Origin of the sequence: Tateyamaria omphalii (assembly GCF_014651375.1) — a bacterium.
Lineage (GTDB): Bacteria > Pseudomonadota > Alphaproteobacteria > Rhodobacterales > Rhodobacteraceae > Tateyamaria > Tateyamaria omphalii.
The window spans coordinates 171,803-229,473 of sequence record NZ_BMWT01000004.1 but is presented as its reverse complement, the minus strand read 5'-3'; the positions used below and the strand labels follow the sequence as shown (position 1 = coordinate 229,473).

The 57,671-nt window shown below is 58.6% G+C and carries 52 protein-coding genes (2 of these 52 running past the window's edge); 28 read left to right on the top strand and 24 right to left on the bottom strand.

Annotation, left to right across the window (positions count from 1 at the left end):
* Positions 1–121, top strand: partial view of an ETC complex I subunit gene (locus IE087_RS15125; protein WP_189370204.1) — the end only. 191 nt of this gene lie to the left of the window's left edge; only the last 121 of its 312 coding nucleotides appear in the window; its start codon lies beyond the left edge, outside the window; its stop codon occupies positions 119–121.
* Between the two features lie 40 nt (positions 122–161).
* Here IE087_RS15125 and IE087_RS15120 read toward each other — a convergent pair whose 3' ends face one another.
* From IE087_RS15120 to IE087_RS15110, 3 genes are read right to left on the bottom strand one after another with little or no spacing between them, the layout of a single operon-like run.
* The gene (locus IE087_RS15120; RefSeq protein ID WP_189370203.1) at positions 162–1,076 is read right to left on the bottom strand and encodes a ribokinase; all 915 of its coding nucleotides are present in this window, start codon (positions 1,074–1,076) and stop codon (positions 162–164) included.
* Between the two features lie 3 nt (positions 1,077–1,079).
* Positions 1,080–1,526, bottom strand: coding sequence for an RbsD/FucU family protein (locus IE087_RS15115; RefSeq protein WP_189370202.1), 447 nt, complete (start codon positions 1,524–1,526; stop codon positions 1,080–1,082).
* A 24-nt stretch (positions 1,527–1,550) separates the two neighbouring features.
* Positions 1,551–2,585, bottom strand: a complete 1,035-nt coding sequence (locus IE087_RS15110) for an ABC transporter ATP-binding protein (protein WP_189370201.1) — start codon at positions 2,583–2,585, stop codon at positions 1,551–1,553.
* 215 nt (positions 2,586–2,800) lie between these two features.
* On the opposite strand from IE087_RS15110, the gene IE087_RS15105 reads away from it, so the two are divergent.
* Positions 2,801–4,426 carry an extracellular solute-binding protein gene (locus tag IE087_RS15105; RefSeq protein WP_189370200.1) on the top strand — a complete coding sequence of 542 codons (1,626 nt, stop codon included), beginning with the start codon at positions 2,801–2,803 and terminating at the stop codon, positions 4,424–4,426.
* A gap of 70 nt (positions 4,427–4,496) precedes the next feature.
* Here the strand turns inward: IE087_RS15105 and IE087_RS15100 are convergent, their stop codons facing one another.
* Positions 4,497–5,567 carry a fatty acid desaturase family protein gene (locus IE087_RS15100; RefSeq protein WP_189370199.1) on the bottom strand — a complete coding sequence of 357 codons (1,071 nt, stop codon included), beginning with the start codon at positions 5,565–5,567 and terminating at the stop codon, positions 4,497–4,499.
* A 113-nt stretch (positions 5,568–5,680) separates the two neighbouring features.
* On the opposite strand from IE087_RS15100, the gene IE087_RS15095 reads away from it, so the two are divergent.
* Both IE087_RS15095 and IE087_RS15090 read left to right on the top strand, forming a co-directional pair.
* On the top strand, positions 5,681–6,784 hold the full coding sequence (locus IE087_RS15095) for a carbohydrate ABC transporter permease (RefSeq protein ID WP_189370198.1): 1,104 nt from the start codon (positions 5,681–5,683) through the stop codon (positions 6,782–6,784).
* Positions 6,781–7,698: a carbohydrate ABC transporter permease gene (locus IE087_RS15090; RefSeq protein WP_189370197.1), complete on the top strand. Its 918-nt coding sequence runs from the start codon at positions 6,781–6,783 to the stop codon at positions 7,696–7,698. The genes IE087_RS15095 and IE087_RS15090 overlap by 4 nt, the downstream gene beginning before the upstream one ends.
* Here the strand turns inward: IE087_RS15090 and IE087_RS15085 are convergent.
* Genes IE087_RS15085 through IE087_RS15075 form a run of 3 tightly spaced genes read right to left on the bottom strand, consistent with a single transcriptional unit; the run spans position 7,691 to position 11,075 of the window.
* The gene (locus tag IE087_RS15085) at positions 7,691–9,184 is read right to left on the bottom strand and encodes an FGGY-family carbohydrate kinase (protein WP_189370196.1); all 1,494 of its coding nucleotides are present in this window, start codon (positions 9,182–9,184) and stop codon (positions 7,691–7,693) included. The two genes, IE087_RS15090 and IE087_RS15085, sit on opposite strands and share 8 nt — an antisense overlap.
* On the bottom strand, positions 9,184–10,254 hold the full coding sequence (locus IE087_RS15080) for a M42 family metallopeptidase (protein WP_189370195.1): 1,071 nt from the start codon (positions 10,252–10,254) through the stop codon (positions 9,184–9,186). Before IE087_RS15080 ends, IE087_RS15085 begins: the two co-directional genes overlap by 1 nt.
* 20 nt (positions 10,255–10,274) lie before the next feature.
* Positions 10,275–11,075: a BtpA/SgcQ family protein gene (locus IE087_RS15075; RefSeq protein ID WP_189370194.1), complete on the bottom strand. Its 801-nt coding sequence runs from the start codon at positions 11,073–11,075 to the stop codon at positions 10,275–10,277.
* A gap of 89 nt (positions 11,076–11,164) precedes the next feature.
* Between IE087_RS15075 and IE087_RS15070 the strand changes: the two genes are divergently transcribed.
* Both IE087_RS15070 and IE087_RS15065 read left to right on the top strand, forming a co-directional pair.
* Positions 11,165–12,193 carry an aldo/keto reductase gene (locus IE087_RS15070; protein WP_229801400.1) on the top strand — a complete coding sequence of 343 codons (1,029 nt, stop codon included), beginning with the start codon at positions 11,165–11,167 and terminating at the stop codon, positions 12,191–12,193.
* Positions 12,190–13,032 (top strand): amidohydrolase family protein, encoded by an 843-nt coding sequence (locus IE087_RS15065; RefSeq protein ID WP_189370193.1) that lies wholly within the window; start codon positions 12,190–12,192, stop codon positions 13,030–13,032. Before IE087_RS15070 ends, IE087_RS15065 begins: the two co-directional genes overlap by 4 nt.
* On the opposite strand, the gene IE087_RS15060 is transcribed toward IE087_RS15065, so the two are convergent.
* Complete coding sequence (locus IE087_RS15060; RefSeq protein ID WP_189370192.1) at positions 13,017–13,862, bottom strand: PfkB family carbohydrate kinase; 846 nt, start codon at positions 13,860–13,862, stop codon at positions 13,017–13,019. The genes IE087_RS15065 and IE087_RS15060 overlap by 16 nt on opposite strands.
* Complete coding sequence (locus tag IE087_RS15055) at positions 13,859–14,845, bottom strand: sugar phosphate isomerase/epimerase family protein (protein WP_189370191.1); 987 nt, start codon at positions 14,843–14,845, stop codon at positions 13,859–13,861. Before IE087_RS15055 ends, IE087_RS15060 begins: the two co-directional genes overlap by 4 nt.
* Positions 14,846–15,225: 380 nt before the next feature.
* On the opposite strand from IE087_RS15055, the gene IE087_RS15050 reads away from it, so the two are divergent.
* Both IE087_RS15050 and IE087_RS15045 read left to right on the top strand, forming a co-directional pair.
* Positions 15,226–16,269, top strand: coding sequence for a pyridoxal-phosphate dependent enzyme (locus IE087_RS15050; protein ID WP_189370190.1), 1,044 nt, complete (start codon positions 15,226–15,228; stop codon positions 16,267–16,269).
* Between the two features lie 444 nt (positions 16,270–16,713).
* Positions 16,714–17,475, top strand: coding sequence for a maleate cis-trans isomerase family protein (locus tag IE087_RS15045; RefSeq protein ID WP_189370189.1), 762 nt, complete (start codon positions 16,714–16,716; stop codon positions 17,473–17,475).
* Here IE087_RS15045 and IE087_RS15040 read toward each other — a convergent pair.
* Positions 17,438–19,000 carry a peroxidase family protein gene (locus IE087_RS15040; protein WP_189370188.1) on the bottom strand — a complete coding sequence of 521 codons (1,563 nt, stop codon included), beginning with the start codon at positions 18,998–19,000 and terminating at the stop codon, positions 17,438–17,440. The genes IE087_RS15045 and IE087_RS15040 overlap by 38 nt on opposite strands.
* A gap of 258 nt (positions 19,001–19,258) precedes the next feature.
* Between IE087_RS15040 and IE087_RS15035 the strand changes: the two genes are divergently transcribed.
* Both IE087_RS15035 and IE087_RS15030 read left to right on the top strand, forming a co-directional pair.
* On the top strand, positions 19,259–20,383 hold the full coding sequence (locus IE087_RS15035) for an efflux RND transporter periplasmic adaptor subunit (protein WP_189370187.1): 1,125 nt from the start codon (positions 19,259–19,261) through the stop codon (positions 20,381–20,383).
* A 1-nt stretch (position 20,384) separates the two neighbouring features.
* Positions 20,385–23,564: an efflux RND transporter permease subunit gene (locus IE087_RS15030; RefSeq protein WP_189370186.1), complete on the top strand. Its 3,180-nt coding sequence runs from the start codon at positions 20,385–20,387 to the stop codon at positions 23,562–23,564.
* Here the strand turns inward: IE087_RS15030 and IE087_RS15025 are convergent.
* Complete coding sequence (locus tag IE087_RS15025; RefSeq protein WP_189370185.1) at positions 23,561–24,502, bottom strand: GlxA family transcriptional regulator; 942 nt, start codon at positions 24,500–24,502, stop codon at positions 23,561–23,563. The two genes, IE087_RS15030 and IE087_RS15025, sit on opposite strands and share 4 nt — an antisense overlap.
* A 77-nt stretch (positions 24,503–24,579) precedes the next feature.
* Between IE087_RS15025 and IE087_RS15020 the strand changes: the two genes are divergently transcribed.
* The 3 genes from IE087_RS15020 (at position 24,580) to IE087_RS15010 (ending at position 28,615) form a co-directional block, all read left to right on the top strand.
* Entirely contained in the window at positions 24,580–25,740 is a 1,161-nt protein-coding gene (locus IE087_RS15020; protein WP_189370444.1) for an acyl-CoA dehydrogenase family protein, read from the top strand.
* Positions 25,741–25,858: 118 nt separating this feature from the next.
* Complete coding sequence (locus IE087_RS15015; protein ID WP_229801422.1) at positions 25,859–27,832, top strand: acetate--CoA ligase family protein; 1,974 nt, start codon at positions 25,859–25,861, stop codon at positions 27,830–27,832.
* Between the two features lie 3 nt (positions 27,833–27,835).
* Positions 27,836–28,615: a carnitinyl-CoA dehydratase gene (locus tag IE087_RS15010; protein WP_189370183.1), complete on the top strand. Its 780-nt coding sequence runs from the start codon at positions 27,836–27,838 to the stop codon at positions 28,613–28,615.
* Here IE087_RS15010 and IE087_RS15005 read toward each other — a convergent pair.
* Positions 28,612–29,871, bottom strand: coding sequence for a cytochrome-c peroxidase (locus tag IE087_RS15005; RefSeq protein ID WP_229801399.1), 1,260 nt, complete (start codon positions 29,869–29,871; stop codon positions 28,612–28,614). The two genes, IE087_RS15010 and IE087_RS15005, sit on opposite strands and share 4 nt — an antisense overlap.
* A 51-nt stretch (positions 29,872–29,922) precedes the next feature.
* On the opposite strand from IE087_RS15005, the gene IE087_RS15000 reads away from it, so the two are divergent.
* Positions 29,923–30,414 (top strand): tetratricopeptide repeat protein, encoded by a 492-nt coding sequence (locus IE087_RS15000; RefSeq protein WP_189370182.1) that lies wholly within the window; start codon positions 29,923–29,925, stop codon positions 30,412–30,414.
* A 23-nt stretch (positions 30,415–30,437) separates the two neighbouring features.
* On the opposite strand, the gene IE087_RS14995 is transcribed toward IE087_RS15000, so the two are convergent.
* The 7 genes from IE087_RS14995 to IE087_RS14965 all read right to left on the bottom strand — a co-directional run bounded on the left by IE087_RS14995 (position 30,438) and on the right by IE087_RS14965 (position 37,030).
* A complete protein-coding gene (locus tag IE087_RS14995) occupies positions 30,438–31,172 on the bottom strand; it encodes a DUF1353 domain-containing protein (RefSeq protein WP_189370181.1) in 735 nt (244 codons plus the stop codon).
* Between the two features lie 70 nt (positions 31,173–31,242).
* On the bottom strand, positions 31,243–32,301 hold the full coding sequence (locus IE087_RS14990) for a TRAP transporter substrate-binding protein (RefSeq protein WP_189370180.1): 1,059 nt from the start codon (positions 32,299–32,301) through the stop codon (positions 31,243–31,245).
* A gap of 29 nt (positions 32,302–32,330) precedes the next feature.
* A complete protein-coding gene (locus IE087_RS14985; protein WP_189370179.1) occupies positions 32,331–33,803 on the bottom strand; it encodes a TRAP transporter large permease in 1,473 nt (490 codons plus the stop codon).
* A gap of 1 nt (position 33,804) precedes the next feature.
* Positions 33,805–34,389: a TRAP transporter small permease gene (locus tag IE087_RS14980; RefSeq protein ID WP_189370178.1), complete on the bottom strand. Its 585-nt coding sequence runs from the start codon at positions 34,387–34,389 to the stop codon at positions 33,805–33,807.
* Positions 34,390–34,476: 87 nt separating this feature from the next.
* On the bottom strand, positions 34,477–34,986 hold the full coding sequence (locus IE087_RS14975) for a flavin reductase family protein (RefSeq protein WP_189370177.1): 510 nt from the start codon (positions 34,984–34,986) through the stop codon (positions 34,477–34,479).
* Positions 34,986–35,876, bottom strand: coding sequence for an aldo/keto reductase (locus IE087_RS14970; RefSeq protein ID WP_189370176.1), 891 nt, complete (start codon positions 35,874–35,876; stop codon positions 34,986–34,988). The genes IE087_RS14975 and IE087_RS14970 overlap by 1 nt, the downstream gene beginning before the upstream one ends.
* A complete protein-coding gene (locus IE087_RS14965) occupies positions 35,876–37,030 on the bottom strand; it encodes an LLM class flavin-dependent oxidoreductase (protein ID WP_189370175.1) in 1,155 nt (384 codons plus the stop codon). Before IE087_RS14965 ends, IE087_RS14970 begins: the two co-directional genes overlap by 1 nt.
* Before the next feature lie 101 nt (positions 37,031–37,131).
* Between IE087_RS14965 and IE087_RS14960 the strand changes: the two genes are divergently transcribed.
* From IE087_RS14960 to IE087_RS14950, 3 genes are all read left to right on the top strand, one after another.
* On the top strand, positions 37,132–37,842 hold the full coding sequence (locus tag IE087_RS14960; protein ID WP_189370174.1) for a GntR family transcriptional regulator: 711 nt from the start codon (positions 37,132–37,134) through the stop codon (positions 37,840–37,842).
* Complete coding sequence (locus tag IE087_RS14955) at positions 37,797–38,954, top strand: Gfo/Idh/MocA family protein (RefSeq protein WP_189370173.1); 1,158 nt, start codon at positions 37,797–37,799, stop codon at positions 38,952–38,954. Before IE087_RS14960 ends, IE087_RS14955 begins: the two co-directional genes overlap by 46 nt.
* Positions 38,955–39,042: 88 nt before the next feature.
* Positions 39,043–39,900, top strand: coding sequence for an SDR family oxidoreductase (locus IE087_RS14950; protein ID WP_189370172.1), 858 nt, complete (start codon positions 39,043–39,045; stop codon positions 39,898–39,900).
* Here IE087_RS14950 and IE087_RS14945 read toward each other — a convergent pair.
* Both IE087_RS14945 and IE087_RS14940 read right to left on the bottom strand, forming a co-directional pair.
* On the bottom strand, positions 39,893–41,218 hold the full coding sequence (locus tag IE087_RS14945) for a GH1 family beta-glucosidase (protein WP_189370171.1): 1,326 nt from the start codon (positions 41,216–41,218) through the stop codon (positions 39,893–39,895). The two genes, IE087_RS14950 and IE087_RS14945, sit on opposite strands and share 8 nt — an antisense overlap.
* 2 nt (positions 41,219–41,220) lie before the next feature.
* Entirely contained in the window at positions 41,221–42,258 is a 1,038-nt protein-coding gene (locus IE087_RS14940) for a LacI family DNA-binding transcriptional regulator (RefSeq protein ID WP_189370170.1), read from the bottom strand.
* A 246-nt stretch (positions 42,259–42,504) separates the two neighbouring features.
* On the opposite strand from IE087_RS14940, the gene IE087_RS14935 reads away from it, so the two are divergent.
* The 5 genes from IE087_RS14935 (at position 42,505) to IE087_RS14915 (ending at position 49,170) form a co-directional block, all read left to right on the top strand.
* The gene (locus IE087_RS14935) at positions 42,505–43,857 is read left to right on the top strand and encodes an ABC transporter substrate-binding protein (RefSeq protein WP_189370169.1); all 1,353 of its coding nucleotides are present in this window, start codon (positions 42,505–42,507) and stop codon (positions 43,855–43,857) included.
* A gap of 117 nt (positions 43,858–43,974) precedes the next feature.
* Positions 43,975–45,210 (top strand): carbohydrate ABC transporter permease, encoded by a 1,236-nt coding sequence (locus IE087_RS14930; RefSeq protein ID WP_189370168.1) that lies wholly within the window; start codon positions 43,975–43,977, stop codon positions 45,208–45,210.
* Positions 45,210–46,364 (top strand): carbohydrate ABC transporter permease, encoded by a 1,155-nt coding sequence (locus IE087_RS14925; RefSeq protein WP_189370167.1) that lies wholly within the window; start codon positions 45,210–45,212, stop codon positions 46,362–46,364. The genes IE087_RS14930 and IE087_RS14925 overlap by 1 nt, the downstream gene beginning before the upstream one ends.
* 10 nt (positions 46,365–46,374) lie before the next feature.
* A complete protein-coding gene (locus IE087_RS14920) occupies positions 46,375–48,030 on the top strand; it encodes an alpha-amylase family glycosyl hydrolase (protein ID WP_189370166.1) in 1,656 nt (551 codons plus the stop codon).
* 51 nt (positions 48,031–48,081) lie between these two features.
* A complete protein-coding gene (locus IE087_RS14915; protein WP_189370165.1) occupies positions 48,082–49,170 on the top strand; it encodes an ABC transporter ATP-binding protein in 1,089 nt (362 codons plus the stop codon).
* On the opposite strand, the gene IE087_RS14910 is transcribed toward IE087_RS14915, so the two are convergent.
* Positions 49,167–50,369 carry an ROK family transcriptional regulator gene (locus IE087_RS14910; RefSeq protein ID WP_189370164.1) on the bottom strand — a complete coding sequence of 401 codons (1,203 nt, stop codon included), beginning with the start codon at positions 50,367–50,369 and terminating at the stop codon, positions 49,167–49,169. The genes IE087_RS14915 and IE087_RS14910 overlap by 4 nt on opposite strands.
* 146 nt (positions 50,370–50,515) lie before the next feature.
* Between IE087_RS14910 and IE087_RS14905 the strand changes: the two genes are divergently transcribed.
* From IE087_RS14905 to IE087_RS14880, 6 genes are all read left to right on the top strand, one after another.
* Positions 50,516–51,529: a sugar ABC transporter substrate-binding protein gene (locus IE087_RS14905; protein WP_189370163.1), complete on the top strand. Its 1,014-nt coding sequence runs from the start codon at positions 50,516–50,518 to the stop codon at positions 51,527–51,529.
* A 128-nt stretch (positions 51,530–51,657) separates the two neighbouring features.
* Positions 51,658–52,725: an ABC transporter permease gene (locus IE087_RS14900; RefSeq protein WP_189370162.1), complete on the top strand. Its 1,068-nt coding sequence runs from the start codon at positions 51,658–51,660 to the stop codon at positions 52,723–52,725.
* Entirely contained in the window at positions 52,722–53,492 is a 771-nt protein-coding gene (locus IE087_RS14895) for an ATP-binding cassette domain-containing protein (protein ID WP_189370161.1), read from the top strand. Before IE087_RS14900 ends, IE087_RS14895 begins: the two co-directional genes overlap by 4 nt.
* Position 53,493: 1 nt before the next feature.
* Positions 53,494–54,111: a nucleoside/nucleotide kinase family protein gene (locus tag IE087_RS14890; protein WP_189370160.1), complete on the top strand. Its 618-nt coding sequence runs from the start codon at positions 53,494–53,496 to the stop codon at positions 54,109–54,111.
* Positions 54,108–55,022, top strand: a complete 915-nt coding sequence (locus tag IE087_RS14885; RefSeq protein ID WP_189370159.1) for a carbohydrate kinase family protein — start codon at positions 54,108–54,110, stop codon at positions 55,020–55,022. The genes IE087_RS14890 and IE087_RS14885 overlap by 4 nt, the downstream gene beginning before the upstream one ends.
* A 4-nt stretch (positions 55,023–55,026) precedes the next feature.
* Positions 55,027–55,692: a D-lyxose/D-mannose family sugar isomerase gene (locus IE087_RS14880; protein ID WP_189370158.1), complete on the top strand. Its 666-nt coding sequence runs from the start codon at positions 55,027–55,029 to the stop codon at positions 55,690–55,692.
* A 90-nt stretch (positions 55,693–55,782) separates the two neighbouring features.
* Here the strand turns inward: IE087_RS14880 and IE087_RS14875 are convergent, their stop codons facing one another.
* The gene (locus tag IE087_RS14875; protein ID WP_189370157.1) at positions 55,783–57,051 is read right to left on the bottom strand and encodes a type I glutamate--ammonia ligase; all 1,269 of its coding nucleotides are present in this window, start codon (positions 57,049–57,051) and stop codon (positions 55,783–55,785) included.
* A 5-nt stretch (positions 57,052–57,056) separates the two neighbouring features.
* On the bottom strand, positions 57,057–57,671 hold the 3' portion of the coding sequence (locus IE087_RS14870; protein ID WP_229801398.1) for a cytochrome P450. The gene runs 606 nt beyond the window's last position; only the last 615 of its 1,221 coding nucleotides appear in the window; its start codon lies off the right edge, out of view; it ends in the stop codon at positions 57,057–57,059.

Below are 57,671 nucleotides of genomic sequence, written 5' to 3'. Positions count from 1 at the left end.
TGCCAAGGAACATGGCATCGACGCACAGGTACAAGAACCCAACAAGCGCAAGGCCAATATTCGCCCCGGCGGTTACGGTGAAAACTTCGCTACAAATAGGCGCGGGGCCTGGACGCACTAGGTTTTGAGTGCGTCAAGCACTTAAGACGGCAAACGCTGATTTACAAAAGTGGCTTCACTACGGCGTCAACAGTTGCGCGGTCCGGCATAGAGGGCGCCGTGCCAGCCTTTGTGACAGATGCACCGGCGGTCGCGCACCCGTAAATGGTCGCTTGCAGTGGTGTCTTTCCTTCCGCAAGAGCCGCACAAAAGCCGCCATTGAATGCATCGCCTGCGCCAGTCGTTTCAACAACCGAACCAGTGTCAAACGCAGGAACAAGGCCGTGACCATGAAGGTACGCACCTTGACTTCCCATTGTTATGATTGGCGTTCCGACGCCTAGGTCTTTGAGTGCGCAGCAGGCTTTCTCTGCATCCGCAGCGTCACTCACCTCAATTCCAGTCAGAGCCATGCACTCCGTCTCATTTGGCGTGACATAATCACAAAGCGCCAGCATCCCGTCCGGCAGGGGCGCCGCCGGTGCCGGGTTCAGAACTGTGATCACGCCGGCATCCCTTGCGATCTGCAATCCACGCAATGCTGCATCCATAGGCTGTTCCAGTTGCGTGACAAAAACATTGGCGTCAGAGATCAGATCAGCTTGTGCGTCGAGGTCGGCAGCACTGATCAGGGCCGCAGCACCCGGCGCAATAATGATCGCGTTATCGCCTGTGCTTTCTTCGACAAATATGTACGCAGCGCCGGTATAGGTGTCGCTGACTTGCCGAACATGTGGGATCACACCAGCCCAATCCCAGACATCCAAGGCGAGTTTCGCAAAATCATCTTGCCCGAGCATTGAGATCATGTGCGTTTCTGCCCCCATGCGAGCAGAGGCGACCGCCTGATTGGACCCCTTGCCACCGGGTCCTAGAGCAAAACTGTTGCCCATGACCGTCTCGCCCATGCGAGGCATACGATCGGCGCGGTATGCGGTGTCGGCAACAAACACGCCAAGGACAACAACTTTTCCCATGTGCTACACCTCTTCAGGAGGCACGACCCCCTTGCGAAAGGCGAAGCAGCCATAAAACCTGCGTTCTCCTGTTTGGATCACGGCATAGGCTGTCTTGGCCCGATCATAAAACGCATAGCGTTCAACACCGATCATCTTGGGGCCATCGACCGCATCGACTTGGGCCTGCATCTCTTCCATGACCGGCAGGATCGTATCCGGTTCGCCCACAACTTCCATCCTCGCGGCGGCATCATCAACGAATGTGTCGATCGGGTAAACCGACAGGACCGCTTTCGCCACTTCGGCCGCAGGCCGGTCGATCCGAAGCAGACGGCCCAAGGTCGTTTCGCGCGCCACACTATCAGAAGGAAAGTTTGTGTCCGCGATGATCAGATCATCGCCGTGCCCCATGGCGCGCAGCGCATATAAAACGTCGGCGTTCAGGATTGGATCAAGGCCTTTAAGCATAACAGAGTCCCATTTGATTGCGGATCAAAGTCGCGCGCCCGTCACAGCGTCGAAAACATGAATATGATCGGGGTCAGGCTTCAAATGCACAGTCTCGCCTGATTGGAAGGTGTGCCGCTCGCGAAACACCGCTGTCACATCCTGGTTTTCAAACGTCAGAAAAACCATCGTTTCAGAGCCTGTCGGCTCCACGACCTTCACTTCCATTGGCAGGCCATCATCCGACAGCAAAAGATGCTCGGGCCGTATCCCCATTTTGACCCGTCCGGCACCAGGCGGGCCAGCAAAGGTTTGACCGCCAAGCCTTATCTTTCCGTCAGCCAGATCTCCGGCAAGCAAGTTCATAGATGGCGCGCCAATGAACGTTGCCACGAATTCGTTTGCCGGATTGTCGTAGAGGTCAAGCGGCGTCCCAACCTGTTCGATGCGCCCCGCCTGCATCACCACAATCCGATCCGCGAGGGTCATCGCTTCGATTTGATCATGGGTGACAAAGACGGTTGTGGTTTTCAAACGCTGGTGCAGCTCCTTGATTTCCGTACGCATCTGAATGCGGAGTTTTGCATCGAGGTTGGAAAGCGGTTCATCGAACAGAAACACTTGCGGGTCGCGCACGATCGCCCGCCCCATGGCCACGCGTTGCCGTTGCCCGCCAGACAAGTGTCGAGGCTTGCGATCAAGATACTCCGTGAGACTCAAAATCTCGGCAGCTTCCCGAACACGCCGTTCGATGTCTGCCTTGTCCGCCTTCGCAACTTTCAACGCGAAGCCCATATTCTCGGCCACCGATTTGTGTGGGTAGAGCGCGTAGGTCTGAAAAACCATCGCAATGTCGCGTTGGGACGGCGGCAGGTTGTTCACCACACGGTCACCGATGGCAATGGTCCCACCATTGATCGGCTCTAACCCTGCGATCATACGCAGCAACGTGGACTTGCCGCATCCCGACGGCCCGACCAGTGCCACAAACTCGCCATCGCCGATGTCAATGTTCAGCCCATGGATCACCTCAACCGCGCCGTAAGACTTCCGAATGTCCGTAATTTTAACGTCAGCCATATAGCGACTTCCCTCACCCACAATCGTCGATGCTAGACAATGGCAACTGGCCTGTCCACGCCATGAATCGGTTTTGTTGACTTAACGTCAATAAGGATCATACTCGATTTGCAGTGGGGGAGTTTTGGACGCAGCATACTCAAATAACGAGAAAATTTCCGCGTCTGCCATTTGCTCGCTTTGAATAAATGAATTGCCGCCTTGGGAGGACGCACGTGAAAGTTGAACTCTACAATTACATAAGAGCTGCCCAGAAAATGAACCGCCGCCAGGTGTTGAAAGGTTCCGCAGCGTTGGGTGCGGCAGCGATGATGCCGAAAACCAGTCTGGCCGATGGGCATGGCAACATACGCGCTGAGATCCTGAAAATTCCCGGTGTTGGTGCCGGATCTCCGACAGACAGCGATTGGCAAAAAGTTGGTGAGATGTGCCTTGGTGCCACCAAGGAAAACGTCTCCGAAGGCGAGTTTGCGGGTGTTGAGCTTACCTTCATGGGGCTGAACAATCAGAACCTGCACAACTTCCTGTTCCGTGGGTTCTTGAAACCCTGGGAGGCCTATACCGGGGCCAAGATCAACTGGATCGACCTTGCTCAGGCCGACTACAACGCCCGCCTGCAACAGTCTATCGCAACAGGAACGGTCGACTTCGATATCATCGAAATGGGCGCGCCGTTCGAAGGCGACGTGCTGGGTAAGGGCCTCGCATCCGAGATGCCTGACTGGGTCAAAGAACAGATCGACATGGACGACTATGTTGACTACCTCAAGGCACCCGTGGGCACTTGGGATGGCAAGACCTATCGCGTCTCCATTGACGGCGACTGCCATACGTTTGCGTATCGAAAGGACTATTTTGGCGCAGACGGTATTGGCGGCGCTGAAGTGCCGACAACATGGCAAGAGATCAACCAGGTCTCGAAGGATTTAGTTGGGAAAGAAGACCCTCTGACCGGCCTACCAGCGCATGGTTACCTTGATCCGTTGAAAGGATGGGGTGGTTTTGGCTTTTACTTCCTTGAAAATCGCGCGTCGGCCTATGCCAAGCACCCCAACAGCCCGGCTTGGCTGTTCGAACCTGAGACAATGAAACCGATGGTCAACAATCCGGCTTGGGTGCAGGCCATTCAGGATGTCATGGACCTGATCGAAGCAGGCGCTTACCCAACTGACCAGATCAATGCTGATCCGGGAACGACGGCGTTTCAGCAGTTCCTGGCTGGCACAGGCTCAATGCTGATGTGGTGGGGGGATGTCGGTTCGTCTGCGCGCACTTCAGACACTTCGGTTGTTGGCGATGTTGTCGGCTTTGGCGTCAACCCAGCCTCCGACCGCGTCTACAACGCACAGTCTGGCGCTTGGGAAGACACCCGCAACGAAGCCCCCAACATGGCATATATCGGCTGGGGGGTTTACGTGATGGCGACCGTCGAAGGCGACGAGAAGAAGAAGAAAGCGGCATGGTCCGCCGCCGCCCACCTGGGTGGAAAAGACCTGTCGCTTTGGGCGTCTGCCTATCCATCCGGCTTCCAGCCGTACCGCAATTCGCACTTCCAGTTCGAAGAGTGGGAAGAAGCCGGTTACGACCGCGCCTATGTCGAAGACTATCTTGGATCCAATGCGGATAGCTACAACCATCCGAATGCTGCCATCGAGCCTCGTATCCCCGGCATTTTCCAATACTACTCGGTTGCGGAAGATGAGCTGGCGAAAGGCTATGCAGGTCAATACGGCTCCGCTCAGGAGACCGCGGATGCGATTGCAGCCGCCTGGGAGAAGATCACGGATCAGATCGGTCGCGACAATCAAATCACGGTCTACAAGGCTTCACTGGGGCTCTGATCGACACTCAACTTATGACGGGGGCGCCGCTACACTCGCGGCGCCCTTCTTCGTTGATCAGGCATTCGCCTCAAACCGCGTTTGGCCGCAGTTTCTCAACCTCCGCACGGTAGGGTTTGGCGCCATCCGGAAGCTCAGGTACAATCACTGCATCCTGGTATTTAAGTTGGCGACACAGGACCGGAACAAGCCTGCGATAGGCCGCGAAAATTGATGGTTCCGGCGGCGGCAAGTCGTGTTTGATCAAGTCATGCAAGTCGGGGAGCCGGTAGTATGGAACCATGGTGAACATGTGATGTTCGATATGGTAGTTCATATTGAGATAGATGAAACGGCTGACTGGATTCATCAGCACCGTCCGCGTGTTCAGCCGATGATCGGACACATTTTCCGCCAACCCAAGATGCTGCAGCAGCCCCGTCATAACGTGATGCCAAGCACCATACAGGCGCGGGAGGCCGATAATCATCAGCGGCAAAATCGAACCCAATCCGACCGCAGCGCCAAGTGTCACGGCGTAAGTCACCAACCAAACGCGCGCGACTAGATAGACGCGCGCGACATCTGTCTCGCGGACGTAGTTTGCCTCGTCGGGGTGGAGACGCCCGCTGGCATGCAGCAACATGCGTGCCATCAACTGATAGCTGTCGAGGATGCCGAAAAAATTGAGTGCAAGGCGTCCCAGATCAGGTGGCCGCATGGCCACAATTTCTGGATCGCGCCCTACAACAATCGTATCAGTGTGGTGCCGTGTATGGCTCGCGCGCCAAACTATCGGGTTTCTCATGATCATGAAGCTGGCGATGTGGTAAACAACCGAATTCATCCATGCGGACTTAAAAGCCGTGTTGTGTCCGCATTCGTGCCAACGGGAGTCCGAGCCCGATCCGTAGAAAACGCCATAGACCAACCAGAAAGGTGCCGACCACCAACTGGGCCACAGCATGACGCCGATGATCGCACAAAGTGCCATGATACCCAGCCAGATGATCGTATCCCGCAATGCGGGTCCGTCTGACTTCTGCATAAGTTTGCGAATGGCTGCTCGGTCGACATCCGGGCGGAACCAAGAAGGATTGGACAACCCTTGTCGGACCGCGTCTCGGCCGGTCCCGCCGGTCAGTGCATAATCCTTGGCCATGGGAAAAAGGTATCGAGCGCACGCAACAGCGTCAAATCCCACCTAGGAGATCCGATTTCCGCAACATGCAATTCGCGCTTAACAGTGTGCACCAGCCTCGCTAACGTGATGTAATGAGTACCGAAGGCGATCTTCTTCACACAGTCACGGCTGATACCATTTCCGACGGACGGCGGCGTCTGGGGAAAGTGATGGTCTGGAGTTCTGCCCTTTTGGTGGCGGTTCTGGCATTCTGGCAAATGGCATTCGAAACAGGCCGCGTCGGCAGCGGGTTCGACACGTGGCGACCTGTACTTTACGCCTATGTCTTGTGGGCTTTTGCCTTATGTGCAGCACAGGTCATCGTGAATGGCGAGAAAGGCAAACGCACCCTGTTTGTGCTGCCCGCCGCACTGTTCGTCATCAGTCTCGTTGTCTTTCCGCTGCTCTTTGCGCTGTATATTTCGTTCACCGACTGGAACCTTGCGTCTCCCGCCGGACCGCAGCCCAATGGCTGGGACAACATGCGCGAGATGTGGAAAGATGGCTTCTACTGGAACGCGCTCAAGAACATGGTCTACTACGTTCTGGCCGTGAGCGCGGAATATGTCATCGCATTTGGTTTGGCGCTCTTGTTGAATGCACAGATCAGAGCGCGAAAGTTTTTCCGCGTGGTCTTCCTGTTACCCTTGATGCTCAGCCCGGTGGCTGTTTCCTGGATGATCGGAAAGTCGATGCTGGAAGTGCGCTTTGGCCCGATTTCAAGGGTTATCCGCGAGCTCGGTGGCGAGCCCAGTTTCTTCGGGAGCCCCGAGATCGCCCGCTTCATGATCATGGCGATGGATGCGTGGACCTTCATTCCTTTCATGATGATCATGCTTCTAGCCGGGCTACAGGCACTGCCCAAGGAAGTGCTTGAGGCCTCGAAAGTTGATGGCGCATCCGGCTGGCAAAGTTTCAAAGAGGTGATCTTTCCGCTCATGCTGCCAGTCTCGGTGACCGCGATCGTGATCCGCGTGATCTTCAAACTGAAACTCGCCGACATCATCATCAACGTCACATCCGGGGGACCGGGCGGCGCGACCGACAGCGTTACCAGCTTCATTTTCCGTGAATACCGTGACCGTTCAAACGTTGGATACGGGACGCTTCTTGCGATGGTCTATCTTGTGCTGATCATCATCTTTGTCACGCTGCTGTTGAAACTTGTCAGCCGCTGGATGGAGCGTCCGGCATGAGCCAAGCCATCTTCAAGGACCGCCCGACAGATACCAAGGTGAAGGCAAAATGGTGGGCCAGCCGCGTGGCGATCTATAGCGCCCTGATCATATGGTCGGTTGTTTGTCTGTTTCCGATCTTCTGGACCATCACAACATCGTTCAAGATGGCACCGGATGTGATGAAGGGCAATCTGATCCCATGGTGGGATTTCACGCCACGCTGGAAAGGATGGGAGTCGATCGGCATTTCTCCGCGCCTGATTGGAGAGGTTTCGACGGTGCGCGACGAGTTCCTTAAGCGGTTCTGGAACAGCGCTATAATCTCGATTTCGTCATCCATGGTCGCCGTCATACTCGGGTCTCTGGCGGCTTACGGACTGTCACGGTTCAACTACCGTTTTGGCTTTATGCGCAACTCTGACATCTCTTTCTTTTTCCTAAGCCAGATGATCTTGCCGCCGGTTGTTTTAGCCTTGCCATTCCTTGTCCTCTACAAGTCACTGGCACTTCTGGACAGCCGTATTGGCCTGATCCTTCTCTACACGCTTATGGTGCTGCCAATCGTCATCTGGATCATGCGGGACCAGTTTCAGGGCATCCCTGTTGAACTTGAGGAGGCAGCACTTGTAGATGGGTTGGGGATTTGGGGTGCATTCATGCAGATTGTATTGCCGATCGCCCTGCCCGGCATGGTCGCGGCCTTTATCCTGTCACTTGTCCTGTGCTGGAACGAATACTTCTTTGCGGCCCTGCTAACAGCGACTAACGCGACAACCCTTCCCGTTATGGTCGCCTCTCAAACTGGGTCTCAGGGCATCAATTGGTGGTCAATGGCAGCACTATCGTCTGCGGCCATCCTTCCCCTGATCATCGTGGCGATCTTCCTCGAGAAGTACATCATCAAAGGTATGGCGGCTGGCGCGGTCAAATAGTGCCAATCTCTGCTGCAAGGTCCTTGGTCTGCTCATACAGCTTGCGAAACAAGGCATAGCTCTTGTCATATCGCGGGTCGTTCTGCGGAGCGATGATACGCGATGCCGGGTTCCAACGCGCGATATCACCGCGCGACACAAGACCCACCGCCAACGCCGCCAGGAACGCATCACCGTAACTTGCGCCCGACGTCTTCTCACACACAACCTGCTCCAGCCCCGTAATGTCCGATGTCGCCTGCAACCAAAGCGCATTCTTGGTGCCGCCACCAACAGCCAGCAGCCGTGCGGGCGACTGACCAAGCTCGGCAAACGTGTCGGTGACATGGCGCGTTCCGTAAGCAATCCCTTCGATCAAAGCGCGATACATGTCCCCCCGCGTGTGGGTAAGATTCAGTCCAAAGAATGCGCCCTTGGCGTTCGTGTCATGTATCGGCGTCCGCTCTCCTGAAAAGTAAGGGAGCATCAACAACCCGTTTGCACCCGGTGGCGATGCTTCCGCCTCTGCCGCCAGCAACGGAAACGCCTGATCGACGCTCAGATCGCGGGCAAATTGGTCTCGGAACCAATGGGTTAATGTGCCGGATGTGGCGAGGCCAGCCATCGAGGCATGCTCGCCCTCAAAAAGCCACGGGGCATACCAGATGCGCGGATCACGCACCTGAGCCTGCGCACGCAAAATGATGAAGATCGTCGACCCATACATCATCATCATATCGCCCGGCCGATCGACCCCGACCGAGAACGCCTCGGCCACAGCATCAATCGTTCCGGCCGTCACCGGGGTCCCTTCAGCCAGTCCTGTTTGGTCGGCGGCTTTTTTAGTCACTCCGCCTGCGATCTCATGAGACCACAGCAAGCGCGGTAACTTGCCCAAGTCGATGATGTCACCCGCCAGATCGTGGACCCATTTCCGTGACACAACATCGTAGATTGGTGAAAAATTCGCAGCCGTGTAGTGGTCAATCACAACTTCGCCGGTCAATCGCTGCACAAGGAAGCTGGTTGATGTGAGGATATGCGCGGTTTTGGCAAACACATCGGGGCGCTGTCGCTTCAACCAAAGAATTTTTGGCCCGACGGATTGAGAGGTCAGCGCATTGCCGCATCTTGCAATGATCACGTCTTCGCCGATGCGCTCGGTCAATTCGCGCACCTCGGTCTCGGCGCGACCATCGACGCCATAAAGGACGCCGTTCATCAAGGGCGCGCCACTCGCATCAACCGGCAGCATACACGGCCCAATGGCGCTGCAGGCAACAGCCTTTATCTCGCTTGGGTCAATATCACTGTCGCGCAATATGGCCCGGCAGACATGCACGAAATCACCCCACCAATCCTCTTCTGGTCGGTGTTCTGCCCAACCGGGCTGAGGGACCAACATCTCATGCCCACGCGCGGCCTGTGCGTGGACAACGCCGTCCTGATCCACCAAAACGCCTTTGGTTTCATAGGTGCCAATATCGATGCCCAGTGTGTAAGGCATCAGGTGTAATCGTCGCGACTAAGAGAAAAATTAGGACCGATCTGCGCCAGCGCTGCGGTCAGCAATTCACTCAACGACACAAGATCATTGACGTCGCACAGCTCGCGCGCCGAGTGCGAATAGCGCATCGGATAACACATATCGATTGATGCCACACCGTCCCCGACATACTGCACATAGGACAGATCCGTCAGGATACCCGTTTGCGCACTTCGTTGGAGGGGAATGCCGATGGTCTGCGCAACCGTTTCGAAGAGATGCACCATAGCCGGGTGCGGGATTATCCCGTTCAATGTACCGCGCCCATGGAAAGAATAGAGTGACATTGCCGGACCCCCACCCAAAGCGACGTCCCCGCGTGCATCCATATCGGGTGTATCGGTGGCCAGCGCCAGATCAATTTGGATTCCGATATCCGGTTCCAAGCTTTGCGCAAGAGGCAAGGCGCCACGCAAATTGAATTCCTCTTGCACGGTGAAAGCCAGATGAACCGGCGGGCCGGACCTACGCTGTTGCAGCTGCCTCGCAACCTCCAGCAAGACAGCGCAGCCAGCCCGATCATCGACACTTGTGCCAGACACCCGGCCATTTGCCAGATGAACAGCCGAAGGCGCATATACAACCGGGCTGCCAATTCTCACGCCGACACCGTCCGCCTCATCCGCCGATGAAAACCCCGCATCCACATAGAGATCGGCATAGGGTACGACCTGATATTTTTCGGTCGGAGTTGTTGCGTGATGGCTTTTGTTCGCGATGATCGCCGGTACGTCGCGACCTTCTCCAACGCAAATCAACACCTCTTGTGCAGCCAGGGCGCGTTCCGGTACACCGCCAAGCCGTTCCAGCCGGATCAAACCATCAGCCTCGATCCGGCGTACAATGAACCCAAGCTGATCCATATGCGTGAACAACATAACGCTTGGACCCTCCCCCGGAAAGTCGGCCACCAGATTGCCAAGGCGATCAGACCGGCTGTCAATCCCAATGTCGTCAAGGCGCCGTTCCAACGACCGACGCACCCGGTCCTCGTAACCTGCAAGCCCGGGCAGCAGCATCAATTCCATCATGTCTTTTGTGATCCTGTCCTTCACGAACGTGCCTTTCGAACAAGGTTCATGAAGTTCTTGGCACGGTCCGGATCGATCGCGTTCCAAGTATTGCCGTCCACCTTGAGCGACGAACCAACAATGCAGCCATCTGCAATCGAGAGCACATCGCCAACCGTGTCATGTTTGACACCCGTGTTCGCCATCACCGCCATGTCCGGCAATACCGCTTTCACCGCTTCGAGGTCCGACAAAGCGGCTGCTTCCCCGGTGATCTGACCAGACACCAGCACAGCATCGGGGATTGAGGAAAAAACCGCGCTGCGCGCGCGATCAGGCAGCGGGCGTTGATCGAGGGAATGGGCAAATTCCGCAGAGACGTTGTAGAGCATTGCCATATCCGAACGCCCCAGGCGGTTACGGTAGCGCATGGCGTTGCCCGCGTCGGGTGTCCAAGGGCCCATGTCGGACGCGTAGGTGCCAGTGAAAATCTCGCGAACAAATGCTGCGCCTGTAGCCGCCCCTAAGGCAACGGTCGACATTGGATCCCACAGGACATTTACACCAAAGGGAACGGTTATCTCTGATCTCAATTGGCCGATGATTGCAGCCATTGTCGCGGTTGAAGCTGTATCGACTTGGAATTCATACGGACGATCATTTTCATTGCCGAACATCACCGCATCAAACCCGGCATCTTGCAGCGCCAACAGGTCCGCCCGCGCGGCAGACACCAAATCAACCTCAGGATCAAAAAGCGGTGTGCCCGGCAACGCGCCGATGTGGACCATTCCAATAACAGGTTTGGTATCCCCGAATACTTTTCTGAAGTTTGCGGTCATCGGTCCTCCCCGGGCGATCCTACGTCTGTGAACCAGTTTACGTAAAGTAAAACTGGGGTAAGCTGTCCCAATGATGAAGGGAGCACCAGATGGGGTTGAAGACGCGACATTGGGAGCGGCTTGGCAATGGCGGGCTGACATTTACGGAGCTTGGGTTTGGTGCGGCACCGCTGGGCAATCTCTACAAAGCCATCTCTGATGGGGCGGCTCGCGAAACGCTGGATGCAGCGTGGGCGGGCGGCGTACGCTATTTTGATACCGCGCCGCTATACGGCCTTGGCCTGTCCGAGACCCGGTTAAACCCTTTTCTACGGGACAAACCGCGCGACGAATATGTGCTGTCCAGCAAGGTAGGACGCCTCATCCAACATTGCGCGCCAGAGCACCGCGCAGGTGTAGGTAAGTGGTTCGAGGTGCCGCAACGCCGGGAACAGTTCGATTACAGTTACGATGGTGTGATGCGTTCGTTTGATCACTCATTCTCGCGCCTCGGGGTCGACCGGATCGACATTCTTTATGTCCATGATCTGTGCGTGTTCACCCATGGCTCAAAAGAGGCGTCTGATACGCGTATCGACGAATTCTTTGGCGCGCGTGGATATGACGCGATGATCTCTTTGCGTGATCAAGGTCTGATCAAGGCCATCGGCGGCGGCATAAACGAGTGGCAAGTCTGCCAGACCCTTGCCGAGCGCGGCGACTTTGACCTGTTTCTGCTGGCAGGACGCTACACGTTGCTTGAGCAATCCGCACTCGACAGCTTCTTGCCACTTTGCGAGGCACGCGGGATCGGGATCGTGACGGGCGGGCCATACAATTCAGGTATTCTTGCGACCGGGGCAAAACCTGGGGCCTATTACAACTACGACGCGGCACCTGACCACATCTTAAAACGCGTGAACGCCATCGAAGCGGTTTGCAAAGACCACAGCATTAGCCTGATCGATGCAGCTTTCCAATTCCCGCTGCGCCACCCTGCGCATGTTTCAGTCATTCCAGGTGCCCAAGGCGTCGGAGAGATGGAAAGCAACCTGCAAGCAGCACAGGCAGATATTCCGGCAGCGTTCTGGTCAGACCTCAAGGCGCGGGGCCTTTTGGACGAACGGGCACCAGTATGAAAATCGACGCGCATCAGCACTTCTGGCAGCCGCGGCGCGGCGACTACGATTGGATGCCAAAAGACAACGAAACGCTGAACCGCGCCTATGGGCCTTCTGATCTTGCTCAAACCCTAAAGGACCATGACATTGACGGTACGGTTCTCGTACAAGCAGCCGCAACCATCCACGAGACGGAATACATGTTGGGCCTTGCCGACGCGACGCCGTTCATCAAAGGCGTCGTTGGTTGGGTCGATTTCGAAGACAGGCACCAGATCACCGAACTGACACGCCTCGCAAAACACCCCAAATTTCTGGGCGTGCGGCCAATGATACAGGACATACCGGATGTCGACTGGATGCTACGCCCAGACGTTCAATGGGCCTATGCGGCGATCATAGACCTTGACCTGACACTCGACGCGCTGGGTTTCCCGAAACACCTGGGCAACTTCCTAACGCTGCTGCAACGTTATCCGGACATGCGTACGGTCATTGATCATTGCATGAAGCCGCAGGTCCGCGACCAGCAAACCGGCAAAGACGCCTTCTCTTTCTGGGCAGATGGCATGTCACGTTTGGCCACCGAAACGACTGCGTATTGTAAGCTGTCCGGCCTGGTCACCGAAGCAGCGGGCGGTTGGTCCGTATCCGACCTGGCCCCCTTCGCGCGCCACGTCATTTCTGAATTCAGCGCCGGACGTGTCATGTGGGGATCGGACTGGCCGGTTTGTCGATTGCAGGCCGAGTACCCGAACTGGCATCAAGCTGCACAGGAATTGACAAACGATCTGTCACAAAATGACCAAACCCAAATCTTCGGGCGTACGGCTGCAAAGTTTTATCGTTTGTCGTGAGCCGCAATAAACGCATTGACCCTGGCGGGCCCTAAAGCGGAACGTTCCGAGTTGCTCATCGAAACATGCAAAGCGGCTGCGGCCTGGGCGAACGGGATCGCCTCCTTGATAGACGCTCCGTTATCGACTCGTGCCGCCAGTGCTCCGATAAACATGTCTCCTGCACCATGGGTCGAGCATGTGTTGACCTTAAACGCTTCGAATACGTCGCCATCAAACATGACACCGTCTGGTCCAAGGGTGTTCAACCAGGCGGCAGACGTGGGTGCATCCGTATACCACTGCGCTTCTGCGCGATTTACGATCAGCACGTCGATCAGAGCCAACAGCTCTTGAGGACAGTGGCGCGCCGGTGCGGCATTCAACCAAACCTGCGCACCGATCCTTTTAGCCATGTCGGCAATCCGTACATTCACCTCGGTTGGAATTTCGTTCTGCAAAAGCACCAGAGACACGTTCGGCGACACTTCTATTTGATCCGGGTCGATATGAAGGTTGGCAGCCGACACGATAACGGCGCCATATTCTCCATTCGCATCGACAGTGGCGGAACTCATTCCGCTTGGCCCTTCGTCCAACTGCAGCAGATCAAGATCGATATCGTTATATTTCAGCGTCTCACGCAACATATCGCCAAACGGATCGCTGCCCGCACGTCCTGCAAAGCGCACATCGCCCCCCATGCGTGCTGCTGCGATCGCCTGATTGCCACCCTTTCCGCCGAATACATACTCGACCGAGGTGCCAGCCACCGTCTCATCCAGCGCTGGTAAGTGCGGTGCGCGCAACACCACATCAAGATGCAACGATCCGACGACGAGAATACTCACCCCAGCATCGCCGCCTGGACGATGCGCATGGCCAGAGGGGCATCTTGACGCGCAATAGCCGTTTGCAAGTCAGTGTGCCCTACGAGTTTTGAGGCAATCTGTCGAAGCTTTTGCACAACCTCGATGTTTGTCCGCGCTTCTTCCACGGGATCAAGGCCCGAGTGATCGGGAAAAGTATCGAAGTAAATCGCCCCATCGTACCCAATACGCTCTAGCTCGACGAGAAGCTCAACGGTTTGAATGGGATGCACAGCGCCCACCATCAACCCATTGTCCCATTTTCCGTACCCATCATTAAGATGCACACCCAGCAATCGTGAATGTCGAGCGATCAACGCCGCCGCAAATGCAGGCATTTCATCGGCGTAAAGAACATGCGCGAAATCAAGCGTCACACCGGTGTTTGCGCGGCCAATTTCGTTGATTGCCAGCAAGGTGGTCGCAGCATCCGGCATCAAGGCAAAGGCACGCGGCTCGTTGGGTTTGTATTCCAGGGCGATATCCAGCGCCGGGTTGTGATCCGCGATCTCGGCCATCGCCTCAATCGTATGATCCCAAGCCTGTCGGTACTCCATCTGGAATGAGTAGTCGAACCCATCCTGACCCATCCAAAGGGTCATAAGCGTACCACCCATTTCAGCAAGGGTATCCAATCCGCGCTTCGTCTCATCAATCGCCAACCCACGCACTTTTGCATCCGGATGGGTAAATGCGCCAAGTTTGAAACCGGGATCGGTGTAGTACCGCATCGCCATTCCGTTGAGGATCAGTCCATGATCTTCAAGAGCCGCTGCGAGATCTGCAGGCGTATCATCTGCAAAGTGATCCGGGAAATTCAAGTCCGCCGCAGTCAGACCCGCCGTCGCTGCGCGGGCCAGAAGATCGGCGGTCGTTACCTTGTTTTTTCCTGGCCAATACGCGCTGGCTCCAATCTTGAATGCGTTGAGGCGTGCTGCGAAATGGGTCGAGGTGTGACTGCTCATGCAAGAAACTCTAACGGCAGCTCTGCAATGAATTCAATCACCAGAGGCACGAAGCCCCAATGCTGACTCAATACGACAGCAGACAATAAAGGCACGGGCAATCCGGATCTGGACCTGCTGCAACCAGTTTCGCTGCGCATTTCATGGCTCCGAACAAGCACCAATTGCCTCTCGTCTGGCGCGGCAAAGCCAAGCGCGGATATTCGCAATGTAACTGGATCGAAGCTGATTTGACGGCATCACAGAGTGGATGCTTTTTTGCGACACGTTTCAACTGTTGTCTTAAACGGTAGCGGTAAAGCGCCTTGTTCGCCGCATCTACTCAATTGGACGTCGTGATTCTGTTTAGCAGCAATTGCCACACCTGATAGCCGTTGGTCATGAAGCATCTTAAACGTACAGACAGCCACACCGACGCGGCCATATCTACTTTGCCAGACACACCTGTGCCCAGTGTGAACGCCGAAAACCCCGCACGCCTATTGCAGCGCTGCCCGGCAGCAGCGCCGACACCACTGGTGTCTTCGCCAGCACTTGCGGATAGGGCGCGTGTCGCCGAAGTGCATGTTAAGGACGAACGCGAACGTATGGGGCTGGGCAGTTTCAAAGCTCTTGGCGCGGCATATGTCATTGCATGTGATGCAGAGGCGGACATTGCAGCCGGACGCACCTATGTCACTGCCAGCGCTGGCAATCATGGCCTTTCCGTTGCGGCAGGGGCTCAGGCCTTCGGAGCGCGAGCCGTTGTCTATCTGGCGGACACCGTGCCTGAAGCTTTCGCGGATCGCCTGCGCAGATTCGATGCCGAAGTCCGACGTCACGGTCCCGTCTACGAAGACAGCATGGCGGAAGCGGCACGTGCGGCCGATGCAAATGATTGGATTTTGTTGTCTGACAGTTCCTGGCATGGATACTTCGATATTCCACACCGCCTGATGGAGGGCTACACGGTTCTGATGCAGGAAACCGTAGCCGCCATGAACGCGCCCACTCACATCTTCTTGCAGGCAGGTGTTGGTGGATTGGCCGCAGCCTGTGCCGCCTACGCACGGCACGCCTGGGGACCAATACCCCGGATCATCGTAGTGGAACCAGACGCAGCCCCTGCGATTTTCGCATCGGTTCAGGCAGGCCAGCCTGTGGTGACTTCGGGACCCAGTTCAGACATGGGGCGGCTGGACTGCAAAGAACCTTCACTCATCGCACTTAAAGGGTTGGCACGGGACGCGAATGACTTCGTACTGATTTCGGAGGATGAAGGCTCGTTTGGTGACAAGGTGGCGGCAGAAGTGGGCCTGGCCTCCACGCCATCTGGCACCGCTGGTATGTCTGCGCTGTTGGCCAGTACGCCACATCGTGATGCCCTCGGTCTGACAGAGGCGTCGCGGGTGCTCGTGATCCTGAGTGAGCAAGCCTCAGCTTGACGCAAGCGTCGCAAAGGTTCCCGATTGCGGAGCGTTCAGACTGCACGCGTAAGGCTACGGTGATGGTGAATAGCACAGGCTTATCCGCTCCGTCGCTTACAACCGGACCGGAGACCAGGTGCCACACCGGTTTTACAATCCATGTCAGGGTAAGCACGACGCGCCGATGGTTTCGGTATTGCCGAAGCGATGAACAGCAATGCCAATCCAGGCGTTCATGCGATGGAAGCTGGGCGATTGGGCCGCGGATTGCGCAACCCACTGACCGACTGGCCATCAATCATCACAGCCAACCAAACTCCGATGACCCCGAGAATCGAGTAACCTTTGAACCACCTGCCTGCTTGGACGACGGGTGCATAATGAGGCATAAAAAATCGTAGTCCGCGAAAACAGAGCAGACTAGCCGTCTTCTCACCAAGACCACGCAATGAGAGTACTGAAATGAGTGCCCCATACATCATCGATGATACGCGCCCCATACAGCTTGGGCTGATTGTACTTCAAGCGGATGAAACGATTGAGCAGGATATGCGTATCCTTATGTCGCCCGATGTCGAATACATGGTCAGCCGGGTTCGGTCCGGCACGTCGGTGACGTCGGACACGCTGCGCGAGATGGCAGACAATCTGACCGAAGCCGCAGGATTGCTGCCGCGCGGCGCACACATGGCTTGCGTGGCTTACGCATGCACGTCCGGCACGGCGGAAATTGGCACCACGCGGATCGCTGATCTTGTTGACGCCGGTGTAGACACCCCTTGCGTCACAGACCCAGTGACCGCGTTGATCGCCGCGTGCAAACACTTGGGCATCAAACGTCTTGGATTGCTCAGCCCCTACATTGAGAGCGTGTCTGACCGGTTGCGAGACGTTCTGGCGGGCGCAGGCATACAGGTGGTTGCCTTCACCAGCTTCGATGAACCCATCGAAGAACGCGTGGTGCGCATAACGGCTCAATCCATCATCAACTCAGCCCGGGACCTTGGCCGCGACACGGAGCTGGACGCTATATTTCTGTCCTGTACCAACCTGCGCACGCTGAGCGTCATTCCCGAGATCGAAGCAGCCCGTAACATGCCGGTCTTGTCCAGCAACCTAGTTCTGGCTTGGCATATGGCGCAGCTGGCGCAGGTCCCGCTCGCGGCGAATCTGCCCTTCCGCTTGACTACTCCGGCGACCACTCCGGTCGTGTCATTCCAATAAACGTATGCCCGACCCCACCGGTCACGTTGCGGTCCAGGACATCCCGCAGCGTTTCCGTGCGATTGATCGCGCGCCACCCGGGTCCGGAGAATGTCGAACGCTTGAACACGTGCCGCGACAAGAGCGGATTGGTCAGGGCCTGACTGAAAGCATCAAGAGCCACGAACTTGAGAACCAGATTGGGCAGCGGGCTGTTTGGCACACGATCCTCACAGAATAGCCCTACATGGAAGTCAACATCACGTGGACTGTCATAGAACTGGCGCAGCAAACCGGCCACTTCCGGGTCGGACGAGATCGCCTCGAAATTCGCAGGTCTGCGTTGGCTCATGTAGTCGCAATAGTCCGAAAAGCTGGCAAGCGCACAATCGCGGTCCTGCTCAATCGACGCAATCTCGATATGAAGAAGGGATTCCGCCGTGTTGCATGGTCCCAACTCGGCTGCTTGGGTCTCGCTGATCCCCGAAAAGGCAGACAGCAAACCATTGTCGATCAGCAAGGCATTATTCATGAAAGTGCTATGGACTGGGCGTTTCTCACCCCCCCACTTCAGGGCATCGGGGATCAGCGCGTGCCAGCGATACAACAGGCTAAACTCGGTCGTGATCCAGTTCGGCTTGTTCCATGGCGCGTCCCAGGCAACAGACGGATCGGCGCGCAGGCTGAAAGGCAACGGCGAGATGTGGTTGATATAATCTTCGACCACGATCTTGATGAACATGACGATCACCGCGTTGCGCGCCGTCTCGAAAACCCGATCGTCGTTCCAATCCGGGTGCTCTGCTTCGATCTCACCCGCGAGTCGATTGTGTTCGCGCAGGAACAAGGTGTTCAGCATGGCGACCTGTGGGACCGAGTTGGCGCGGTCGCCGCCAAAGGCAAAGATCGTTGCGCGGCGCGTGTCATCCAGCGTGCTCTGGCCCAAGGGTGGGTCGAGAACTTCGAACTGTGGGTCGAACTTGTCCCCGTTGTATAGGAAGGGCGCATACTCCTCACCATTGATCATCTGTGACGCCAAACGCCCCTTTTGACCTTTGTCCTCGGATCGGAGACGCAAAGCCAAGGTCTGCGCACGGGTGCGACCATAGAGGGGGCACAGATCGATCTCGTGGTTTGATGTGTTGCGTTTCAGGCGGTGGCTGGGATCTTCACCTGCCGGCACAAGGTCTTCGGATTCAGTGCGGATAAAGCCGTCAGTCAGATATTGCGCAAAGGCCGGAAACAGGCATGTCGATTTGGGACACCTGCGTTGTTTGCCATCCTTGCGACGAAAAAGGGCGGCCAAGGCCTCCGGACTTGCGGCATTGGCACGGGGACGAGGCGGCAGGTGTCGCCCACTCCAACGACGATCAGTCAGCCCCCCCCACCAGACATAATCACGCTCGGTGCTCAGCGGATGCGGGCGCGGTCGGGCTCGATTTACAACACGATTGATCGCCCATCGATTGGCGAGTTTGGCGGTAAGCGGAATGGCTTCGATAACAGAAAAGATCGCTTTTTGGACAGAATATGGAAGAAATGACATAGGGTGCTCAATGATCAAAAGAATGAATTTAATGCGGTAAGCATCTGCCAAAGCGGCGCACAATGCTAGGCTAAGTTGTGGCTTGTGGTGAATTTGGCGTCATCACGTATGTCGCGCGCACAGGAACTGTGTAAATTTGTGGACTCAAAAGCACCCACGCGAGCTTACTAGTTCTGCGTGAACAGGTTGATCCGCATCCTGCGCACCCTACTTGACGAAGTGGCGCGGAGAAAAGACCACAGTACCGGGACAGTTTTCATGAAGACTTTGGCGTCACTCTCCTTCATTTTGCTTTTGGTTTTCGGAACCGCAACCACAGCGCAACAGGGTCCTCCAACCGTAACGGCGGCCAAGCCCGTCGTGAAAACAATTGTCGAGGATGACGAATTTGTCGGCCGCTTCGAAGCAAGGTCCGAAGTGTCCTTGCGGTCACGGGTCTCTGGTTACCTTGAAGAAGTTCACTTTAAGGAAGGCACTCTGGTCGAAGCGGGGCAGCTGCTGTTCACAATCGATCAGCGCCAGTTCCGGACCGCGCTCAGGCAGGCCCAGGCCCGCATTGATGTCGCTGAAGCGACCTATGAATTTGCAACCGAACAGCTGGAGCGCGCGCAGGCTCTGATCGGAAACGGGAACATTCCACAAAGCGTTCTGGATGAACGCCGGGAGGCATATCTGGCGGCGCAAGGTGGTCTTGAAGAGGCTCGCGCGGCTCTCGAATTGGCTGAACTGGACCTAGAGTTTTCCGAGATACGTGCGCCGATGTCCGGTCGGATCGATCGGTCGTTGATCGATCCTGGCAACCTGGTGTCAGCAGATCAAACCGTTCTGACATCCATTGTTTCGAACGATCCAATCTACTTCGTGTTCGACATCGACGAGCGATATTTCCTTGCCTATGCACGGGACGCTCGCGCGCGGGGAACGGCCCTGCAAGAAGGTGGAGGCGCACTTGAGGTCAAAGTGACACTGTCCGATACCAAAATCCCTCCGCAAACTGGCTATCTCGACTTTTCAGAAAACAGGATTGATGCAGAAACAGGCACAATGCGCGTCCGCGCGGTTCTGGAAAACCCGGATGAATTGCTGACTCCTGGGCTGTTTGGCAGGGTCAATGTACCTGGATCGCTTCCATACGAAGGTATCTTGATCCCTGACAGGGCAATTGTTGCCGATCAGAACCGGCGGCTTGTCATGACCTTGGACGCTGACGGCGTGGTCACTCCGTTACCCATACGTCCAGGACCGGGCTTGGATGGCTACCGGGTCGTGCGCGAAGGCATGGATGGAACCGAAACGATCGTGATTGACGGTCTTGTAACCGCCCGGCCGGGTATGACGGTGATCCCCGAGATAATCGAACTGCCACTGATCGCGGAGAACTGATATGGGCCGCTTTTTTGTTAGCCGCCCGATCTTCGCCGTCGTCGTGTCGATCATCATGACGATTGTCGGCCTTATCTCTTACTTCCAATTGCCGATTGAGCAATATCCGGAAATCGCACCGCCTTCGATCGTCGTGCGGGCATCGTATCCGGGAGCGGATGCAACAACCATTGCAAACACCGTTGCAACCCCGCTTGAGCAAGAAATCAACGGAGTGGAGGGCATGTTGTACATGTCCTCATATGCGACCGCCGACGGCACGATGAGTCTGACCATCACCTTTGAGTTGGGCACCGATCTCGATACCGCCCAAGTGCTAGTGCAAAATCGCGTAGCCATCGCCGAGCCGCGCCTGCCGCAGGAGGTAAGGGCGCTGGGTGTGACCACGACCAAGTCGTCGCCGGACCTGATGATGGTTGTGCACATGCTGTCGCCAGACGCGACCTTTGATCAGCTTTATGTGTCGAATTACGCCCGCGCGCGGGTGCGCGATCGGCTTGTCCGTCTGGACGGCGTCGGCGATCTGATCATTTTCGGGGAACGCGAGTTTTCCGCACGGGTGTGGCTTGACCCTGACAAGCTGGCCTCGCTTGGCCTCACAGCAAGTGATGTGGTCGGTGCCCTGCGAGAACAGAACGTTCAGGTGTCCGGCGGCACGCTCGGCGCACCGCCTAACGCGGCAGACAATGCCTTTCAGGTTTCGATCACGACCCAAGGTCGATTGGAAGATCCAAGAGAGTTTGGACGCGTTATCGTCAAGGCGTCTGAGTCCGGTCGCGTCGTGAGGGTGCGAGACGTTGCACGGGTGGAAATCGGCGCACGATCCTATGTCACCAACTCATATCTCAACAACAAACCCGCCGTAGCACTTGGTATTTTCCAACGGCCGGGATCGAACGCACTGGCAACTGCGGACGAAGTGCGCGCAACCATGGATGAGCTGGCACAAGATTTCCCGGATGGATTGGAGTACCAGGTCGTCTACAATCCAACGGAATTCATCAGCGCGTCCATCGACGCCGTATACAAAACGCTTTTTGAGGCGGTTTTGTTGGTTGTCGTTGTCATCATAGTCTTCCTCCAAAGCTGGCGCACCGCCCTCATACCGCTGCTGGCCATACCCGTATCCTTGATCGGGACGTTCGCCGTAATGTTGGCGCTTGGATACACGCTGAACCTGCTGACACTGTTTGGGTTGATCCTGGCCATTGGCATCGTGGTCGATGATGCAATCGTGGTGGTCGAAAACGTCGAGCGCAACATCCGAAACGGCATGACTCCCCGCCAGGCGTCGGCTCGATCCATGGACGAAGTGCAAAGTGCGATTATCGGCACAACACTTGTTTTGATCGCGGTCTTCGTGCCCGCGGCACTGGTGCCCGGTATCACTGGACAGTTCTACAGGCAGTTCGCTGTCACCATCTCGGTGGCCACGGTGATCTCAAGCATCAATTCGCTCAGCCTGTCCCCGGCCCTCGCCGCAATTTTCCTGAAACCGAACACCAATTCTCTGTCGCGCAATCCGCTGTCGCACCTCGGCGCTTCGGTTTCAAATGCCTTCAATGGCGGTCTCGATGCCGTCACGCGCGGCTATGCAGCCATTGTTCGGGTACTGGTTGGCACGTGGGGCATGATCGCGGTCTCTATTGTTGCCTTCGCAGGTCTTTTGGGGACAGCTTGGTGGATCAATGAACAGGTGCCAACAGGTTTCATTCCCGACGCCGACCAAGGCTATGCCATCGTCGTTGTGCAACTGCCCGAAGGGGCGTCGCTGGACCGGACCGACGCGGTGATCAAGCAAGCAACCGAGATTGCGCGTGAAACTCCGGGTGTCACCAATGCCGTTGCCTTTGCGGGATTCTCCGGTGCAACCTTTACCAATGCCAGCAATCAGGGCGTGATCTTTACAACGTTCGCACCATTCGAAGACCGTCTGGAAAGCGGATTGGATGCCAATGCCATCGTGGGTCAACTGTTTGGACGCATGCAGGTCATCCGCGAGGCATTCATCATCGCAATCGCCCCTCCTGCCGTTCGAGGTGTCGGCACGGGTGGCGGGTTCAAGATGCAGCTGCAGGATACCGAAAGCGCAGATATGCGCCGCGTTCTGAACAGCGCCTACGCCATCATGGGCGCCGCGCAGCAGTCGGACAAAGTGACAGGTGTTTTCACCACATTCTCGGCCAGTTCGCCACAAGTCTATCTCGAGATTGACCGCGTGCGCGCACAAATGCTGAACGTGCCAATTGGGGCCATCTTTGAAACCCTTTCCATCAATCTCGGCTCGGCTTATGTAAACGATTTCAACGCCTTTGGACGTTTGTTCCAGGTTCGGGCGCAGGCTGATCAACAGTTCCGGCTAGATCAGGAAGACATACGATCCTTACGCGTGCGGACCGCAACGGGCGCCCTGGTTCCTTTGGGAACACTGGTTTCAGTGGTCGACACGGCCGGTCCAGCACTGGTCCAACGCTACAATCAACTGGTATCTGTTCCGATCCAGGGCAATGCGGTTCCAGGCGTATCCACAGGCGATGCGTTGATCGCGATGGAAGAATTGGCAGCACAGCTATTGCCGCCCGGCGTGGATTACGAATGGACCGAATTGGCCCTTCAGGAGCGCAACCAAGGCAACATGGCCGCATACATCTTTGCCTTCTCGGTTCTGTTTGCATTTCTGTTCCTTGCGGCCCTGTACGAAAGCTGGGTCTTGCCGGTTGCCATCATTCTTGTTGTCCCGCTTGCCGTCCTGTCCGCCCTATCAGGGGTAATGCTGCGCGGCATGGACAACAACATCCTGACACAGGTCGGGTTGATTGTGTTGGTGGGATTGTCGGCCAAGAACGCCATTCTGATCGTCGAATTTGCCAAGCAAGCACAGGAAGAAAAGGGGATGTCCGCGATAGATGCGGCCGTGGATGCATGTCGCTTGCGCCTGCGCCCAATCCTGATGACCGCCTTTGCATTCATTCTGGGCGTTGTGCCTTTGATGATTGCCACCGGTCCCGGATCAGAGATGCGGCAAGCCCTCGGCACTGCCGTTTTCTTCGGGATGTCGGGTGTGACCTTCCTCGGCCTGTTCTTCACGCCTGTGTTCTATGTTGCTCTGCGCAGGATTTTTCCGGGGCAGGCAAAAGACAAGGAAAACGCAGATACCGTGCCAAGCCCGGCTGCCAGCTAACGCCGATCCTGCCGCACGGCTTGCGGAGTTTGACCAAAGGCTGCTTTGAACGCGCGTGTCATGGCACTCGCGCTTTCATACCCGCATCGGCCGGCAATCTCTGACACGGGGAGGTCTGTGTCCTGCACTAGGCGCAAAACTGCGTTCAGACGCAACCGCCGGTACACGACTGACGGGGTCGCACCCATCGCAGAGCGCATACGATGCTCCAGCGTCTTTTGCGTGCAGCCGACGCAGCGCGCGATCTCGGGAATGGAAAGTGGCGCCTCGATATAATCCTGCATCAAGGCGACTGCGCGCCCTACCATCCGCCCGGATGCGCGGACCGGCAAGGCCGGTACCATGCCCCGAGACATGAACAATTGGGCGACTTCCATCGCAACCAGCGGGCCATGCGCTGACGCAATCAGGCTGTTCGCCAGATCAAAAGCGGCCATGGCTCCTGAACAGGTGACGCGATCATCGTCGATGACAAAGCGTTGGCGCTGGCATTCAATTTCCGGGAATGCTTCGGAAAAGGCATCGAGCATGTCCCAGTGAATGGTCGCACGATACCCATCCAAAAACCCGGCCCGTGCCAGCAACCAACTGCCCGTATCAAACCCGCCCAGTACCGGATATCGCCGCGCTGCATTCCGAACCACGCTTGTGATCCGCTCCTGGTCCAGTTCGCGGATGCCATAGGACGGCATCAGCAACAATGCAGTTCCCTCGGAATGCGCCAAAGCATCATGCGGTGCAATCTGCAATCCGCTGGAACTTGATACCGGCGCACCATCCAGCGTGAAGAAGCGCCATTGGTACACTTTGCGGCGCAGAAACGCATTCGCTGCCCGCAACGGTTCAACAAAGTTCGCAAGGCAATGGTTTGAAAATTGATTAAACAGGACGATGTCCACATGCTGCATCGCGTCATGGATTTTCGACCAATCTTGCATGACAGACGGCTAACACTGCACGCTATACTTTCGCAAGCCACGCTCTGATCCCGCCATCAATGGCAGGGAACACACCGATGCAGTTTGGTTTGACCGATGAACAGGAGATGATCGTCTCGACCGTCCGCAGCTTTGTCGAGAACGAGATTTACCCGCACGAGGCCGAGGTTGAGCGGACCGGGCACGTTCCGGTAGAGCTTGGAGAAGAGATCAAGCGCAAGGTCATCGACATGGGGTTCTACGCCTGCAACTTCCCCGAGGAAGTGGGGGGCGCGGGCCTCAGCCACATGGATTTCACGCTGGTCGAACGCGAGCTGGGGCGCGGGTCGATGGCACTGACCCATTTCTTCGGGCGCCCTCAGAACATCCTGATGGCCTGCAATGATGAACAGCGCGAACGCTACCTGCTGCCGGCAGTACGGGGCGAACGGATGGATGCGCTTGCCATGACCGAACCCGACGCCGGGTCGGACGTGCGCGGTATGAAATGTACCGCAGTCCGTGACGGCGGGGATTGGGTGATCAATGGATCCAAGCACTTCATCTCCGGCGCAGAACATGCCGATTTCTTCATTGTCTTCATCGCCACCGGCGTCGACGATACGCCGAAGGGCCCCAAGAAGCGGATCACCACGTTCCTTGTGGATCGGGGCACGCCGGGGTTTGAAGTGCGCGATGGCTACAACTCGGTCAGCCACAAGGGGTACAAAAATTGTGTCCTGTATTTTGACGATTGCCGTTTGCCCGATGCGCAGGTTCTGGGGGAGGTCGATGGCGGCTTTGCCGTGATGAACGAATGGCTCTACGCCACCCGACTGACCGTTGCCGCATTCAGCGTGGGACGCGCGCGCCGCTGCTTTGATTACGCGCTGAGCTACGCAGCGGAGCGTAAGCAGTTCGGCCAGCCCATCGGAAAATTCCAGGGCGTCAGCTTTCAAATCGCCGACATGATCACCGAGATTGATGCCGCTGACTGGCTGACCCTTGCCGCCGCCTGGAGGCTCGATCAGGGCCTCCCATCGAACCGCGAAATCGCTTCGGCAAAACTCTATGCCTCCGAAGCATTGGCACGCGTGACGGACACCACGCTTCAGATTTATGGCGGTATGGGCCTGATGGATGATTTTCCGATCGAACGGTTCTGGCGCGATGCTCGGGTTGAACGCATCTGGGACGGGACCAGCGAAATCCAGCGCCACATCATCAGCCGCGATCTCTTGCGGCCTCTGGGTGCCTAAAATGGTTTCGAACGGGCAAGGCCCATCCAACCGGAGCGAGGGGCCAGCCCCTCGCGCTCCCCGGGATTTTTCTGAAACAGGGAAGAGCAGACTTTCACGACTGTTGCGCCCCAAGACGATGGCAGTTGTCGGTGGTGGTACTTGGTGCACTGCGGTCATCGAACAGGCCGAACGCTTCGGCTTTGATGGCGCGATCTGGCCGGTACATCCGACCAAGCCCCTGATTGCAAACCTTGGTGCATTCCCCTCGATCGAAGATCTGCCAGCAGCACCGGATGCTACGTTCATCGGTGTGAACCGCAGCGCTACCCTTGAGGTCGTGTCGGCATTGGCTCGCATTGGCGCGGGTGGTGCTGTCTGCTTTGCTTCGGGATTTGCGGAAGCCGCGGCGGAAGATTGCAGCTCGGTTGACCTGCAGGCGCAGCTGGTCCATGCGGCAGGCGACATGCCGATCCTTGGGCCGAACTGCTATGGCTTTATCAACGCACTGGACCAGGCGTTGCTTTGGCCTGACCAGCATGGATGCACGCCTGTCGAGAGCGGTGTCGCCATCCTGACCCAAAGCTCCAACATCGCCATCAACCTGACCATGCAGCAGCGCGCACTGCCGATTGCGTATACGGTCACCTCCGGAAACATGGCGCAAACCAGCCAGGCAGAGGTTGCGCAGGCGCTGCTTGATGACCCACGGGTGACGGCCATCGGTTTGCACGTCGAAGGCTTCGGCGATCTGCGCCAATGGGAAGCGTTAGCCGCAAAGGCGTATGACCGCGGTATCCCCTTGGTTGCTTTGAAAGTGGGCGCGTCAGACCAAGCGCGGCAAGCAACCATTTCCCACACCGCGTCTCTGGCCGGAACCGATGCCGGAGCGCAAGCGGTTCTGGACCGCCTTGGCATTGCACGTGTTACCGCTCTTCCCGATTTTCTTGAAACGTTGAAAATGCTCCATTTACAGGGCCCGATATCGGGAAATCGGCTCGCATCCATCAGTTGTTCGGGGGGTGAGGCCAGCCTGATCGCAGATATGGCGTTGGACACGGACCTTACGTTTCCAGCGTTGACAGATGCCCAGCATGACAATCTGCGCAACGCCCTTGGCCCGATGGTCGCGTTGGCGAACCCATTGGACTACCACACCTACATCTGGCGCGATTCCGAAACGATGGCAGAGGCCTGGTCGTCCATGGCGGGCGACGGGATCGATATGACCTTGTCGATTGTGGACTATCCACTGACCAATAGCACGGATTGGGATTGCGCCACCGATGCCGCCCTGAAAGCGCGCGCGACCACCAACGCACCGTTTGGAATTGTCGCCACCCTGCCCGAGCTGATGCCGCCACAAACGGCACGGGCATTGGCTGAGGGTGGTGTTGTTCCGTTCTTTGGTTTGCGCGAAGCACTGGCCGCCATCGAGGCCGCACAGCGCATCCGTGCTCCACACACTCTGCCAATATGCATGCCGGGCAGTTCGGACGCCGGGGTCCTGTTGACCGAAGCCGAAGCGAAGGCGGAACTTGCACAGCATGGGCTGATCGTCCCACGCAATTGTATTGCTTCCGCCGAAGACGCCGAGCTTGCCGCGCAACGATTTGAAGGCCGTTTTGCAGTGAAGGGCGTTGGACCTGCACACAAAACAGAGGCAAACGCCGTTCATCTGAACGTGGATTTGTCCAACGTTGGCATGGTCGCCCGAAGTGTCGGAACACAGACGGTACTTATAGAGGAAATGGTGACGGACGGGGTCGCAGAGTTGCTGGTTGGCATTGTCCGCGACCCGGCCCACGGGTTTGTCATGACGCTGGGCGCAGGTGGCGTTTTGACCGAGCTGATGCAGGACACGCAATCGCTCCTCTTACCCGCCACCGCTGAGGACATCGACGCAGCCCTATCGCGCCTGCGCTGCGCGCGACTGTTGCACGGGTATCGAGGCAAACCCGGAACTGATCTTGTAGCCGTCCGTGACGCAGCGCTTGCCATACAAACCTACGTCCTTGCACATGCTGAAACCGTCAGCGAGGTTGAAGTGAATCCGCTGATCTGCACACCCACGCGCGCCGTTGCGGTGGATGCCCTGATACGAAAGGCCTAAGACATGAGCCCCATCAAAACCAGACGCGAGGGCGCGATACTGGAAGTCACGTTGGACCGGCCAAAGGCGAACGCCATCGATCTCGCGACAAGCCGCGTCATGGGGGAAACCTTTTTGGCGTTCCGAGATGACCCGGACCTGCGGGTAGCGATCATCACAGGCGCGGGAGAGAAGTTTTTTTGCCCCGGATGGGACTTGAAGGCGGCCGCCGATGGGGACGCTGTAGATGGCGATTATGGCGTTGGCGGTTTTGGTGGATTGCAGGAAATGCGCGCGATGAACAAACCTGTTATTGCCGCGGTGAACGGGATCGCGTGCGGCGGTGGGCTGGAATTGGCTTTGAGCGCTGATATCATCCTTGCCGCAGATCACGCGCAGTTTGCCTTGCCCGAAATCAGATCGGGTACGGTTGCAGATGCGGCATCAGTCAAATTGCCCAAGCGTATCCCCTACCACATCGCGATGGAGTTGCTGCTGACAGGACGCTGGTTCGATGTGGAGGAAGCGCATCGGTGGGGTCTGGTCAATGAGGTTGTCCCCGCGGGGACACTTTTGGATCGCGCATGGGACATGGCGCGGCTGTTGGCCTCCGGCCCGCCGCTGGTCTATGCCGCCATAAAGGAAATCGTACGTGACGCCGAAGACGCCAAGTTTCAGGATGCGATGAACCGGATCACCAAGAGCCAGTTGCCATCGGTTGAGCGCCTGTATCGCTCCGAGGATCAACTGGAAGGTGCCCGTGCGTTTGCCGAGAAGCGCGACCCTGTATGGAAGGGACGCTAGGGCGTTATCCGCGGGTCGACAGGCAAACCACTGGGGACCGTGTCTGGCACTCCAAGTTTGTCAACATTGGCGGTTTCGCCGCTGAGCGCATGCAGGAACGCGATAATTTGATCGATTTCGGTATCCGACAGCGGGTTGGATGCGATCTGGATCGCTGCCCGCTGGCGGGCCATTTCGCGGCTGTCCTGCCAGACCATGAAATCAATGGCCGCCAGCCAAGGGACCTCTGGTAGTGCAGCTTTTTCTGGAGCCCAAGCGTCGAGCGATTGCAGCGGGGTCAAGTGGTGGCGCACAATGCCTTCAAGGGTCGGGTACGCACCGTTGTGCCCATAAGGTGCGGTCAGTGCCACGTTTCTGAGCATCGGTGTTTTGAAAGCGTAAGCATCTTCCAGCGCGTCACTCTCTCCCATACGCCCGACATCCCTTACCATTGGATCAAAGCGACGCGTACGACCGGGGCCGAAAGGCGGCAGTCCAAGGGCATGAAAAGCCTGATCAGTCATGAGCGGACCACTGTGGCACGTGCCGCATCCGGCCTTGCCATAGAACAACGCGAGCCCCTGTTTTTGCCGCGCATTCAGAGCGTTGGTGTCACCCTGCAGATATGCATCAAAGGGGCTGTCCGTGCTTGTCCATTCCCAGATCATGAACGCACTGAGTGCGTTCGCGACATCCGCGATCGTGATATCCTTGGCCCCATCGATATGGTCATATGCAGCCACGAAGCGGTCGGCATAGGCCGGGATATGGCGCACACGGTCTGCAAGGATCGGCCATGCATAGTCCATACGCTGATGGATGGCTCCAGCAACCTCGTTTTCCTTTGGATTCCCGGCCATTTCGAACTGGGCCACCAAAGGGAAAATAGCCTGTGCAGCCAGTAGATTGTCCAAGCCTTCCGGCAACCATTCCTCGGCTGGGGAATTGAAGCCGTTCTCGTATGTGTCCGCAATGCTCAGGCGCCCGTCATGGAAGATGGTGTGCAGATCCTTGGCCCCCAGGTTCCAAAGGCCCGGTGCATTGCGTGGAATGCGCTTACGGATACGGTCATCACCCGTGCCAGCCGTTCTGTCTGGTCCCAAACCTTCGCCCCCTTCGCCAATGCCAAGGCTGAGGCCGTCGCCGGTACCGAGGTCGGGATGGTGGCACGTGGAGCAGGCAATGTTGCGGTTGCCCGACAGGATGCGATCATAGAATAGAAGCTGGCCGAGTTTGGCTTGCGCCGGGTCGACCGCGATGAAATCATCGGGAGTCAAAGCACGCGGGACATCGTCAGCAAAGGCGGGTGCACCGCACAGGAGAAGCACATGCGCAAACTTGCGATAGTCCTTGTATTTGCGGCCTTTCCATTTGGCCTGACTGCCGTTCCGGCGGCGGCCGAGATCGAGGAAGCGCGCGATCTGATGGAGGCCGGCGAATACAAGGCGGCCTATAACGCGCTGTGGCCGGCCGCGCGGTCGGGAAATGCGGATGCCGAAGAACTGATCGGTGTCATGTACGCCTTGGGTCTCGGGGTCGAGCGCGATGACGAGCGGGCGTTTGAGTGGTATTTGCGCAGCTCGATGAAAGGCCACCCGGGCGCGCAATCCGGTGTCGGCTGGTACTATGAGGTTGGGCGGGGCATGCCCGCGCCGGACCTTGTGCGCGCTTACATGTGGTACACCCTGTCGGCCATTGGCGGCGATCCGGATGCGGCTATTTCGCTGGAAGAAGTGGTCAAGAAAATGACCCAAGACGAGATTGATCGGGCGCATATTCTGGTCGCTGACTACAAGGTCTGGATGTATCCGTTTCGGTAAGTCTGCCATGCCGCCGCAACCATTCAAGGGGGAAACCCGATTTCTGCGACAACCACGTAGGGCAGTGGCGCGCGTTCGATGATTGCCTCGATGCCCGGGTCCGAAATCCGTGGCAGTGCGGCCCCGCGCGCCTCCTTGCCATTGATGTCGGCAAGAACCTTCTGAATACGGGTATCCTCTTCTGGATTGGCGCAATCCGTATCGTTCCACAGCCCGTAACTGACCGGACCTGCGGTGGTCGGCGCAATGACGCGACCGGCATCACCCGTAGTCGCATCAATCTGATACTGTTCGGTCACGGTTTTGATCGTTTCCGCCATGATGTCGGCGCTCTCCTGGAAGTCCATATTGGTGATTGGGCTTTCCAGTCCCCAGGGATCTTTCGCGTTGATGCACTTGCGCACGACAAACAGCCAGTCATGCACGATGTAGGCCGGACCAAATGCCCAGGCATTGAACCCCTGAATCCAGTGCACCGCGCGCGGAACAGACCCACCATCTGTATAAAATGCGCCGGGTTGAATGACAGCGTTGCCTTCCGACACCTCGGCACCATCACCACGGTAGAATGTCAGCTCTTGACCCGGTCGTGGGACATAGACGAATTCGCCGTCACCAAGCGCACTGTCATCGCCCGGCCCCACCCAGACAACAAGGGCGCTGCCTTCGAAGCGGCCCACAGGCGCCGCGTCGAAATCAACTGTGCCGCACGCGGTGAGCGCCAAGCACGTTGCCACCGAACCGAGAAGAGCCTTCATGGCACACCCCTTGAATTGGGTTGGGCCGCCCCGGATCGGAGCGGCCCCTTTAAGCGGTTTTTGATCCGCCTCAGTTCAGATCGGCTGCGCGCGCAGCGTTCACATCGGCCTCAGCCGCTGCAACCGCGTCTTGCAGTGCCGTCAGGATTTCACCACCACGTGCGACGTTGGCCGTAAACCAGTCGTTCACAGGAGCCGCAGCCGCTGCGAAGGCCGCTTTTTGGTCCGGCGTGGGCACGTAAAGATCACCGCCACCGGCGACGAAGTCTTCGTAGGCCTGGATCGACTTGCGTTTGGGCGATGCGAATGTCGCCTGTTGCAGCGCATAGAAGCCGTCCACCACGACACGGCGCATGTCTTCGGGCATGGCGAGGAACTTCTCGTTCGACATCCACCACAGTGCGCCCATATAGGCGTGGCCGTCGAGCGTGACGTATTGCAGGCCCGCATCGGGGAATTTCATGCCCATGATGTCGGTGATGCCGTTTTTGGAGCCTTCCACAACGCCCGTCTGGAACGAGGTGAAGAGCTCGGGCCACGGAATCGGGGTTGGGGACGCGCCCAGAGCCTTGACCAGCTCCTGCGGCAGGTCGGCGACCACGGTGCGGATTTTCAGACCTTCCATGTCCGATGGCTCGGCCACACGGCGTTGCGTGTTCGCGAAGTTGCGCCAGCCGCCGGTGTTGCCGATGGTCATCAGACGGATCGCGCCTCCGGAGTCTTCGAGCGCCATATCACGCATGGTCCGAACGAAGTCACCCTGCAACACGTGTTCGGCAATGCGGTCATCGGCCATCAGGTAGGGCAGATCGAGTACCTGCACGTAGGGGAAGATGCCCGAGGCGCCGCCGGAGGTAGAGATGTAGACATCGATCGTGCCGTCAGCCACGCCTTGCAAGCATTCCGCACCGTTCGAGCAGAGCTGTGTGCCGATGAACAGTTCCACAGCAATGGCGCCGTTGGAGGCTGCTTCGACATAGTTCTTGAACACGACGAGGCCGTCATAGTCTTCGTCATTGGTGTTCGAGTTGGCGGTGGCGCGGATCGTGTAGTCCTGCGCTTGCGCCATAATCGCCGAGCCAGCGACAAGCGCGGCAGCGGTCAGGGTTTTAAGGGTCGTTTTGAGCATGTGGTTAGGTCCTCCCGTTAAGCTCTGAATTAGTTTGCAAACCCCGTAAGGCGGGGAATGGTCATGGATATGGCGGGCACGTAGGTGATCAGGAAGATCACTGCGATTTCGATGGCGAGGAAGGGCAGGATTGCCTTGGCAATCGTTTCGACCTTCTCGCGGCTGACGGCAGCGGCCACGAACAGCACAAGCCCCATGGGCGGCGTTGCCAGCCCCACTGTCAGGTTCACCGACATGATGATCGCGAAGTGGATTGGATCGACACCGAGGTCGATGAAGATCGGGCCGAGGATGGGACCAAGGATGATGATTGCGGGGCCTGCATCGAGGAACATGCCGACGATGAACAGCAGAAGGTTGATCAGAAACAACAGCACCAGCGGGTTTTCCGACAGGGTCAGTATGAAGTCCGCAAGGATTTGCGGTGCGTAGCTGAGCGACACCACTGTTTTGAACGCCAGTGCTGCGCCGACGAGAAGTAGCACCACCGCCGAGGTGAGGCCTGCACGGCTGAGGATGTCAGGCAGGTCCTTAAGCGACATGGTGCGCAGGACGAAGAAGGCGACGAAGACGGCGTAGGCCACGGCCACCGCTGCGGCCTCGGTCGGGGTGAAGACGCCGCCGAGGATGCCACCCAAGATTAGGACCGGTGTTTGCAGGGGTACGATGGCGCGTTTGCAGATGGTGCGGAATTCGCTGCTGACCTGCGTGCGCAGGGCTAGCATAAGGGCGTGCGCAACCAGCACGGCCCCAGCGAATGTGCCCCAGAGGATCAGAGGGGACGTTTCGCCCAAGGGCAGGAAGGCCCAGAGCAAAAGGCCGATGTTCAGGCGCACGAGCGCCCACGAGACCCAACGCTCAATGGGGCTGAGTTCCACGCCGTCGAACTGCACCTTATGCGCAGCAGGCAGGTCATAGCGATCTGCCGTGACGCGGATCATCACCATGAGGCCGACGCCGACAAGGATGCCCGGCACAATGCCCGCGAGGAAGAGGGCCGCCACGCTTTCGCCCATGACATAGGCGTAGATGATCATGATGCCAGACGGCGGGATGATCGGGCCGATGACGGATGAGGCCGCCGTGATGGCGGCTGCATAGCGTCTTGTGTAGCCCTCCTTCTCCATCGCGGGGACCAGCATGGAGCCCAGCGCAGAGGTGTCGGCCACGGCGGAGCCGGAGAGGCCCGCAAAGAGGATCGAGGACAGCACGTTCACTTGGGCAAGGCCGCCGCGCAGGTGGCCCATGAGTGCTTGGCTGAACTGGACAAGGCGGATCGTGATCCCGCCCTTGTTCATCAACTCGCCCGCCAGCATGAAGAAGGGGATCGCCATCAGCGGGAAGCTGTCCATGCCGTTGTAGACATTGCGGTAGAGCAGCGTGATGTCGCGCTCCTGCCCGTTTAGGTACAGCAGGATACCCGGCGCCGCGAGCAGGCCGAAAAAGACCGGCAGGCCGATCATCAGGAACAGCAGGAAGAGCGGAAGGAACCAGATCAGCATATCATTCGTTCCCCGCTGCCATGTCGCCAAGGTCGAGGTCTGGCAGGCGATCACCGCCGCCCATAAGCTCAACCAGTTTGCGCAAGATCAGTTCGATGTTCACAAGGATCAGCAGCACGACACCCACCAGCAGGGACAGCATCATCCAGCTGCGCGGCACGCGGAACCAACCATCAAAGGTCGGCAGGTATAGCGACGCGGTGGCGAACTTGCCGCCGAAGCCCGTGACCTCTGCATAGCCGATGGGCAGGGCCACCAGCAGGATCGCGATGGAGATCAGGAGCAACACAAGCCCAAGGATTGCAGCAACGGCCCGAGGCAGGATGCCCGAAATCATGTCGAGTGCCACGAACCCCCCGCGCCGGAAGGCGGTGGGTGCCATCAAACCCGTCATCCAGAGCATACAGAAGCGCGCGGCCTCATCCGGCCAGGGCAATGCGTTGTTGAAGAGGTAGCGGGCCACGACCTGAACCAGAATCGCAATCACCATGGCGGCGATGGCCACGATGCCTATGGCGCGCCCAATCTTGAGCAGCAGGCCATTCACCCAGCTGATCGGTGCAAGCACCGTCAGTAATAGACCCATGAAGGGCCCTCCCTTTGTCGGTCGCCCGGTAGTTAATCCACCGTGGCCCATTTTCCGCTTTAACCCCGCGGGCGGGTCTTGGCGTCGTTAGTCGACGCTGCCGAACTGGCCGGCAAAGAACGTGAGCGGCTGGCCGTCGCGCATCTCTGTACGCTGGACCTGGCCCACGATGATGACGTGGTCGCCCGCGTCATGTGCTGCCACCCTGCGACATTCAAACCGCGCAAGGCAATGATCAATCAGGGGAACGCCATCCGCGTTCAGCGTGTGGGCATGGTCGTTCAGCAAGTGGGCGTCGCGCGCCGCCAGCTTGCAGACGTCATGCTGTTCAGCCGCCAGCACATGGATCGCATAGTGGTCCGCTGCCTCGAAATAGGGGAAGCGCCGTGCCCCCCTGTCAACGGACCAAAGCACCAGTGCCGGGTCGAGCGATACGGATGAAAAGCTGTTGGCGATGATGGCAACTGGTCCATCCACGCTGGGGGCCGTGATCATCGTGACGCCGGTGGCGAACTTGCCGAAGGCGTCGCGCAGTTGGCGGCTGGAATTGGCGTCAGGTGAAAACACGGTAGGTTGGCTCAGCGTTTGCATTGTCATCAGGCCACCTCGTGTCCCAGTGCCGCCTCATAAAGGCGGAACCATGTGGGCCGGTCGAGCGACACCTTTGCAGCATCGCCGATCTTTTTGATCCGGTCGATGTTATTTGTACCCATCACCGGAATGATATTTGCGGGGTGTGCCAAGAGAAACGCAGTTGCGACTGCGGCGCGGTCTACACCTTGGGCGCTGGCAATCTCATCCATGACGTTGTGCAGCTTCTCACTGCCTGTCATCAGACCGCCGCCACCAAGCGGCGACCATGCCATCAGCGGTTGGCCGTGTTGCTGGTGGAACGCGAGATCGCCATTGGTGAACGGGTTGATTTCGCTGAGCGAGATTTCGATCTGGTTGGTCACCAGTTGCGTTTTCATACCCGATTGCAGCAGCTTCCAGTCCCACGGACGGAAGTTCGAAACACCCACGCTGCGCACCTTGCCGCTTGCGACAGCCTCGTCCAGTGCCGCACCTGTTTCATGGTGATCCATGAACGGGTCGGGGCGGTGGATCAACAGCAGGTCGATATGATCAACGGCCATGTCCCGCAGCGAGTTTTCGATGCTCTGCATGATGTGGGCGCTGCTGGTGTCGTAGTATTTGACCGGCGCATCGGCATAGCGGCCCACGGGCGCCACGATGTCGCATTTGGTCACGATCTCCATCTTGCTGCGCAGGCCCGTGTCGGCCTTGAGTGCTCCGCCCAACACAGCCTCGGCCACGTAGCCACCGTAGATGTCGGCCTGATCGAATGTGGTGATCCCCTGATCAAGGCAGGCGTGGATCTTGGCCTGCACATGGCCCACCGATGTGTCACTGTCATCGGCCAGCCGCCACATGCCATAGACGATGCGCGAGAAGTTCAGGGTATCGGATAGTTGGACGCGGTCCATTAGCGGCGCTCTCCTGCGGCAAGGGGTGTTGCGGGTGCGGCAGATGGCACCCGACCATAAGCATGGGGCAATGAGCAGGTTTTCAAGTGCGGCATCACGCGCGCGCCAAAATGTTTTGCTTCTTCCAGGTGTGGGTAGCCAGAGAAGATAAAGGCCCGGATACCCATCTTTTGATAGTCTTCGATTTTCGACATGACCTGATCGGTAGACCCGACCAGTGCCGCGCCACAGCCCGACCGTGCCCGGCCCACGCCGGTCCAGAGGTTGGGTTCGACATATCCGAATTTGTCCGCCAGTTCGCGCGCCTTGGCCTGGTGGGCCACGCCGAGCGAGGTGCTGTCCAGCGCCCGGTCGCGGATCAGTTGGCCGTATTCGTCATCGAGCTTGGACACGATGTAATCGGCGTATTCGCGGGCCTCGGCCTCGGTATCCCGCACGATCATGTGCACGCGCAGGCCGTAGTCGAGCGTCCGGTTGTATTTCTCGGCCACTGCATTCACGTCGCGCATCCGCTGGGCGATGTTTTCCTTGGGCTCGGGCCACATCAGGTAGACGTCGCAGTGCTGGCCGCAGAGTTCGAGCGCGGAAGGGGAGTAACCCCCGAAGTACAGAAGCGGGCCGCCGGTCTGGTAAGGGCGCACGGGGTCGGTGGTGAGGCCCTGGAAATTATAAACCTCGCCCTCGTAGCTGATTTCATCCCGTGTCCAGGCCTGCTTCAGGATTTCTACGACTTCGCGCGAGCGTTGGTAGCGGTATTCGCTGTCCGCCTTTTCGCCGGGGAAGTCGGACGAGATGATGTTTACCGTCAGCCGACCTTCGAGCATGTGATCGAGCGTGGCGATGGTGCGGGCGAGCATGATGGGCTGCACTTCACCGCAGCGGACCGCCGCAAGCAGGTTGATCTTGGACGTGATCGGTGCGCAGCCCGCAACGAAGGACAGCGTGTCCTGCCCCACCTGATAGGAGGACGGGCAGAGGATGTTGCGGAAGCCTTGTGCTTCGGCTTCGCGTACGATGTCAGAGCAATGCGCCCAGCTTGAGCGGAGGCCGCCATCGGGCACCCCGAGAAACTGGTAATCATCCGAGCACAACGCCGAGAACCACGACACTTCGGCCGCATCAAGGTCAGGAGATGTGATTGGGACGATGGTCATCAGCGCACTTTCCGTTCAGGTCAACTTGGCACTTGCGTAACATTGTCATTGATGTAGATCAATGGTGTATCAATTTTACGCACCACAGCTCATAAGCCCACGTGACGACGCAAAAACAATCCCCTCAGTCGCTGCCCATCTACGTGCAGATTGCCGAGCTTTTGACCCGCGATATCATTTCCGGCCGGTTGATTGATGGTGAGCGTTTACCGCCCGAACGGGATATGGCAGCAGAGCTGGGTGTGAGTGTCGGCACGTTGCGCAAGGCCCTTCGGGACATGGGCCAAAAGGGGTTGATCGAGAGCGTTCAGGGGTCTGGCAACTATATCCGGGCCAGTGGAGACACGGGCACAGTCTATGCCATGTTCCGGCTGGAACTGCTGGAGGGGGGCGGGCTGCCACGGGCGCGTGTTCTGTCGGTCGACCAGATGGACAAGCCCGCCGACCTGCCCGATTTCGGGACTGCCGCACGGGGCACGCGCATTCGGCGGCTGCGATCCCTGAATGACACAATCATCGCCGTGGAAGAGATTTGGCTGGATGCGGATGCGGGAATCGTGTCGGAAGCGACGATGTCCGAATCTCTCTATGCCACCTATCGCAAGGAGCTGGGTCTGTGGATCCAGCGGGCCGAGGACCGGGTGTCGCTTGGCACGGTGCCGCACTGGGCGCCCGATACCTATGGCCCGCGTCCTGGCGACACCGTTGGATATGTCGAACGCCTGAGCTGGGCGGACGCAGCGGCACCCATTGAATTTTCACGCACATGGTACGACCCCGCGCGGGCCGTTTATGTGCAACGCATGAAGTGAAGGAACGCAGGTTGGATCAGGTACGCTATGGCATCATCGGATGCGGGATGATGGGGCAGGAACACATGCGCAATATCGCGCTGCTGCCCGATGCGCAGGTCGTTGCATTCTTTGAGCCGGATGCAAGCATGGCGGCGCGGGCCTTGGCCATCACGCCCGAGGCCAAGTCCGTTGGTTCGGTGCAGGAATTGCTGGCCGTTGAGGAGCTGGATTGCCTGCTGATCGTCAGCCCCAATTTCTGCCACGTGGCGCAGATGGAAGAGATCGCGGCCACACGCCCCCTGCCCCTGTTGGTCGAGAAACCGCTGTTTACCGACACCGAGGACGCCGCAAAGCTGGCCGCGTTCCGCGACAGCTATCCCTGCCCGATCTGGGTGGCGATGGAATATCGCTATATGCCGGTGATTGCCGAATTCCTGGACAAGGCAGGTGATGCGACAGGTGGCATCAAGCAGCTTTCGGTGCGCGAGCATCGCTTTCCCTTCCTTGAAAAGGTCGGCGACTGGAACCGGTTCAACCGCTATACGGGCGGCACCTTTGTCGAGAAGTGCTGCCACTTCTTTGACCTGATGCGCCTGACCATGGGGGCAGAGCCGGTGCGCGTGATGGCGTCAGCCACGCAGGCCGTGAACCACCTAGACGAAGATTATGGCGGCGAGGTGCCGGACATCATCGACAGCGGCTACGCGATTGTCGATTTCGACAACGGCACGCGGGCCATGCTGGAATTGTGCATGTTTGCAGAAGGCTCAGCCTATCAAGAGGAGCTGTCCGCCGTTGGGCCCACGGGCAAGATCGAAGCCTTTGTTCCCGGTCCGGGCCGGTTCTGGCCGGAGCATCTGGGCCCGGCCCCGATTGCCAAGCTGGTGACATCACCACGTCAGCCACAGGGGCCGGTGACGCATGACATCCCCGTTGATCCGACCCTGCTGGACGCGGGCGATCACAATGGATCGACCTTTTACCAGCACCAGAAATTCGCCGCCGTTGTGCGGGGTCAGGGTACGCCGGAAGTCACATTGGCCGATGGCTGGGCGGCTGTTGCGATGGGCATGGCCGCGCAGGAAAGCGCACGGACTGGGCAGGCTGTTGATCCACGGCGTTGGATGTAAGCGATCCTTCGCCATCCGGCGGGTTTGACTATCCTTGGCGGCAGGCCCATTGCTGGTTGTATCGCAGTCAGCAAAAGGAGCCGTCCCGATGTCCAAAGTTGTTCTGATCACCGGGTGTTCTTCGGGCCTTGGGGTGTCATTGGCCGTTCAGGCCGCACAGGCGGGCCACACGGTCTATGCCACCATGCGCAACCTGTCGAAACGGGCGGTACTGGATGAAGCCGTCGAGGCGGCAGGGGTGACATTGCACGTTGCGCAACTGGATGTGCAGGATGCCGGATCGATTGCTGCTTGTGTGGATCAGGTCATTGCCGCCGAGGGGCATGTGGACGTGTTGATCAACAATGCCGGTGCCGGATTTGTCCGCTCGACCGAGCAGGCGAGCGAGGATGACATCAACTGGGTGATGGACGTGAACTTCATGGGCGTCGTGCGCTGCACCAAGGCGCTGATTGCCCATTTCCGTGAACGCCGCGCCGGGCATGTAATCACCATATCGTCGGTCGGTGGGCTTGTAGGCCAGCCATTCAACGAGATTTACTGCGCCGCCAAGTTCGCGGTCGAGGGGTATATGGAGGCGATGGCCTCGTACATTTCGCCTAACTTTGGGATCAACTTCACGGTGGTGGAGCCCGGCGGGATTGCGTCGGAATTCGCCGCCAATGTGATGAAACAGGTGGAAGAGACCGGCGGGATGCTGGATGACGAGTATCTGCCGATCTTGCAGAAATATGTCGGTGGCGCACAGGACCGTGCAGCCGGTGGTGACATTTATCAGACAGCAGACGAGGTGGCCGCCGTTGTGATGGGCTGCGTCGCGTCTGACGCCCCGCCAATTCGGACGCGCACGTCAAAATGGGGAGAGGCGTTTTGTGCGTTGAAGACCGACCTCGACCCGGATGGGAAGAAGCTACAAAGCCAAGTGGTGGAGACCTTTCTCAGCTAGCGGTCAGCATGTCCTTAAACGCATGCCATGACGCCTTGGGCGTGCGTTCAAGCGTGTCGAAATCGACGTGCACCATGCCGAACCGCTTTTCATAGCCGAGCGCCCATTCGTAATTGTCCATGAGCGACCACGCCATGTAGCCCTGTACCGGGACGCCCTTGGCAATGGCGTCGCGGACCGCCTGCAGGTGGCATTGGAAATAGGCGATGCGGGCATCGTCTTGCACGGTGCCATTGGTGATTTTGTCGGCGTTGGCCATGCCGTTTTCTGTCACGAAAAGCGGCAGATCGCCGGTGTATTCGGCTACTGTGCGCACGAGGAAGTCGTGCAGACCCTGTGGGTAAACCTCCCACCCCATTTGCGTTTTTTCGAGGGGGCCTTCGACGCCGTGGTGGTGGGGCCATGGGCCATCGTTGGGGGCGATGATCGAGCGCGTGTAGTAGTTGATCCCGGCCCAGTCGAGCGGGGCCTTGATCGTCGCCATGTCGTCTTGCCAGCCGTACGGGAAGTACGGGCCGAGGTCGCGGACAAGGCGGTCGGGATAGGTGCCCTTGAATGCGCCCGAAACGAAGAAGTGGTTGTAGTAATCGTCGTAGAGCGCTGCGGCTTTGGCAGCTTCGGGGCTGTCATCGGCGGGCGTGGCCCACTCCATGTTGAAGACAGCGCCGAGGTTGCCGACACCCATGCCGCGCATCCGTTCGATGGACGTGCCGTGGGCTAGCAGCACGTGGTGCATGGCGCGGGCGGTGGCGCGGATGTCGCGCAGGCCCGGCGCGTGATGGCCGAGGAAATGGGACAGGAAGGAGACGCACCAGAATTCGTTGATCGTGGCGACAGAGTAAGTGCGGTCGCCGATGCGGGCCATCACGGCTTCAGTGAAATCCCCGAACCAGCTTGCGATGTCGCGGTTGCGCCAGCCGCCCAAGTCAGCGAGAGCTGAGGGCAGTTCCCAGTGGTAGAGCGTGGCGCAGGGTTTGAGGTTGCGTTCCAGCATCGCGTCGACCAGCCGGTCGTAGAAATCGAGCCCTTCGGGGTTCACCGTCCGCCCGTCGGGCATGACCCGCGCCCAGCTTGTCGAGAAGCGGTAGGCGTCAAAGCCGCCGTCGCGCAAGAGATCAAGATCGGCCTCATACCGATTGTAGTGGTCGCAGGCGCGTGCGCCGTCTTCGGCGCGGACCACGTTGCCGGGGGTGGCGGCGAAATCATCCCACATGGCGCGGCCCGCGCCACCGTGTTGGTGTCCTTCGATCTGGTAGGCAGAGGTTGCGGCCCCGAAGAGGAACCCTTCGGGAAAGTCGGAGCGTTTGTGCGTGAACATGATCAGTCCTTGGATGTGCCCGGTGCCGGGCCGGTCGAGGCGCCCGAGACGAACTCGGCCTCCCAGAGCTTGGTTATATGCGGGGCGTGCGGGGCACGGATGCGGTCGATGAGCATTTGCGCCAGCGCCGCCCCCGCGGCGCGCACGGAAGATTGCCATGCGGTGAAGACGGGCGTGTCGCCGCCATTGCCGAAATAGCTGAGGCAGTCGTCAAACGTGGCGATGGACACGTCCTGCCCCACCCGCAGACCGCGTTCATCCAACGCGCGGCGGATTCCGGCGGCACAGATGATCGAGGCGGCTAGGAAGGCAGTAGGCGGATGGAGAAGGTCGAGCATCGCGTTGGCTTGCGTGTACCCATAGGCTTCTGTCATTTCGCCTGTGCTCATCAGCGCAGTGTCAATGGAAAGACCTGCGAAGCGCAGAGAGGATTCGTAGCCCGAGCGGCGTCGGATGGCGAAATCCATCGTTTCCTGCCCGTTGATCAGCGCGATGCGGCTGTGGCCAAGGCTGGCGAGATAGGAGGTGGCTTCGGAAAAGGCGCGGGTGTTGTTCACGTCGAGCCAGGAATAGGGCGCTTTGATCCCGGTGGAGCGGCCATGCACGACATAAGGCAGGCCGATCTTGTCGAGCAGTTCCAACCGCGGATCGTTGCGGCGGGGGGCATGTACCACAATGCCATCCACTGCGCCGCGCGCCTTGAGGCTCCGATAGGTGTCTGCCTCGTCCTGCGCGCCAACACGCGTGACCATCATGTCATAGCCGTGCGCCGAATAGGTCTCCCCTGCCCCTGCCATGAAATCCCCGAAAATCGGGTTCACCATTTCTGCCGAATCACTCACGGAAATCACGTGGCCGATGCACTTGGAATGGCCGGTGGCGAGGCCCTGGGCCCGCGTATTTGGGCTGTAGGCATGCGCTTCTGCTGCCTGAACCACGCGGGCACGGGTTTTTTCGGACACCTCGGGATAGCCATTCAGCGCCCGACTGACCGTGGTCTGGCTGAGCCCCAGCAAAGATGACAGTTCCTTAAGATTCACAGGTGGATTCGTTCCAAAGCGCTTTAGATATAGCGACGCTAACGGCTGGTTGCGCTAACGTCAAAACATCTCGTTACTCCCGTCTAGCGTGTTAAACTATTTTGCATCGACGGTCCGACAGCGTTTGACAGAACGTGAAAATTCGGCAACGTTCACGACATCCAAAGCGCTTTGACAAATGTGAAAGCGGGCATGAACTGGTCAATCAGCATGTTGGATTTGAACACGAATGGGAGGACGACCAGAATGACATCGAAACTTCTGGCCAGCGCCGCGGCGTTGGCTATCACGGCGGCATCGGCACAGGCCGAGCTGACCTTTACCCCGGGCGAAGGCCCTTTTAGCTGGGACAGCTACAACGCATGGGCGGAAGGCGCCCCTGACCTGAGCGGTCAGACCATCACCGTTTTCGGCCCCTGGCTGACACCCGAAGATGGCTATCTGAACAATGCACTGGCCTATTTCGAAGAAGCCACAGGCGCCGACGTGATCTACACCGGGTCCGACAGCTTCGAACAGCAGATCGTGATCGATGCCGAGGCCGGTTCGGCACCGAACATTGCCGTGTTCCCGCAGCCCGGTCTTGCCGCCGTGATGGCGGGCAAAGGCCAACTGCACCCGCTGCCCGAAGGCATGGGTGACTGGGTCAAGGATAACTACGCTGCCGGTCAGTCCTGGGTTGATCTGGGCACCTACGCAGATGCCGATGGCAACGATCAGGTGTTCGGTTTCTTCTACAACGTGAACGTCAAGTCGCTGGTCTGGTACAATCCCGAGAACTTCGAAGATGCGGGTTATGACATTCCCGAATCGATGGAAGACCTCAAGGCGCTGACAGAACAGATCGTGGCAGACGGTGAAACACCGTGGTGCATCGGTCTGGGTTCAGGTGCTGCGACGGGCTGGCCTGCGACCGACTGGGTCGAAGACATGATGCTGCGCACCGTGTCGCCTGACGTCTATGACCAGTGGACCACCAACGAGATCCCCTTTGACGACGAGCGTGTCGTGGCCGCAATCGAAGAGTTCGGCTGGTTTGCCCGTGACGACGCCAAGGTTGCCGGTGGTGCCGGTGCAGTTGCATCGACGGACTTCCGCGACTCGCCCAAAGGCCTCTTCACCTCGCCGCCGCAGTGCTACATGCACCGCCAGGCGTCGTTTGTACCCGCCTTCTTCCCGGAAGACGTTGAGTTCGGTGTCGACACCAACTTCTTCTATTTCCCTTCCTACGCGGACAAGGATCTGGGCGACCCGGTTCTGGGTGGCGGTACTCTGATGGCGATCACAAACCCATCCGATGGCGCAAATGCCCTGATGGAATTCTTTCAGGAGCCGATCAGCCACGAGATCATGATGGCGCAAACCGGCTTCCTCACACCCCACAACGGTGTGAACCTGGACGCCTACAAGGACGACACGCTGCGTGCGCTGGGTGAAGTTCTGCTGGGCGCGACCACGTTCCGCTTTGACGGGTCGGACCTGATGCCTGGTGGCGTTGGCGCCGGTACGTTCTGGACCGGGATGGTCGACTATGCAGGCGGCAAGGACGCCACAGCTGTTGCTGGTGAAATCCAGTCTAGCTGGGACGCGCTGAAGTAAGAAAACCACTCACAAGACCGACCAGCCCGCAACGCGTGGGCTGGTCAACCAGACTGGCGAAGCCGGTCCGCGAGGAACCCGAATTATAACCGGACCTCGCCATAGGGAGGAAGCCTCATGAACCCTGCACTCTTGGGATTGATAACCATTGCACTCGGCGTGGGTGGATGTGTTCTGTATTTCTGGGGATCGAACCAGATCCTTGACAAGGTGATCTTTCCGGCCAAGGGACCGCAGGCCGGGCAGAACATCAATCGGGCCAACCAGGTGCGCCCGTGGCTCTTCCTCTTTCCCGCCATTTTCGCATTGGGCCTGTATCTGGCCTACCCCGTTTTCGAAACACTGCGCCTGTCGTTGACCGACCGTGATCAGGGCGGCGCTTTTGTTGGTCTTGCCAACTACGACCAGATGATGGCCGAGCCCAAATTCTGGGAAGCGCTGCGCAACAACCTTTTGTGGCTGATCGTTGTGCCTGCCGCCTCGACCGCCTTTGGCCTGCTTGCCGCGCAGCTGACTGACCGCATCAAGTGGGGGTCTGCCGCCAAGTCGCTGATCTTCATGCCGATGGCGATTTCCTTTGTTGGCGCCGGTGTGATCTTCAAACTGGTCTACGAGGCACGGCCCGCTGACCAGAACCAGATCGGCGTCCTGAACTCTGTCTGGCTGCAATTCGAGGGCGGCATTGGGTCGTTCCTCTTCCTTCAGCTTCTCCCCGCCATCATGCTTTTGTCCTTTGCCGCGATTGTCGCCTATGTCGGCTGGATCTTCGTGCGCCCGATCGCTGAAAGCAAACAGCGGGGCGGAGGTGCCGGATACGTGCCGCTGCGCCTGTTCGTCGGTGTTGCGGCGCTCTACCTTGTATATCTGTCGCTGTCGTCGCTGATCGGTGTCTTCACTTTCGACTACCCCTACGGCCAACCGCAGACTTGGCTAACTATTCCATTCTGGAACAGCTTCCTTTTGATGGTGGTGCTGATCTGGATCCAAACCGGCTTTGCCATGGTGATCCTGTCGGCGGCTCTGCGCGGCATTCCCGAAGAAACGGTAGAAGCGGCGATCATCGACGGCGCCAATCCCTTCCAGATCTTCTTCAAAATTAAGGTGCCCCAAATCATGGGCACAATCGTGGTGGTCTGGACCACCATCACCATCGTCGTCCTCAAGGTCTTTGACATCGTGTTCGCGATGACCAACGGCCAATGGGAGACGCAAGTTCTGGCCAATTACATGTACGATAAAATGTTCCGCGCCAATGATTGGGGCGTGGGATCGGCATCGGCCATCATCATCATGCTGCTGGTAACGCCGATCCTTGTCTGGAACGTCTACAACGCCCGTAAGGAGATGAAATAATGGACAATATTGCAGGTTCCAAATCGTCCCTGGGCTGGGCCGTCAACATCTCGGTCGTACTGCTTGTCGCTCTTTGGGTGTTTCCAACCTTCGGCCTTTTGGTTTCGTCCTTCCGGACCGCTGACCAGATCGTCGGCTCGGGCTGGTGGGCATCGTTGTTCCCGTCGGAACAGACTGACCGCTACCGTGCAGCGGACCCGGACGAGAACCGTGTTCAGCGCGGCGACCTGTTCGTGGTTGAGGGCAATTTCTTTGGCGACGATGGTGCGCCGGGCGAAATTCAGAGTTGGGGGACATCATCCCGGGCGGTGGACGCCTATCAACCCGGTGATGTGGCTGACCTGGGCGATGGCGAGACATTCTCGATCGATGCGGAAGGCAACTACACATGGTCCGGCAATGACGAGCAGATCAGTGGACGGGGGCAACGTGCCTTTGTCACAGCCGTCTCGCCGCCTGAGTTCACAACCGAGAACTACGTGAACATCATGACCAGCGGGGATTCCAACGACAACATGGCCAAGGCGTTCTTCAACACGCTGACCGTGACGATCCCTGCCACGATCATCCCCATCGTTGTGGCCGCTTTTGCCGCCTACGCGCTGGCCTGGATGGACTTTCCGGGTCGCGCGATCCTGATTGCCTGTGTCGTGGGTCTGCTCGTGGTACCGCTGCAACTGGCGCTGATCCCGCTGCTCAAGCTGCATGTCGGCATTGGCATCGGCAAAGGATATCTGGGCGTCTGGCTGGCCCATACCGGCTTTGGCCTTCCACTCGCGATATACCTCTTGCGAAATTACATGGTTGGCCTACCGCGCGACATCATCGAAAACGCCAAGGTGGACGGCGCGACGGATTTCCAGATCTTTACCAAGATCATCCTCCCACTGTCGTTCCCCGCCTTGGCGTCCTTTGCAATCTTCCAGTTCCTGTGGACCTGGAATGACCTGCTGGTGGCCAAGGTGTTCCTGATTGATGCCACGGGGCAAACGACAGTGATGACCGACCAAATCGTCAATCTGTTGGGCACCCGTGGCGGCAACTGGGAAATCCTTGCGACAGCGGCGTTCGTGTCGATTGCGGTGCCGCTGTGCGTGTTCTTTGCAATGCAGAAGTACCTGGTGCGCGGTCTGCTGGCCGGGTCGGTGAAATAGGATCTAGTGGATGAACAAGAAAGCGGAATTCGACATGGCTCGGACTCTTGTGGCGGACAAGGACTGGTGGCGCGGGGCGGTGATCTACCAGATTTATCCGCGCAGCTTCCAGGACAGCAATGGCGACGGTGTTGGCGATCTGAACGGCATCACCAGCCGCCTGCCCTATGTTGCGTCGCTGGGGGTGGATGCGATCTGGATTTCGCCGTTCTTTACCTCGCCCATGAAAGACTTCGGGTATGATGTCAGCGACTATCGCGGCGTCGATCCGATGTTCGGCACGCTGGCCGATTTTGATGCACTGGTTGATACGGCGCATGCCTTGGGTCTGCGGGTGATGATCGACCTTGTGCTGTCCCACACCTCGGACCAACACCCGTGGTTTGCCGAGAGCCATTTGGACCGCACCAATGAGAAGTCCAACTGGTATGTCTGGTCGGACCCCAAGCCCGACGGCACGCCCCCCAACAACTGGTTGTCGATCTTTGGCGGCCCCGCCTGGACGTGGGAGCCGCGGCGCGAACAGTATTACCTGCACAACTTCCTGTCGACGCAGCCCGACCTGAACTTCCACAACACGGACGTACAGGATGCGCTGCTAGACGTGACGCGCTTCTGGCTGGATCGGGGCGTCGATGGGTTCCGTCTGGACACCATCAACTTCTACTATGCCGACAAGGAACTCCGCGACAACCCGGCGCTCCCACCGGAGCAGCGCAATGCGACCATCGCGCCGTCGGTGAACCCGTATAACCACCAGGAACACCTCTATTCCAAGAACCAGGCCGAGAATCTGGAGTTTTTGGCCCGCTTCCGGTCGCTGCTGGACGAGTACCCGGGCGCGGCTGCCGTGGGCGAAGTGGGCGACGCGCAGCGCGGGCTTGAGATCATGGGCCAATACACTGAGGGCGATCAGCGCGTTCAGATGTGTTATGCCTTTGAATTCCTCGCCAAGGACCCGCTGACTGCCGCCCGTGTGGTCGAAGTTCTGAACAAAGTGGACGAGGTGGCCACTGACGGCTGGGCCTGCTGGGCGTTCTCCAACCACGACGTGATCCGCCATGCCAGCCGGTGGGACCTGTCCCCGGCTGCGATGCGCGCCTATGCCACGCTGATCCTGTGTCTGCGCGGCTCTGTCTGCCTGTATCAGGGCGAGGAGCTGGGGCTGCCAGAGGCGGATGTGGCTTTTGAAGACTTGCAAGACCCCTATGGCATCGAATTCTGGCCCGAGTTCAAGGGCCGCGACGGGTGCCGCACGCCGATGGTTTGGGAGCCGTCGAACAGCCATGGCGGCTTTACCACGGGCGAGCCTTGGCTGCCGGTCAGCCGCGAGCATCTGCACAGTGCCGTCACGACACAGGAAAATGATCCAACTGCCCTGCTGCACCACTACCGCAAGGCCATCGCCTTGCGTCATGCACACATGGCGTTGTCGAAGGGCACGCACTACGGAGTCAAAGCAACTGGTGATGTCGTGCATTTCACACGGTCGCATGAAGGTCAGGTGATCTTCTGCGCAGTGAACCTAAGCGACGAACCGGCCACGCTGGACCTGCCCGATGGGGCATGGGTCACCATCGGGTCAGAACTGGGCAGCACCGCCCCCAGCCCCGATGGGCATGTCCATCTGGGCGCGTGGCAGGTGGCGCTGGCCTTGAAGACATAAACGAGGAGAACGGGGCCCGGCCCACCGGGCACCCGAAGGGAGGGACCAACCATGGCCGATTTGAAACTGACAGATGTCGAAAAGACATATGGCGGCACGGTCAACGTGCTCAACAACATCAACCTCGATATCCAGAAGGGCGAGTTGATTGTCTTCGTCGGCCCGTCGGGCTGCGGCAAGTCCACGCTGCTGCGTATGATCGCGGGTTTGGAAAAGATCACCGGCGGTACACTTGAGATTGACGGGACGGTCGTAAACGACGTGCCGCCCGCACAGCGTGGCATCGCCATGGTGTTCCAATCCTATGCGCTTTATCCGCACATGACGGTGCGGGACAACATGACCTTTGCCCTGAAACTGGCAAAGAAGCCTCAGTCCGAAATTGATGAGGCCGTGAACCGGGCGGCGCGCATCCTGCAGCTTGAACCCTATCTGGACCGCCTGCCCAAAGCTTTGTCAGGTGGGCAGCGTCAACGGGTCGCCATCGGCCGCTCCATTGTGCGCGACCCCAAGGTGTACCTGTTCGATGAACCGCTTTCGAACCTAGATGCCGCCCTCCGCGTCGCCACGCGGATCGAGATTGCCCAGCTCAAAGAGTCGATGCCTGACAGCACGATGATCTACGTGACCCACGACCAGGTCGAAGCCATGACACTGGCCAGCCGCATCGTGGTTCTTGCGAACAAAGGCATCGCGCAGGTCGGTTCCCCGCTTGAACTTTATGAACGGCCCGAAAATGAATTCGTCGCGCAATTCATTGGATCACCATCAATGAACCTGTTGCCGGGCGAAGTCATCGAAACTGGTCAGCAAACCAAGATCCAGATGAAAGGCGGCGGTGTGATCACCTCTGCCGTGCCAACTCAGGATGGCGACAAGGGCCTGCAGGTAAATGTCGGTGTGCGGCCCGAGGACATGGTAGAAACCGATGGCGATGCCGTGTTCGAAGGCACTGTTGATTTCACCGAAGCCCTCGGCGAAGTCACGATCCTCTACTTCCATGCAGAAGAAGGTGAACAGGCCGTGCTGGCGAAGATGCCCGGCATCCACAAGGATCTGCGCGGGAAGTCGGTCAAGGTGACGGCCGCGCCAGAGAAAGTGCAACTCTTCTCGAACGGTCAGTCGCTTTACTACCGTTAAGCCTGTTCGAACATTGCAGCGGGTCGATCCAACAAGAATTGCCCAATGATCGGCCCGGCGGCAGCGCCGATGCCACGGGCATTTGCACCGATCTGCCCCTCTACCGTTTCGGGTCTGAACAATCCCCGCATGTCTTTTTTCTCGAGCGCAGATGCTGTCAATTCAACCAAACGCGCGCGCACAGGTGGTGGCATCGCGCCGTCGATAACCACCGCTTCGACATCGATCACAGCGCAGCTTGCGACGCTGGCAATGGCAAGTGCATCAGCGGTCTGCTCCAGCCACGGGACAACAAAGCGTTCAAGATGTGACCAATCCTGTGGCTGTTGCCAGAGTTGACGTGGGTTTTCGCCCGCTTCGACCAGACGTAGTTCCAGCGTCCGGATCGAAGCGAGATCGATCAGATGTCCGGACCGCCCTTGCAAGTCGGCGACAGGCATCGTCCCGAATGCGCCGGCGTTTTTCTGATTGCCCTCGAACACCGTGTGATCCAGCACCACCCCGCCACCAATGAAGGCGCCCAGGAAAAAGTAGACGTAGTCGCGATACTCCCGCCCGATGCCAAAGACATGCTCGGCCCTGCAGGCGGCGGTCGCATCATTGACCAAACGCACAGGCAGATCGCTGATGCGTCCCACTTCGGCGACAAAGTCGACGTCTTTCCAGGCCGCAAACTCTTCCGGAGGGGCATCGAGCAATTCGTGCCAGCTCCACAATTCGAACGGGGCGGCAATGCCCACCCCGCACAGGCGTTCGCGCATAACATCGTCCATGTCATCCACCAACGCGGAGAACCCTTCGCGCAGAAATCCAAAGACATGGCGCGGCAAAGGGTAGTCGTACGTGTGCCGCAGCTGATGACGCACCTGCCCCATCGCATCCAGAACCAACAGATCAGCGCTGCGGCGCCCGATCTTGAGGCCGACAGAAAACACGCCATCCGGGTTCAAAAGGTACGGCACAGACGGCTTGCCCACCTTCCCTTTCACCGGCGCGCCCTTGATCAACAGCCCGTCCTGTTCAAGCTTCCGCAGGATCACCGAGGCCGTTTGAGATGACAAGCCAGTTCGGCGCGCAAGATCGCTTCCCGGCAGTCCGCCATTGCGTTGCAGGATCGACAGAATCAACCGCTCATTATAGGCACGCACGCCCGTTTGGTTGATCCCACCGGACAAGGTGCGCACATGGTCCAATGTCATCAGACCGCTCCTCCCTCTTCTAACTTTGCGCGCGTCAATAAATAAATCAAGTTGATTTATAAATTGACAGCATCACAGAATCACGCTTCCCTTGGGGCAGCCGAAACGCGCAACGCGCTGCTTTGGCATTATTCTGGGAGGATATCATGAAGAAATTTCTACTCGGCACAGCCTGTGCCTTGACCGCTATGACCGGCGCCGCGTTGGCCGAAGACGTATCAGCGTGTCTGATCACCAAGACAGACACCAACCCGTTCTTTGTCAAAATGCGCGAAGGTGCGGCAGCCAAGGCGGAAGAGCTTGGCGTCAGCCTCAGCTCATTTGCGGGCAAGGTGGATGGCGACCATGAAACGCAGGTGCAGGCGATCGAGACCTGTATTGCCAACGGTGCCAAGGGTATCCTTCTGACGGCCTCCGACACCGCCAGCATTGTGCCGGTGGTGCAACAGGCACGGGATGCGGGCCTGCTGGTTATCGCACTCGACACGCCGCTCGAACCCATTGACGCTGCTGACATGACATTCGCCACCGACAACTTCCTCGCGGGCGAATTGATCGGTGCATGGGCAGCTGCGACCCTTGGGGACGCCGCGGCAGACGCGAAGATCGGGATGCTTGACCTGGCCATCAGCCAGCCCACCGTGGGCGTACTGCGCGATCAGGGTTTCCTGACCGGTTTCGGCATCGACATTGGCGATCCGAACAAATGGGGCGACGAAACCGATGGCCGTATCGTCGGTAACGATGTCACCGCTGGCAACGAGGAAGGTGGCCGCCGCGCGATGGAGAACCTGCTGGCCAAGGACCCGTTCATCAACGTGGTCTATACCATCAACGAACCCGCCGCTGCCGGTGCCTATGAGGCGCTCAAGGCCATTGGTCGCGAAAACGACGTGCTGATTGTGTCCGTCGATGGCGGCTGCCCCGGCGTACAGAACGTGGCTGACGGTGTGATCGGCGCAACCTCGCAGCAATACCCGCTGCTGATGGCGTCCCTTGGGATCGAGGCGATTGCCGCATGGGCCAAGGACGGCACCAAGCCCGAAGCCACCGAAGGCAAGGCGTTCTTTGACACCGGCGTGGCGCTTGTCACCGACAAGCCCGCCGATGGGGTCGAGAGCATCTCGGTCGCGGAAGGCAAGGACCTGTGCTGGGGCTGATCCGCAAACGCGGATCAGAGTGTGGAGCGTCGATGCCTCATCGGCCTCCCCATACCACCAAAAACTAAGCTACACTTGGGGCGGGCACGTCGCCTGCCCCATTTCATTGCCTGACATCGGGACCACCCATGACCCAATCGGACAATTACGAAGCTGCAGCCTCCTCTGCCGACGCAACAGTCGCCGAGTTCGAGGATCACCGTCGTGGCGTTGTCGGACGCGTGCAGCATACGCTGCACCAGACGCCATCACTGGTGCCGCTGATCGTGCTGATCTTTTCCATTGCACTGTTCGGCATCCTTCTGGGATCGCGCTTTTTCTCACCCTTTGCACTCACGCTGATTTTGCAGCAGGTGCAGATCGTGGGGGTTCTGGCCGCCGCGCAAACCCTGATAATCCTGACGGCAGGCATCGACCTGAGCGTCGGTGCCATAGCCGTTCTATGCACCGTCGTTATGGGAAAAGCATCGTTCCAATACGGTATCCCACCCGCTGTGTCCGTCGCCATTGGCCTGACGGTCGGAACGGCGCTTGGGGCCATCAGTGGATGGCTGGTGAGCCGCATGAAACTGCCACCCTTCATTGTTACGCTGGGTATGTGGCAGATCGTGCTGGCGGCAAATTACCTATACTCTGCGAACGAAACCATTCGGTCTCAGGACATTGAGGCTGAGGCGTCTTTTCTTCAGTTCCTCGGGACCAAGATTCAGCTTGGCGGTGCGACGTTCACCCTTGGTGTGCTGGGCATGATCGCCCTGTTCATCGGCTTGGCTTATGCCTTGCGATCTACGGCATGGGGGCGGCATGTCTATGCTGTCGGGGATGACCCCGAGGCGGCGGAACTGTCGGGCGTGGATGTGCACAAGACCTACATGTCCGTCTACATGGCCGCGGGCTTCATCTGCGCGCTTGCGGGCTGGGTGATGATTGGGCGGTTCGGTTCTATCTCTCCTTCCGCGACGACTGGGGTGATCGGCAACATCCAATCCATCACCGCCGTGGTCATTGGCGGCATCTCACTCTTTGGTGGTCGTGGATCGATTGCGGGCGCACTCTTCGGCGCGCTCATCGTCGGCGTGTTCGAACTGGGCCTGCGCATGGCCGGGGCGGACCCCCAATGGACCTTCATGTTGATCGGCATGTTGATCATCGCAGCCGTGGCTGTGGACCAATGGATTAGAAAGGTGGCGGCATGACCGAGCCCATTCTAAAGGCCCGCAATCTCGTGAAGCGTTATGGCAAGGTCACCGCATTGGACCATGCCGATTTCGACCTGATGCCCGGTGAAATCCTCGCCGTGATCGGTGACAACGGTGCGGGCAAATCCTCGATGATCAAGGCGGTGTCGGGGGCGATTGCCCCGGATGAAGGGCAGGTTTGGCTCGATGGGCGCGAGGTCAATTTCCGCTCTCCCATCGAAGCACGCCAGCACGGAATCGAGACTGTCTATCAGCAGCTCGCCATGTCCCCAGCCCTGTCAATTGCCGACAACATGTTCATGGGGCGCGAGCTGCGCAAACCCGGGATTATGGGCAAAGTGTTTCGCCAACTCGACAAGCCAGCCATGCAGAAATTCGCCCGTGAAAAGCTGAGCGAATTGGGGCTGGCCACGATCCAGAACATCAATCAGGCGGTCGAAAGCCTGTCCGGCGGTCAACGTCAGGGTGTAGCCGTGGCGCGCGCTGCTGCCTTTGGGTCCAAGGTCGTCATTCTGGACGAACCCACCGCCGCCCTTGGCGTCAAGGAAAGCCGCAAGGTGCTTGAATTGATCCTTGATGTGCGTTCACGGGGCATCCCGATCATCCTGATCAGCCACAACATGCCACACGTTTTTGAGGTTGCTGACCGCATCCATGTTCACCGCCTGGGTAAACGTCTGTGCGTGATCGACCCCAAGGATCATTCGATGGCCGACGCCGTGGCCTACATGACCGGCGCGGCGGTCCCGGAGATGGCGGCCTGAGATGACACTCGACCAGATCTGCACGCAGATCCTTGCCCGCCCACCGACACCACATAGGCGGTTGGTTGCAGTGGCAGGGCCGCCTGCCAGCGGCAAAAGTACATTGGCCGAAGAGATTGCCGCAGCCCTGCGTGCGCAAGGCGAGACGGCGGCCGTTGTGCCCATGGACGGCTTTCACCTGGACGACAGACTGCTTAAGATGGATGGCACCCAGAACCGCAAAGGTGCCCCGTATACTTTTGATGCTGACGGTTTCGTCCGGCTGATCATGGCGCTGCAATCACAGGAACCTGTCGTGTTCCCGGTCTTTGACCGGGATCGTGAGATTGCCATCGCGGGGGCTGGTCGCGTGCCAGCCGCCTGCAAAACAGTTGTCGTTGAAGGCAACTATCTGTTGCTCGACAGCCCGCCATGGGCCGGTTTGCACGACAAATGGACGTTCTCGATTGCCCTGCATCCGCCCGTCGACACTCTGGTCGACCGGCTCAAGGCCCGTTGGGCTGAGCATGGCAAGCCGGATGCGCAGGCATGGATTGACACCAATGACATGCCGAATATCACCACGGTTCTAACGCAGTCGGCCTCTGCCGATGTTACACTATCGGAGACACCAACATGATCCTCTGCGCGGGCGAGGCCCTGATCGACATGATCCCGAATGCTGACGGCGCCTATGTTCCTCATGTCGGCGGCGCGGTTCTGAACACGGCTGTCGCCTTGGGCCGCTTGGGCGAGCCTGTCGGGCTGATCACCGGCCTTTCGTCGGACCCTTTCGGCGCGATGATCGAGGATCACCTGACCGCCAGCCATGTGTCCACTGACCACGCCGTGCGCAGCGACCGCAACACGACTCTGGCCTTTGTGCATCTGGACCAGGGCAATGCCACCTACACGTTCTACGACGACAAAACCGCGACGCGGAGCATCCAACCCGTTGATATTGCGGCTGTCCCCGCGGGGACAGAGGCGGTTTTCTTCGGCGGCATCTCCCTCTGCAACCCACCGGTCGCAGACAGCTTGCTAGATTTAGCCCTGTCTCAACCCGCTGATCGGCTGGTGATGGCGGACCCGAACATCCGCCCCGGCTTTATCTCGGATCACGATGGGTATCGGGCCCGACTGACCAGACTGATTGGGCGGGCCGATATCGTGAAACTGTCGGATGACGACATCACCTGGCTGGTGCCAGACGGCGATCTGAACGCCAAAGCGCAGGCTGTTCTCGGCATGGGGCCGAAATTGCTTCTGTTGACCGAAGGGGGCGATGGGGCAACGGCACATCTGGCAAATGGCACCAAGGTGCGCGTTGCTGCGGAAAAGGCGCAGGTGGTCGATACGGTCGGCGCGGGCGACACGTTCAATGCAGGCTGCCTTGCCGCTCTGCGGCGTGCGGGCGCGTTGCCGCCTTCTGCGATTGCAGCGCTGGACGAGAACACGCTGACGGATATGCTGACACTCGCCGCCCGCGCTGCCGCCATCACCGTCTCCCGCGCCGGGGCAAACCCGCCCTGGCAAACCGAACTGGACTGATCCCATGAAACGATCCCGCGTGAATGACATCCTGGCCGAAGGGGCCGAATTCTTTACCAAGCACGGTTGGACAGTTCCGCCCTTTGGGGGCTGGACACCGGACGAGATGCGCAGTGACAAGGCCGCCCATGTCCGTGATCGCGGACTGGGCTGGGACATCACCGACTACGGACAGGGCCGCTTTGACGAAATGGGCCTGTTCCTGTTCACCATGCGCAATGGTGATCTGGCTGAAATGGGCCAGCAGGGTGCGATGCTCTATGCCGAAAAGCTGATGATCTCGCGCCGGGACCAGCTTTCACCCATGCATCGACACGTGTTGAAGACAGAGGACATCATCAACCGCGGAGGGGCTACGCTGGTGCTGGAACTCTTCACCTGCGATGCCGAGGGACAGATAGACCGCAAGGCCGACGTGCAGGTCCTGACTGACGGTGTGCCGATAACCTTGCCCGCCGGCGGTCATTTGAAGTTGCCGGTCGGAGCGTCCGTAACACTTACCCCCACAACGTGGCATGCGTTCTGGGGCGAAGGCGGCGACTGTTTGATCCATGAAGTGTCGACAGTGAATGATGATCTGACCGACAATATTTTCGCGGAACCCATCGGCCGGTTTTCCAACATCGAAGAAGACGTATCTCCGACGCACCTCTTGGTCAGTGACTACTAGGCGCTGCAAATGGAGCCAGGCCCGTACCCAAATGGTGCCTGAACCCCTTGCGGTCTGGTGGCCCGGCGCATGCGTGGTCGGCCCGACACACTAAACAAAAGGCAAGTAGTAGTCCCGAACTGCGTCGACGGACTTGTCCTTGAGCCGTTTCCATTCGTCCTGCTTGAGGAAAATCAAAGCGTCACAAATCTCTTCCCCCACCGCCATGCGCAAGGGCTTGTCCGCGTCCAAGGCCTCCAGCGCCTTATCCAGTGCCGATGGCACATGGCGCGTCGCACGGATATTTTCCAGCCCATCAAGATCCTCGGCCGGGTCCAGCGCGTAACCACCACTCACACCCAGAAGCGATGCCTGCAGCACGGACGCGACAGCAAGGTACGGGTTCGTCGCGCAGTCCGCCATGCGATGCTCCAACCGGGCGGAGCGCGGCGAGGTCACGCAGGACCGCGTTGTCACAAGCCGATGGTCATCAGCCCAGTTCGCCCAGTATCCAGCCATGGAGGCCGGGCCGAGGCGGTCATAACTGTTCACCGTCGCCGCGAGCAGACCGGCCAACCCTTCGTGATGGTAAATCAGCCCCGCCATGCACCCTCTGGCAATATCAGACAGCGCACCGTCAGGCGCGATCACGTTGGCACCCTGCGCATCCGCAAAGCTGAAATTCACATGCAGGCCGGACCCGCCCCGGTCTGGAATGGGCTTGGGCAGGAAGGTCAGCAGCAGTCCCATCTCTGCCGCAATCTCTCGCGCCATCGTGCGAAACAGAAACGCGTTGTCGCAGGCTGCAACGGCTGTTTCGAACTTCATCGTCAGTTCGAACTGGCCATTGTCATATTCACCGTTCATCGACTCGATGGGCAGGCCAGCCGCATCCGCGGTCGACCACAGAGCATCCATCAACCCCGCCGGGTCATTCTGCGGCCCCGTGCCATAAACGAACGCACCCGGCGTATCATAAGGCGTCCACACCCCATCGGCATCCTGCTGGAAAACATAGGCTTCCATTTCAAGGCCTACCATCGGGGTCAGCCCTTTCGCCTCCCATGCTTCAACGGTGGCTTGCAATCGTGCCCGCGCGCAAAGACCAAATGGCATGCCATCCACATGCAAGGTCCCAAGCGCGATTTCGCTGTCCCGCTGCCAGTCAAGACGTCGGTCACCATCCAACACCAGTTCCATGTCCGGAATGCCGTCGAACACCCCTGCCCCCGGGACCGGGATCAGGTCACGATCAAACGTCGTGCCAAAAACACCACGGGCAAAACCGATCTTACCCCCAGCAGCAACATCCGGTGGTACGAACTTGCCCCTCGGCAGGTTGAGCAGGTCACAGAAAAGGGTGCGGGTGCGGTTCGTCATGGTCGTCACTTCAGCGTTGGGCGGACAGTCAACGCTTTGACCCCGCAGATAAAATTCGAGCGTGTCCAGGTGGGTGCATCCACAGCCTCAAGCGCGTGGATGCGACCAGCAAGCTCTTGCAGCACGCATTTCAACTCCAGCTTGGCCAGCCACATGCCCAGGCACACATGCGGTCCACCCTGCCCGAACGCGACGTGGCGGTTCGGGCTGCGGTCCAGTTGGGCAATATGGGGATTGTCGAACATGGCCTCGTCCCGGCTGCCCGACACGAACCACATCAACACCTTGTCACCTTCGCGAATGGTCTGGCCGTGCATCTCGACATCCCGTGTCGCGGTGCGTCGGAAATGCAATGTGGGCGAGGCGAGGCGGATGAACTCATCCGCGCATGTGTCCCACACCTGCCCGCTCTGCAATGCCCCAAGCAGGCCCTTTTGCTGTGTCAGCAGATGCAGCGCCATGGCGATCGAATAGCGGGTCGTGTCATTGCCCGCCGCGACCAACAGGCAAAAGAAGTTCTTGAAGTCCTGCCCGGTGATGGCGCCGTCTTCGCTGCGCAGCACACGGGCAAGGATGCCCTTATCATCGACCTTGTGCGTACCGTTCAGGATGTCGTCGGC

Coding starts and splice junctions, on each gene's coding strand:
- IE087_RS15075 (WP_189370194.1), bottom strand. CDS start 11,075: ATGACCGCAAACTTCAGAAAAGTATTCGGGGATACCAAACCTGTTATT.
- IE087_RS14900 (WP_189370162.1), top strand. CDS start 51,658: ATGACCCAATCGGACAATTACGAAGCTGCAGCCTCCTCTGCCGACGCA.
- IE087_RS15030 (WP_189370186.1), top strand. CDS start 20,385: ATGGGCCGCTTTTTTGTTAGCCGCCCGATCTTCGCCGTCGTCGTGTCG.
- IE087_RS15010 (WP_189370183.1), top strand. CDS start 27,836: ATGAGCCCCATCAAAACCAGACGCGAGGGCGCGATACTGGAAGTCACG.
- IE087_RS15095 (WP_189370198.1), top strand. CDS start 5,681: ATGAGTACCGAAGGCGATCTTCTTCACACAGTCACGGCTGATACCATT.
- IE087_RS14885 (WP_189370159.1), top strand. CDS start 54,108: ATGATCCTCTGCGCGGGCGAGGCCCTGATCGACATGATCCCGAATGCT.
- IE087_RS14910 (WP_189370164.1), bottom strand. CDS start 50,369: ATGACATTGGACCATGTGCGCACCTTGTCCGGTGGGATCAACCAAACG.
- IE087_RS15020 (WP_189370444.1), top strand. CDS start 24,580: ATGCAGTTTGGTTTGACCGATGAACAGGAGATGATCGTCTCGACCGTC.
- IE087_RS14985 (WP_189370179.1), bottom strand. CDS start 33,803: ATGCTGATCTGGTTCCTTCCGCTCTTCCTGCTGTTCCTGATGATCGGC.
- IE087_RS15045 (WP_189370189.1), top strand. CDS start 16,714: ATGAGTGCCCCATACATCATCGATGATACGCGCCCCATACAGCTTGGG.
- IE087_RS15100 (WP_189370199.1), bottom strand. CDS start 5,567: ATGGCCAAGGATTATGCACTGACCGGCGGGACCGGCCGAGACGCGGTC.
- IE087_RS15055 (WP_189370191.1), bottom strand. CDS start 14,845: ATGAGCAGTCACACCTCGACCCATTTCGCAGCACGCCTCAACGCATTC.
- IE087_RS14920 (WP_189370166.1), top strand. CDS start 46,375: ATGAACAAGAAAGCGGAATTCGACATGGCTCGGACTCTTGTGGCGGAC.
- IE087_RS14925 (WP_189370167.1), top strand. CDS start 45,210: ATGGACAATATTGCAGGTTCCAAATCGTCCCTGGGCTGGGCCGTCAAC.
- IE087_RS15090 (WP_189370197.1), top strand. CDS start 6,781: ATGAGCCAAGCCATCTTCAAGGACCGCCCGACAGATACCAAGGTGAAG.
- IE087_RS15115 (WP_189370202.1), bottom strand. CDS start 1,526: ATGCTTAAAGGCCTTGATCCAATCCTGAACGCCGACGTTTTATATGCG.
- IE087_RS14950 (WP_189370172.1), top strand. CDS start 39,043: ATGTCCAAAGTTGTTCTGATCACCGGGTGTTCTTCGGGCCTTGGGGTG.
- IE087_RS15065 (WP_189370193.1), top strand. CDS start 12,190: ATGAAAATCGACGCGCATCAGCACTTCTGGCAGCCGCGGCGCGGCGAC.
- IE087_RS15050 (WP_189370190.1), top strand. CDS start 15,226: ATGAAGCATCTTAAACGTACAGACAGCCACACCGACGCGGCCATATCT.
- IE087_RS15110 (WP_189370201.1), bottom strand. CDS start 2,585: ATGGCTGACGTTAAAATTACGGACATTCGGAAGTCTTACGGCGCGGTT.
- IE087_RS14965 (WP_189370175.1), bottom strand. CDS start 37,030: ATGACCATCGTCCCAATCACATCTCCTGACCTTGATGCGGCCGAAGTG.
- IE087_RS14880 (WP_189370158.1), top strand. CDS start 55,027: ATGAAACGATCCCGCGTGAATGACATCCTGGCCGAAGGGGCCGAATTC.
- IE087_RS15120 (WP_189370203.1), bottom strand. CDS start 1,076: ATGGGAAAAGTTGTTGTCCTTGGCGTGTTTGTTGCCGACACCGCATAC.
- IE087_RS15080 (WP_189370195.1), bottom strand. CDS start 10,254: ATGATGGAATTGATGCTGCTGCCCGGGCTTGCAGGTTACGAGGACCGG.
- IE087_RS15085 (WP_189370196.1), bottom strand. CDS start 9,184: ATGCCTTACACACTGGGCATCGATATTGGCACCTATGAAACCAAAGGC.
- IE087_RS14895 (WP_189370161.1), top strand. CDS start 52,722: ATGACCGAGCCCATTCTAAAGGCCCGCAATCTCGTGAAGCGTTATGGC.
- IE087_RS14955 (WP_189370173.1), top strand. CDS start 37,797: ATGGTACGACCCCGCGCGGGCCGTTTATGTGCAACGCATGAAGTGAAG.
- IE087_RS15000 (WP_189370182.1), top strand. CDS start 29,923: ATGCGCAAACTTGCGATAGTCCTTGTATTTGCGGCCTTTCCATTTGGC.
- IE087_RS14935 (WP_189370169.1), top strand. CDS start 42,505: ATGACATCGAAACTTCTGGCCAGCGCCGCGGCGTTGGCTATCACGGCG.
- IE087_RS14995 (WP_189370181.1), bottom strand. CDS start 31,172: ATGAAGGCTCTTCTCGGTTCGGTGGCAACGTGCTTGGCGCTCACCGCG.
- IE087_RS15025 (WP_189370185.1), bottom strand. CDS start 24,502: ATGCAAGATTGGTCGAAAATCCATGACGCGATGCAGCATGTGGACATC.
- IE087_RS15015 (WP_229801422.1), top strand. CDS start 25,859: ATGGCAGTTGTCGGTGGTGGTACTTGGTGCACTGCGGTCATCGAACAG.
- IE087_RS14945 (WP_189370171.1), bottom strand. CDS start 41,218: ATGTTCACGCACAAACGCTCCGACTTTCCCGAAGGGTTCCTCTTCGGG.
- IE087_RS14990 (WP_189370180.1), bottom strand. CDS start 32,301: ATGCTCAAAACGACCCTTAAAACCCTGACCGCTGCCGCGCTTGTCGCT.
- IE087_RS14890 (WP_189370160.1), top strand. CDS start 53,494: ATGACACTCGACCAGATCTGCACGCAGATCCTTGCCCGCCCACCGACA.
- IE087_RS14875 (WP_189370157.1), bottom strand. CDS start 57,051: ATGACGAACCGCACCCGCACCCTTTTCTGTGACCTGCTCAACCTGCCG.
- IE087_RS14980 (WP_189370178.1), bottom strand. CDS start 34,389: ATGGGTCTATTACTGACGGTGCTTGCACCGATCAGCTGGGTGAATGGC.
- IE087_RS15040 (WP_189370188.1), bottom strand. CDS start 19,000: ATGTCATTTCTTCCATATTCTGTCCAAAAAGCGATCTTTTCTGTTATC.
- IE087_RS14975 (WP_189370177.1), bottom strand. CDS start 34,986: ATGACAATGCAAACGCTGAGCCAACCTACCGTGTTTTCACCTGACGCC.
- IE087_RS14905 (WP_189370163.1), top strand. CDS start 50,516: ATGAAGAAATTTCTACTCGGCACAGCCTGTGCCTTGACCGCTATGACC.
- IE087_RS15070 (WP_229801400.1), top strand. CDS start 11,165: ATGGGGTTGAAGACGCGACATTGGGAGCGGCTTGGCAATGGCGGGCTG.
- IE087_RS14930 (WP_189370168.1), top strand. CDS start 43,975: ATGAACCCTGCACTCTTGGGATTGATAACCATTGCACTCGGCGTGGGT.
- IE087_RS15035 (WP_189370187.1), top strand. CDS start 19,259: ATGAAGACTTTGGCGTCACTCTCCTTCATTTTGCTTTTGGTTTTCGGA.
- IE087_RS14970 (WP_189370176.1), bottom strand. CDS start 35,876: ATGGACCGCGTCCAACTATCCGATACCCTGAACTTCTCGCGCATCGTC.
- IE087_RS14915 (WP_189370165.1), top strand. CDS start 48,082: ATGGCCGATTTGAAACTGACAGATGTCGAAAAGACATATGGCGGCACG.